Origin of the sequence: Sebaldella sp. S0638 (assembly GCF_024158605.1) — a bacterium.
GTDB lineage: Bacteria > Fusobacteriota > Fusobacteriia > Fusobacteriales > Leptotrichiaceae > Sebaldella.
In genome coordinates this window covers 1-47,947 of record NZ_JAMZGM010000024.1, presented here as the reverse complement: position 1 = coordinate 47,947, position 47,947 = coordinate 1, and the positions used below count along the sequence as shown (strand labels likewise).

General features: G+C 33.7%; 40 protein-coding genes and 1 tRNA gene. 33 read left to right on the top strand and 8 right to left on the bottom strand.

Annotation, left to right across the window (positions count from 1 at the left end; genetic code table 11):
- Positions 1-121: 121 nt before the first annotated feature.
- A complete protein-coding gene (locus tag NK213_RS08630; RefSeq protein ID WP_253348524.1) occupies positions 122-544 on the bottom strand; it encodes a MerR family transcriptional regulator in 423 nt (140 codons plus the stop codon).
- Positions 545-678: 134 nt separating this feature from the next.
- Between NK213_RS08630 and NK213_RS08625 the strand changes: the two genes are divergently transcribed.
- The 7 genes from NK213_RS08625 to NK213_RS08595 all read left to right on the top strand — a co-directional run bounded on the left by NK213_RS08625 (position 679) and on the right by NK213_RS08595 (position 7,988).
- The gene (locus NK213_RS08625; RefSeq protein WP_253348522.1) at positions 679-1,443 is read left to right on the top strand and encodes an SDR family oxidoreductase; all 765 of its coding nucleotides are present in this window, start codon (positions 679-681) and stop codon (positions 1,441-1,443) included.
- A gap of 111 nt (positions 1,444-1,554) precedes the next feature.
- The gene (locus NK213_RS08620) at positions 1,555-2,412 is read left to right on the top strand and encodes an AraC family transcriptional regulator (protein WP_253348520.1); all 858 of its coding nucleotides are present in this window, start codon (positions 1,555-1,557) and stop codon (positions 2,410-2,412) included.
- A gap of 221 nt (positions 2,413-2,633) precedes the next feature.
- The gene (gene udk / locus NK213_RS08615; protein WP_253348518.1) at positions 2,634-3,266 is read left to right on the top strand and encodes a uridine kinase; all 633 of its coding nucleotides are present in this window, start codon (positions 2,634-2,636) and stop codon (positions 3,264-3,266) included.
- A gap of 72 nt (positions 3,267-3,338) precedes the next feature.
- Positions 3,339-4,679 (top strand): FAD-dependent oxidoreductase, encoded by a 1,341-nt coding sequence (locus NK213_RS08610; RefSeq protein WP_253348516.1) that lies wholly within the window; start codon positions 3,339-3,341, stop codon positions 4,677-4,679.
- Between the two features lie 15 nt (positions 4,680-4,694).
- Positions 4,695-5,327, top strand: coding sequence for a DUF502 domain-containing protein (locus tag NK213_RS08605; protein WP_253348514.1), 633 nt, complete (start codon positions 4,695-4,697; stop codon positions 5,325-5,327).
- Positions 5,328-5,505: 178 nt separating this feature from the next.
- Entirely contained in the window at positions 5,506-6,987 is a 1,482-nt protein-coding gene (locus NK213_RS08600; RefSeq protein ID WP_253348512.1) for a carboxypeptidase M32, read from the top strand.
- Between the two features lie 281 nt (positions 6,988-7,268).
- Positions 7,269-7,988 carry a bifunctional 2-polyprenyl-6-hydroxyphenol methylase/3-demethylubiquinol 3-O-methyltransferase UbiG gene (locus NK213_RS08595; RefSeq protein ID WP_253348510.1) on the top strand — a complete coding sequence of 240 codons (720 nt, stop codon included), beginning with the start codon at positions 7,269-7,271 and terminating at the stop codon, positions 7,986-7,988.
- Between the two features lie 134 nt (positions 7,989-8,122).
- Here the strand turns inward: NK213_RS08595 and NK213_RS08590 are convergent, their stop codons facing one another.
- Positions 8,123-9,484 (bottom strand): potassium transporter TrkG, encoded by a 1,362-nt coding sequence (locus NK213_RS08590; RefSeq protein WP_253348508.1) that lies wholly within the window; start codon positions 9,482-9,484, stop codon positions 8,123-8,125.
- 276 nt (positions 9,485-9,760) lie between these two features.
- Here NK213_RS08590 and NK213_RS08585 point away from each other — a divergent pair, with 276 nt between their 5' ends.
- Genes NK213_RS08585 through NK213_RS08560 form a run of 6 tightly spaced genes read left to right on the top strand, consistent with a single transcriptional unit; the run spans position 9,761 to position 14,759 of the window.
- Positions 9,761-11,818, top strand: coding sequence for a PRD domain-containing protein (locus NK213_RS08585; protein WP_253348507.1), 2,058 nt, complete (start codon positions 9,761-9,763; stop codon positions 11,816-11,818).
- A 14-nt stretch (positions 11,819-11,832) separates the two neighbouring features.
- On the top strand, positions 11,833-12,294 hold the full coding sequence (locus tag NK213_RS08580) for a PTS sugar transporter subunit IIA (RefSeq protein WP_253348506.1): 462 nt from the start codon (positions 11,833-11,835) through the stop codon (positions 12,292-12,294).
- A 14-nt stretch (positions 12,295-12,308) separates the two neighbouring features.
- Positions 12,309-12,605 carry a PTS fructose transporter subunit IIB gene (locus tag NK213_RS08575; RefSeq protein ID WP_012862969.1) on the top strand — a complete coding sequence of 99 codons (297 nt, stop codon included), beginning with the start codon at positions 12,309-12,311 and terminating at the stop codon, positions 12,603-12,605.
- Between the two features lie 11 nt (positions 12,606-12,616).
- Positions 12,617-13,645, top strand: a complete 1,029-nt coding sequence (locus NK213_RS08570; protein WP_253348505.1) for a PTS transporter subunit IIC — start codon at positions 12,617-12,619, stop codon at positions 13,643-13,645.
- Positions 13,593-14,099 carry an NAD(P)-dependent oxidoreductase gene (locus NK213_RS08565; protein ID WP_256478683.1) on the top strand — a complete coding sequence of 169 codons (507 nt, stop codon included), beginning with the start codon at positions 13,593-13,595 and terminating at the stop codon, positions 14,097-14,099. Before NK213_RS08570 ends, NK213_RS08565 begins: the two co-directional genes overlap by 53 nt.
- A 15-nt stretch (positions 14,100-14,114) precedes the next feature.
- Positions 14,115-14,759, top strand: coding sequence for an L-fuculose-phosphate aldolase (locus tag NK213_RS08560; protein WP_253348502.1), 645 nt, complete (start codon positions 14,115-14,117; stop codon positions 14,757-14,759).
- An 81-nt stretch (positions 14,760-14,840) separates the two neighbouring features.
- On the opposite strand, the gene NK213_RS08555 is transcribed toward NK213_RS08560, so the two are convergent.
- Positions 14,841-15,683 (bottom strand): hypothetical protein, encoded by an 843-nt coding sequence (locus tag NK213_RS08555; RefSeq protein ID WP_253348501.1) that lies wholly within the window; start codon positions 15,681-15,683, stop codon positions 14,841-14,843.
- A gap of 205 nt (positions 15,684-15,888) precedes the next feature.
- On the opposite strand from NK213_RS08555, the gene NK213_RS08550 reads away from it, so the two are divergent.
- The 17 genes from NK213_RS08550 (at position 15,889) to NK213_RS08470 (ending at position 34,181) form a co-directional block, all read left to right on the top strand.
- Positions 15,889-17,154 (top strand): tetratricopeptide repeat protein, encoded by a 1,266-nt coding sequence (locus NK213_RS08550; protein ID WP_253348499.1) that lies wholly within the window; start codon positions 15,889-15,891, stop codon positions 17,152-17,154.
- A 33-nt stretch (positions 17,155-17,187) separates the two neighbouring features.
- Positions 17,188-18,129, top strand: a complete 942-nt coding sequence (locus NK213_RS08545; RefSeq protein WP_253348498.1) for a lipopolysaccharide assembly protein LapB — start codon at positions 17,188-17,190, stop codon at positions 18,127-18,129.
- A 134-nt stretch (positions 18,130-18,263) separates the two neighbouring features.
- Positions 18,264-19,016 (top strand): YebC/PmpR family DNA-binding transcriptional regulator, encoded by a 753-nt coding sequence (locus NK213_RS08540; protein WP_253348497.1) that lies wholly within the window; start codon positions 18,264-18,266, stop codon positions 19,014-19,016.
- Positions 19,017-19,051: 35 nt separating this feature from the next.
- Positions 19,052-19,690: a hypothetical protein gene (locus NK213_RS08535; protein ID WP_253348495.1), complete on the top strand. Its 639-nt coding sequence runs from the start codon at positions 19,052-19,054 to the stop codon at positions 19,688-19,690.
- A 67-nt stretch (positions 19,691-19,757) separates the two neighbouring features.
- Entirely contained in the window at positions 19,758-21,824 is a 2,067-nt protein-coding gene (gene recG, locus NK213_RS08530; protein ID WP_253348494.1) for an ATP-dependent DNA helicase RecG, read from the top strand.
- A gap of 76 nt (positions 21,825-21,900) precedes the next feature.
- Entirely contained in the window at positions 21,901-22,782 is an 882-nt protein-coding gene (locus NK213_RS08525) for a DMT family transporter (protein ID WP_253348493.1), read from the top strand.
- Positions 22,783-22,809: 27 nt separating this feature from the next.
- On the top strand, positions 22,810-24,201 hold the full coding sequence (locus NK213_RS08520; protein ID WP_253348491.1) for a DKNYY domain-containing protein: 1,392 nt from the start codon (positions 22,810-22,812) through the stop codon (positions 24,199-24,201).
- Positions 24,202-24,363: 162 nt separating this feature from the next.
- Positions 24,364-25,089, top strand: a complete 726-nt coding sequence (locus NK213_RS08515; protein WP_253348490.1) for a serine hydrolase — start codon at positions 24,364-24,366, stop codon at positions 25,087-25,089.
- Between the two features lie 29 nt (positions 25,090-25,118).
- Entirely contained in the window at positions 25,119-26,243 is a 1,125-nt protein-coding gene (locus NK213_RS08510) for a serine hydrolase (protein WP_253348489.1), read from the top strand.
- A gap of 306 nt (positions 26,244-26,549) precedes the next feature.
- Positions 26,550-27,557, top strand: a complete 1,008-nt coding sequence (locus NK213_RS08505; protein WP_253348487.1) for a LacI family DNA-binding transcriptional regulator — start codon at positions 26,550-26,552, stop codon at positions 27,555-27,557.
- Between the two features lie 17 nt (positions 27,558-27,574).
- Positions 27,575-28,516, top strand: a complete 942-nt coding sequence (locus NK213_RS08500) for a substrate-binding domain-containing protein (protein ID WP_253348485.1) — start codon at positions 27,575-27,577, stop codon at positions 28,514-28,516.
- A 22-nt stretch (positions 28,517-28,538) separates the two neighbouring features.
- Positions 28,539-30,053: a sugar ABC transporter ATP-binding protein gene (locus tag NK213_RS08495; RefSeq protein WP_253348484.1), complete on the top strand. Its 1,515-nt coding sequence runs from the start codon at positions 28,539-28,541 to the stop codon at positions 30,051-30,053.
- Complete coding sequence (locus NK213_RS08490) at positions 30,034-30,981, top strand: ABC transporter permease (RefSeq protein WP_253348482.1); 948 nt, start codon at positions 30,034-30,036, stop codon at positions 30,979-30,981. Before NK213_RS08495 ends, NK213_RS08490 begins: the two co-directional genes overlap by 20 nt.
- 18 nt (positions 30,982-30,999) lie before the next feature.
- A complete protein-coding gene (locus tag NK213_RS08485; protein WP_253348480.1) occupies positions 31,000-31,932 on the top strand; it encodes a carbohydrate kinase family protein in 933 nt (310 codons plus the stop codon).
- Between the two features lie 189 nt (positions 31,933-32,121).
- On the top strand, positions 32,122-33,195 hold the full coding sequence (locus tag NK213_RS08480) for a D-alanyl-D-alanine carboxypeptidase family protein (RefSeq protein WP_253348479.1): 1,074 nt from the start codon (positions 32,122-32,124) through the stop codon (positions 33,193-33,195).
- A gap of 159 nt (positions 33,196-33,354) precedes the next feature.
- The gene (locus NK213_RS08475) at positions 33,355-33,849 is read left to right on the top strand and encodes a flavodoxin (protein WP_253348478.1); all 495 of its coding nucleotides are present in this window, start codon (positions 33,355-33,357) and stop codon (positions 33,847-33,849) included.
- On the top strand, positions 33,819-34,181 hold the full coding sequence (locus NK213_RS08470; RefSeq protein WP_253348477.1) for a DUF2023 family protein: 363 nt from the start codon (positions 33,819-33,821) through the stop codon (positions 34,179-34,181). Before NK213_RS08475 ends, NK213_RS08470 begins: the two co-directional genes overlap by 31 nt.
- A gap of 226 nt (positions 34,182-34,407) precedes the next feature.
- Here the strand turns inward: NK213_RS08470 and NK213_RS08465 are convergent, their stop codons facing one another.
- The 5 genes from NK213_RS08465 to NK213_RS08445 form a co-directional block, all read right to left on the bottom strand.
- Positions 34,408-35,601 carry a M20 family metallopeptidase gene (locus NK213_RS08465; RefSeq protein ID WP_253348476.1) on the bottom strand — a complete coding sequence of 398 codons (1,194 nt, stop codon included), beginning with the start codon at positions 35,599-35,601 and terminating at the stop codon, positions 34,408-34,410.
- A 16-nt stretch (positions 35,602-35,617) separates the two neighbouring features.
- Positions 35,618-36,436, bottom strand: coding sequence for a MetQ/NlpA family ABC transporter substrate-binding protein (locus tag NK213_RS08460; RefSeq protein WP_253348474.1), 819 nt, complete (start codon positions 36,434-36,436; stop codon positions 35,618-35,620).
- 18 nt (positions 36,437-36,454) lie between these two features.
- On the bottom strand, positions 36,455-37,105 hold the full coding sequence (locus NK213_RS08455) for a methionine ABC transporter permease (protein WP_253348473.1): 651 nt from the start codon (positions 37,103-37,105) through the stop codon (positions 36,455-36,457).
- Positions 37,102-38,115 (bottom strand): methionine ABC transporter ATP-binding protein, encoded by a 1,014-nt coding sequence (locus tag NK213_RS08450; RefSeq protein WP_253348472.1) that lies wholly within the window; start codon positions 38,113-38,115, stop codon positions 37,102-37,104. Before NK213_RS08450 ends, NK213_RS08455 begins: the two co-directional genes overlap by 4 nt.
- A 97-nt stretch (positions 38,116-38,212) precedes the next feature.
- The gene (locus NK213_RS08445; RefSeq protein ID WP_253348470.1) at positions 38,213-38,365 is read right to left on the bottom strand and encodes a hypothetical protein; all 153 of its coding nucleotides are present in this window, start codon (positions 38,363-38,365) and stop codon (positions 38,213-38,215) included.
- A gap of 277 nt (positions 38,366-38,642) precedes the next feature.
- Here NK213_RS08445 and NK213_RS08440 point away from each other — a divergent pair.
- From NK213_RS08440 to NK213_RS08430, 3 genes are all read left to right on the top strand, one after another.
- A tRNA-Leu gene (locus NK213_RS08440) sits at positions 38,643-38,729 on the top strand.
- A gap of 808 nt (positions 38,730-39,537) precedes the next feature.
- A complete protein-coding gene (locus NK213_RS08435) occupies positions 39,538-47,145 on the top strand; it encodes an autotransporter outer membrane beta-barrel domain-containing protein (protein ID WP_253348469.1) in 7,608 nt (2,535 codons plus the stop codon).
- A 304-nt stretch (positions 47,146-47,449) separates the two neighbouring features.
- Positions 47,450-47,632, top strand: a complete 183-nt coding sequence (locus NK213_RS08430) for a 4Fe-4S binding protein (RefSeq protein ID WP_253348467.1) — start codon at positions 47,450-47,452, stop codon at positions 47,630-47,632.
- Positions 47,633-47,947: the final 315 nt, after the last annotated feature.

The window sequence follows — 47,947 nt, the reverse complement described above, 5'->3', positions numbered from 1 at the left end:
AATAGATAAATCAATATATGAAAAACAAATCTTTTATTATATCAGATTTAATTTACAGACTTTCTTGCACACTCCCAGATTTACTTTTAAAGTCGATTTTTTAGTATTGAAAGTAATAATTCTATATCAGTTTATTCTTATTTTTCTCCTCAGCCGCATGAGCAAGCATTTCACTGACAATCTCCACAGCATCAGGCGATTCATAGATTTCAATTTTTGAATCAATTAAATCCAGATTTTCTTTCAGGATTTCCATCTGTCTGATTATCGTTTCCCGATGTTTGGAAAGCATAGTTTTTCTGCTGCTTATTGTAGAAGTACCTGACATACACATATCAATATATTTTTTTATGTTTTTGATCTGCATACCTGTATCTTTCAGACAGCAGATAAGTTTGAACAAAGTCAGGTCACCCTCAGTGAATACTCTATGCCCGGACTTGCTTCTGGAAACAAACGGAAGAACACCTTCCTTCTCGTAAAACCGGATGGTATGCGCTGAAATTCCGAATTTTTCTGCTACTTCATTAATAGAATAAGTCAAATGAAAAACCTCCTTTAAAATTTATAAAAAAATACTTGACTTAGATATATCTCTAAGTGTTAGTATTAATATAAATCACATTTAGAATATTTTCAAGTGATTTATTACATAATCTGAAAAGGAAGTGAAATTTTATGGATAAACAAAGAAAAATAGCACTGGTCACAGGCGGAAGCAGAGGACTCGGGAGAGATTCTGCCATATCCCTTGCGAAAAAAGGAATAGATGTAGTAATTACTTATAACTCACAAAAGGAAAAAGCGGATGAAACAGTGGCAGAGATAGAAAAAATCGGTGGGAAGGCAGCTGCATTACAGCTTGATGCCGGGAATATATCTTCTTTTGAAAATTTTAAATTACAATTTTTGGAAGTGTTGGAGAAAAAATGGGGGAAAAAACATTTTGATTTTTTAATAAATAATGCAGGTTTTGGAATATATTCACCTGTTGCAGAACTCACGGAGGAACAGTTTGACAGCTTAATGAATGTACATTTTAAAGGAGTATTCTTTTTGACACAGAAACTGCTTTCTGTTCTTGCAGACGACGGAGGAATAGTAAATATTTCCTCAGGGCTGACACGTTTTACAGTTCCGGGGTCAGGGGCATATGCAGCAATGAAAGGTGCTGTAGAGATACTGACTAAATATATGGCAAAAGAACTGGGGGCAAGAGGAATAAGAGTAAATACGGTAGCTCCGGGAGCAATTAATACAGAGTTCAGCGGTGACAGATATGTTAAGCATCCGGAAATAAAAGACCAGATAGGAGCACAGACTGCACTTGGAAGAATAGGAGAAGCTACAGATATCGGCGGGGTTGTTGCCAGCCTTTGTACAGATGATATGGGCTGGGTAAATGCACAGCGTATTGAAGCATCCGGCGGAATGATGCTGTAATATGCAGAAACTTTGTATCGGAAATATTGATTTCGATTCCTTCAAAACCGGGCATAATAAGACATACATTATATTTCTGAATATACTATAATTATTACAAAGGAGAAAGAAATGAACTGGATAAGCACTTTAAACAAAGCTTTGGAATATATAGAAAATAATCTTGAAAATGAAGTGGAAATAAAAAAGATCGCTCAGATATGCGTATGTTCCGAATATAATATACAAAGGGTTTTCTCTGTAATTTCGGGAGTAACTTTCGGCGAATATATAAGAAACCGCAGACTCTCAAAAGCAGCTGTGGATATAAGGGAAACAGACATGAGAATAATAGATATAGCATTCAAATATAACTATGAGTCGGCAGACGCTTTCTCTAAAGCTTTCAAAAATTTTCACGGAATTTCTCCAAAGGACGGCAGAGTGAGAAGCAATGAATTAAAAACTTATCCAAAGTTACATTTCTCCATGATAATTAAAGGAGGAAAAGAAATGAAAAATAAAATTATGAAAAAAGAGCAATTCAGGGTAATTGGAGTAAAACGTACATATAAAAATGTAGAAGAAGGTATGGAAAATATACCGAAATTCTGGAATGAATTTAACAATTCCCGGGAGTGTGAAGAAATCTGCACTAAAATGGACGGGGAACTGAAAGGGATTCTGGGGTTATGTATACCTCATGGAACAGGGACAGGATACGACTATATGATTTGTGTAAGCAGTAATTCCAGAGCAGAAGGGAATTTTCAGGAGTATATGATTCCAGAAGCAGAATGGATGATTTTTGAAGCAAAGGGAAAACTGCCCGAATCTGTCCAGTCTATGACAAAACAAATCTATGAAGAGGTACTTACAGGAGCTGAGTATAAGCATGACAATAAACCGGACTTTGAATTATATCCGTCCGGTGATATAACTGATGAAAATTATATCACTGAAATATGGGTTCCGGTGGTAAAAGTATAAAGCAGGCATGAAGCACCTAATAAGTATCATAAAAAATTATAAAATCCGGTTTTTGTTTTATTGCCGGATTTTTTGTTATATAAAGGAAAAACAAAGCAGGAGGGTGTATAATAATCTTAGAAGTCAGGCTCCGGAAGTGCCGGAAATCTTACTGTAAAAATAGTAAATAAAACATTGAAAACATACCTCATATATTATATACTAAATATAATGGAGGTATTATGAAATCTAAATCAATAGTAGTAGGAATAGCGGGAGGAACCGGTTCAGGGAAGACCAGTGTGGCACATTACATTCTTGAGTACCTGAAAAATTATGAAATAAAACCTGTATTACTGGAACAGGACTCTTATTATGTAAAAAACGATCATCTTTCATTCTCTGAAAGGGTGGAACTGAACTATGACCATCCTGATTTGATTGATTTTCCGCTGTTAATTCAGCATATAAAAGAATTAAGCGCAGGGCATGAAATAGAAAAACCTATTTATGATTTTAAAATTTATAATAGAAGAAGTGAGGTGGAAGTAGTAAGACCTTCGAAATTAATAGTGGTAGAAGGTATATTATTATTTACGCTTGAAGAATTAAGAAGCCTTTTTGATGTGAAAGTTTTTGTAGATACTGATGATGACGAGAGACTTCTGAGGAGGATCGAACGTGATATGAAAGAACGCGGAAGAAGCTTTGACAACATAAAGGATCAATATAGAAAAACCGTAAAACCAATGCATCTGGAATTTGTAGAACCCAGTAAAAGATACGCTGATGTTATTATTCCCCGTGGAGGTAATAATAAGATCGGTATCAAAATGGTAGCAACAAGACTGAAGCATTTACTGTCAAATATGTAATATAATTTTATAGGATATAGATTTTTGTAACAAATGTAAGAAATTCAATCATAAATAAAAGGAGCGATATACATGGCAAAAATAGCAGTAATTGGTGGAGGAGCAGCAGGTATGATGTTCTCTACACAGTATAAAAAAATGAATCCCGGTGACGAAATATTTATTTTTGAAAAAACACCATATGTGGCTTGGGCAGGGTGTCCTACACCATATTATATTGCAGGTGAACTGGGATTTGGAAGTGTTGTTCTGGGAACACCTGATGAATTCAGAGCAAGAGGTTTGAATGTTCTGGTAAATCATGAAGTAAAGAAAGTCGACTTTGAAAATAAGGAACTTACAATTGAAGGAGCCGAAATAAGCGGAGCCTTTCAATATGACAAGTTAATTCTGGCTTTTGGCGGAAAATCTTTTGTGCCTAACATAAAAGGATACAAAGAAGGACTGGAAAATGTATTTACACTTTCACATGCTGTGCATGCAGAGAAAATCAAAGAATTTCTTGATACAAGAAATGATATAAAAAAAGCAATAGTCGTAGGCGGAGGCTTTATCGGAATGGAAATGGCCGAAGCATTTAAAACAAGAGGACTTGAGGTAACAATACTTGAAAAAATGGGAGATATCCTTCCTACAGTAAGCAGTGGGATGAAAGAGCCTATAATTAAAGAAATGGCAGCAAGAGGCGTGGAACTGAAACTGAATTCAGGAGTTACAGAGGTAAAATCCGAAGGTGGAAAAGCTACGGCACTTGTATTGGAAAGCGGCGAAGAAGTGAGCTTTGATATAGTCCTGTTCAGTATAGGGATAACACCAAATATAGATTTCATAGAAAACAGTTGTATTGAAACAAAGAACGGAAAAGTAATAGTAAATGACAAATTTGAAACAAATGTTAAAGATGTATATGCTCTTGGAGATGCCATATATACCAGAAATATACTTACAAATGAATATCTGTACGCTCCTTTCGGAGATGTAGCAAATAAAGAAGGTATGATTCTGGCGAAATATCTGTCAGGGGAAGACGTGTCATGGAGAGGAGCACTTAGAAGCTACGCATCGTCTTTTTATGAAATAAAAATCGCACAGACAGGACTTACACTTGATGAAGCGAAAAGATACGGATATAATGCAGACAGGCTGGAAATGAGAGCCATGACAAAGAATTCGGATTTTGAAGATTCTAAACCGAATAAAGTAGAAATGATATATGATAAAGACAGAAAAGTACTTCTGGGAGGAACAGTAACCGGATATGAGGCAGTGGCGCAGTTTTTGGATCAGATAGCAATAGTAATAAATTTTGAAATACCTGTGGAAAGATTTATAGAAATAGACTTTGCTTATTCTCCTACTAATTCAAGCGTATGGAATCCCCTTTTAGTAGCATACAGAAAATTAATTAAATAGAGGAGAAATCAAAAAGTGAAAAGGTTAAAGAATTTTTTTATTACATCAATAATAGGAGGGCTTTTGGTAATTCTTCCAATAGCTCTGTTATTATGGATATTCAGCATTGTGGTGAACTTTATAATAAAGTATATAAGTCCTGTAACGAAGCTGGTATCTATGTTTATAATAGATGTCAGAATACTTCCGGTAATAATAGCAGTGGTAATAGTAATACTGATTTGCTTCTGCGTGGGACTTATTGTAAAAACCAAAGTGGGGAACTGGATTCATAATAATATAGAAGTAAAACTTCTTGCAAAAATTCCCGGCTATAATATGGTAAAAGGAGCATTGGGTCAGATACTTTCTACTGAACGTAAAACAAGACCTTTCTCAAAAGTAGTTTTATTCAAACTGTATAATAATGATATTTTAATGACAGGTATAGTAAGTGATGACGATCATGAAGATTATGTAACTATTTTCTGTCCCACAGCACCTAATCCTACTTCTGGATTTATATACCATGTGCCGAGAGAACGGGTGTATCCTTTGGAAGAGGGTGTGGAAAACACAATGAGAACAGTGCTGTCCGGCGGTTCGGGGTCAAGTGTGCTGATAGAAGAATATTTGCAAAAGTATGTTAAAAATAAGGAAAGTAATTAAATGAAAAGAAGAATGACTTGTATCCCGTTGGATAAAGGTCATTTTTTTTCAAAAAAACCAGATTTTTAAATACGTTTTACAGTGAAAATATAAATGCTGTACTTATTAAAATAATACTGCTATACTATATGAATAACGGGGTATAAAGAATTAAAAGACTAAATATATGGAGGTTGGCATGAAAGATAAGATTTTCGAAATATTAGAGAAAAAAAAGGCGTTTGACCATGCAATAGCATTGCTGCACTGGGATCTGGAAACAGAAGCACCCAAAAAGGCACTGGAGAAAATAGCCGCAACAATGGGATTTTTGAGTGCAGAAAGTTACAGCCTGATAATAAACGATGAATTTAAAAATATGCTTTATAATATAGATACAGAGCCTTTATCAGATCTTGATAAAAAAGTAATAACAACTCTCAGAAAAGATTTTGAAAAGCTGGAAAAAATACCAAAAGAGGACTATGTAGAATATTCACAGCTTACAGTAGAAGCCACAGCTAAATGGGAAGAAGCTAAAAATGCCGATGACTTCGAGATATTCAAACCATATCTTGAGAAAATAATTAACTTTAATAAAAAGTTTATAAAATACAGAGGATATAAGGATCATCCGTATAATACACTTCTTGACGACTACGAAGAAGGAATGACAGTGGAAAAAACCGATGAGTTTTTCAAGAAAATAAAGCAGGAGCTAATACCTCTGATAAAAAAGATAAATACAATAAATAAAGGCGAAAATAAATTAAAAGGTACTTTTAGTATAGATAAGCAAAAAGAATTTGCAAAATTTCTTGCAGAGTATATTGGATTTGACTTTTCAAAGGGTGTAATCAAAGAAAGCGAACATCCTTTTACACTGAATTTTGATAATAAAGATGTAAGAATAACTACACACTATTATGAAAGTGACCCTTTAAGCGCTGTGTTTTCTACAATACACGAAGGCGGACATGCTATATACGAACAGAATATAAAAGATGAAATTTCCAAAACCATTCTGGGTGAGGGGACTTCAATGGGAGTGCATGAATCACAGTCAAGAATGTATGAAAATATGTTTGGAAGAAATCTGAATTTCTGGATTCCTTTGTATCCTAAATTAAAGGAAAAATTTCCTGAGGAACTGGGAGATATCACACTTGAAAGTTTTTACAGAATAGTAAATGATTCAAAATCTTCTTTGATAAGAATAGAAGCAGACGAGCTTACTTATCCTATCCATGTGCTTATACGTTACGAGCTGGAAAAAGAGATATTTGAAACAGAGGTAGATGTGAATGAACTGCCTAAAAAATGGGCTGATAAATATGAGGAGTATCTGGGAGTGAGACCTGAGACTTTTAAAGAGGGTATATTACAGGATGTCCACTGGTCCGGAGGATCATTCGGGTATTTTTCATCTTATGCTCTTGGAAGTGCTTACGCAAGCCAGTTTTATCACGCTATGTGCAGTGAATTCAATGTGGACAAAGAATTGAAAAGCGGAAGTTTTGAGAAAATAAATGCCTATCTGAGAGAAAATATTCATCAGTATGGTAAATATAAAAATCCTGAAGAGCTGATAATGGACACTACGAAGGAAAAGTTTAATCCTAACTATTATATAAATTATTTAAGAGAAAAGTACGGCAAGCTTTATGTACTTTGCAATTAAAATAATATATAAATTTTGAAAAAGTCAGAGATAACGGACAGAATGTTAGATACTGACAGTGTTACTTTAATGATTTCATTTTGATATGTGAGAATATAGAAAAATCTGAATAGTTTTTAGCAGACTATTACAGAAAACAGTATGTAAAAAAGATTGATTAATATATGAAAATGCTATTGCTGAGATTATAATCTTTTGAACTTTTCAGTAATAGAATGGGAGAAAACAGTTTTTTATTGCAAAGAATGTTCTATACATAAAATAAATCAGGAGGTGGATAAATGCTCTTCTACAAGGATATAAGCATTTATTATGGCAAAATTTTTCCTTTGAATCCGGTTGCGGTGAAATTTCTTGAGGAAGAATTCAACGGGAAAAAGAAAATACTGGATCTGGCATGCGGAGACGGGAAATATTCAGATGCACTGCTTACTCATGATAGAGATATTACAGGAGTGGATCTGGATAAAGGAATGCTCGAAGAAGCAGAGAAAAAATTTGATAAAAGGAAAAATATAAAATTCATATTCGGGAATATGCTGGAATTAAGCAGTGTATTCAAAAGGGAGAGATTTGATGCTGTATTTTGCATAGGAAATTCACTTGTACATCTGACTTCTACCAATAAAATAAAAAAAGCACTTAGAGAACTGAATTCAGTTATGCAGAACAACGGAAAACTAGTAGTGCAGATTATTAATTACAACCGGATACTTAATGAAAATATAAATTTTCTTCCCACAATAAAAAATGAAGATATAGAATTTATAAGAAATTATCACAGACACGGAAACAGCAGAATAATAGACTTTCATACAATACTTAAAATGCCTGACGGAGATATAGAATCCCATCAGGAGCTTTATTCGCTTACAAAGGATGAGCTTATATTTCTTGCTGAAAAAGAAGGATTTACTTTGGAAAGTGTATATTCTTCATTTAAAAAAGAAGAGTGGAATGACCAGTCTTTACAGAGTGTATTTGTTTTTGTGAAAAATTAAAATAAAGAACCATAAAAAAATATAAATATAGAGGAGCTGAATTAAAACAGTATTTCTTCGGATTTTATTTACGCAATACCGGTAAGCTAATCTCTGATAACTGCCGTTTTAATTCAGCTCCTTTTTTTAATAAATCAGCATCCAATCTGAATTTTATCAACAGGGTAGCTGTATGTTCCTTTTTTTCTGCGCTTCATGGTAAGTGCCATTGCAACAGTAAGCGGTCCCACTCTTCCAAGAAACATAGTAAGAGAAATTAATATTTTTGAAATAGGCGTAAGTACCGGAGTTATGTCCAATGACAAACCAGCTGTTCCAAAAGCAGAAATCACCTCAAAAAGCAGAAGGATAAATTTTTGATTTTTTTCTATATAACTCAAAGTAAAAACAATAACAAAAATATAAATTATAGATATAAAAACTATTGCAATTGCTCTGTTAAATACTCCCCAGCTTATCTCCCTCTTATGAAATTCGATGTTTTTTCTGTGTGAAAGTGTAGTATAAACACCAAGTGTAATTACGGCAATTGTTGTTGTTTTTATTCCGCCGCCCGTAGAACCCGGAGAAGCGCCTATAAACATAAGTATCATATAAAATATAAGAGTAGGCTTTCTCATATGTATCAAATCAAGGGTCTGAAAACCGGCTGTTCTAATACTGACACTCTGAAAAAATGAGAGCAGAAGCTTATCGTGAAAAACAAAATTTTTCAGTGTATCAGGATTTGACATTTCAATTAAAAGTGTTAAAACGGTTCCCAAAATAATAAGAATAAGTGATACTATAACAGATAATCTGGCAGTAAGAGTAAGACGGATTCTCTTTTTATCACTTTTAAATTTTGGAAAAAGCAGTGTATAAATACTGTTTAGTGTGGTAAAACCCAGACTTCCCAGAGTTATTAACATTGGAATAATGAGATTTATGGGAATATTAGTTCTGTATTCGCTGAGACTGCCGGGGAACAGCGAAAATCCCGTATTACAAAATGCAGATATTGAATGAAATACTGCGTAGTAAACAGCTTTTAAAAAGCTGAATTTTTTTATGAAAACAAAAAATAAACAGAATGCGCCGATAAATTCTATTAGAAATACTATTTTTATAAGGTTTTTTATATAAGACTGTATATTAAAAAGTGTATTGTAATTAAGATCCTTTTGTATGATTTTTTTTGCAGTATAGTCTATTTTATGGGTCAGGAACAATACTATTACAGATGAAAAAGTCATTACCCCTAATCCGCCAAGCTGGACAAGTATAATTAAGACTGTTTTTCCAAATAGAGTGAATGTGTAATTTATATCAGTGATTACAAGACCAGTTACAGTTACAGCCGAAGTAGCGATGAATAATGAGTCTATCACAGAAGGTCTTTTCCCGGGAAAACTTGCTACAGGGAGACTGAGTAATATAGTTCCTATAATAATTATGAAAAAGAATGAAAGTATTAAAACAGAATACACAGACATTCTTTTTTTCTTTTCTGCCACTAATTTCCTCCAGTGTTGATTTTAATTTTTAATATTATACAATGAAATCCAATACTTTTCAATTCTTAATAAAAATCATACTGAGCAGTTCCCGCGGATTGTTACTTTTTGCTGAAAAACAGGGGAGATTTTTTGAATAGGATAAATATTTACCGTTTTTCAGGACTTTACTTTACTTGTAAATAAAAATTTCCATGGTAAACATATAGTACTGGAAAAAAGGAGGGGAGTAATATTCTGAATGAAAGACATATAAAAATACTGGATATATTAAATGTGCATAAGGACACCGACGTAAAATTTTTAAGTGAAAAGCTGTACACTGTCCCGAAAACAATAAGATACGACATAAAAAACCTGAATCATTATCTGAAAAAATATAAGCTGCCCACTATAGAAGATAATAAATATCTAAGGTTTCAAAAAGGTTTTAAACTTGAAAGTTTTTTGAAGAATATGGAGATAACAGATTATAAATTTTCTGAAAGGGAACGGACGGAATTTATAACAGCGCGAATATTATTCAATACATTTGAGAAACTTACAACGGAAAAATTTGCTTTTGAGCTGGGAGTCAGTGAGCTCACAATAAAAAAGGATCTGAAAATCCTGAGGGAGGAGATAAAAGCCAAAGAACTGGTTTTGCATTTTGATAAAAAGAAAGGTTTTTTACTGACCGGCGATGAGGAAAAAATCCGTCAAAAACAGCTGAAATACTATGTAGACTACAATATAGACTATAGCAGAAATAATACAGAAACAATTCCTGATTTTCTGAAATTTGAAATAAAAAAAATATTGATAGATTACAAAAAGAATATAGATACCGAGAATTTATATAAATATGTGGAAAATTTGAGCAGCTGTCTTGACAAAATAGTATCAAACGAAGCACATGAAGTGTTGGTCTTATACATCATGATACTTGTAAAAAGACTTCAGACAGGAAACCATACACAGGAAAAACAGATTTTAAACGAGTATCTTCTTTTGACTAAAGAATATGAAGTAGTCAGTAATTCGATAAATCAGCTGGAAAATAAGTACAAAATATCAATTCATAAAAATGAAGTATTGAAAATAGTGGATTACCTTCTGGGAAGCCATACATATAATTTTGACTATTCATTTTATGAAAACTGGGTGGAAACAGAACTGCTTGTAAGAAAGATAATAAATGAAGTAGATAAAAATACAGAAATAGAAATAACAAAAGACGAGCTTCTTTATGAGGGACTTCTAAACCATATAAAACCTACAATATACAGAATAAAAAACAATATATTCTTTCCCGGTCTTGTTTTGGAAGAGATAATCAGCACAGAAAAAGAGCTTTTGGAAACAGTGAGAAAAAGTCTGACAGAACTGGAAAATTATATAGGATGCAAAATAAGCAATATAGAAACTGCATTATTTACAGTCCACTTTAAGCTGGCTATAGAAAGGGCAAAGGAAAAACAGGTGAAGATATACAGAATACTTCTTGTGTGCAGTACGGGATACGCTACGTCAAATCTTTTGTCACAGCAGCTTTCGGCTGAATATAACATAGAGATAGCAGAATTAATACCGTATTACAAAGTGTTTGAGTATGATTTTTCCAATATAGACCTGATTATTTCCACAATAGATATAGAGAAAAAAATCATAAAAAAAAATATAAATATAATAAAAGTGGGAGTGGTTTTATCTGATTCAGACAGGAAGAGTATTCGGGATGCAGGAGTAAATAAGAGAGTGTCAAAAATAAAACTGACTGAAATATTGGAAATACTAAGAAGTTCGGAAAATTTTCAAAATATGGAAAATCTTGGGGATTCATTGATAAATAAGTTTGGAGGGAAAATTCTGGATGACAGGGAAAACGGCGGATATACCTCCAAAGAAAGACTCAGCAGCTTTCTGACACTGGAAAATATAATGGTTTCAGACGAAGAAGCAGACTGGATCAAAACTGTTAATACAGCCGGCGGGATTTTGCTGAAAAACGGTTATATAAATGAGGGATACATAGACAATATAATCGGCAACATAAATAAAAACGGAGTTTATATGGTTTTGAAAAATGAATTTATACTTTTGCATGCAGAGAGGCAAAATAATGTATTCAGGACAGGAATTGCATTTTTAAGAAAAAAAATTCCTGTGGAATTTCCGGGAATGTATATGGTAAGAAACATACTTGCTATATCCTGTCATTCAAAAGCCGAATTATCAGGATCATTTGAGGACATATTAAAACTTTCGGAAAATACTGAGTTTTTGAAGGAAATGGAAAATATCCGGGATAGTGAAGCAGTTTTCAGCCTTATAAAAAAGTATACTGAAATTTAGAAGGAGAGATAAAAGTGAGACTACTAGACAAAAATTTTATAGAATTAAACGTGGAACAGAACAGCAGGGACAGTTTACTAAAATATATGGGCGGGAAACTGCTTGCGGAAAATATAGTAAAAGAGACCTATCCACAGGCAATAGTAGACAGGGAAAAGGAGTTTCCCACAGGAATATTATGCAGAAATATAAGCATAGCAATTCCGCATACTACGGGAGAACATGTAAATGAACCTAAGATTGCTGTTGCGGTACTGAAAAATCCCGTGGAATTCTGCATGATGGGAGAACCGGCGCAGAAGGTAGAGGCTTCTGTAATAATAATGATAGCAATTAATAATCCTGATATGCAGATAGATTTTCTCCAGAAGCTGGTAACAGTTATTGAAAATCATGAATTATTATTAAATGTAAAAAATGCTGCTTCTATAGATGAAGTATATGAATTACTGAGTTTTTTAAACGAAATAAAATAAAAGGAGTGAGAATCATGGCTAAAATCAACGTTTTATCAGTATGCGGTTCAGGTACTGTTACTTCTTCAATGCTTTCTGCAAAAATAAAAGAACATTTGGGGAAACACGGGTTTAATGTAAATGCCACAGAGGTAAATCCCGGAGGAATAGAAACAGCTCTTGGATCGGGAAGCTTTGACTTTATTGCTTATACATGCCCGATAAAAGATGTTTACGGAGTTCCTATAGTAAGTGCAATGGGATTTCTTACCGGTTTCGGCGAAGAAGAGTTTATTGAGGAAGTACTGACAATTTTGAATTCTAAAGGATAAGGAGGATTTTTATGTTTTTTCAGACTTTGAAAAGTATTTTTGACACCTTTGGGCCTGCAATATTTGTTCCGGCAGTTTTATTTATAATAGCACTGATAATGAAAGTAAATGTCAAAAAAGCATTTAATTCTGCACTGCTTGCCGGTGTTGGTCTTACAGGATTTAATATGCTTATAGGGGCTTATATTCCTGTAATAGTTCCTACAGTACAGAAAATGGTAGATATCACAGGAATAAATCTGCCGGTTATAGACACAGGATGGCAGGCTTCGGCAATAGTGGGATATTCTACCAAAATAGGAATGATCTTTGTAGGGCTGGGTCTTTTATTTCAGGCTGTGTTATTTCTCCTTAAATGGACAAATATATTCATGCCCGGAGATCTTTGGAATAATTACTCATACATGCTTTGGGGTTCAATGCTCTACTTTGTAACAGGGAATCTCTGGCTGTCACTTGGCTGTATGCTTGTAATGAACCTTTATACACTGCTTCTTGCCGAGGTTGTCCAGAAAAGATGGTCAAAATATTACGGATATCCGAATTGTACAATAACAGCACCGCATCATATTGAATCAGTACCTTATGCTATAGTTATGGACTGGATATTAAATAAACTCGGAGCCAATAAAATAAAGCTTGATCCGGAAAATCTGAAAAAAAGACTCGGACTGCTTGGGGAACCTATGTTTTTAGGGTTGATTCTCGGACTTTTTCTTGGAATTCTCGGAAATCTTAAAGATTTGGGACAGCTGGCTTCATGGGGAGAAATTGCAACAGTGGGAATAAGTACAGCGGCAGTTTTGGCTATTTTTCCAAAAGTAGCAGGAATATTTGCCTCAGCATTTCAGATTCTGACTGAAGCATCAAGAGGAACAGCGAAAGCCGGAGGAAAATCAAGAGAATGGTATCTCGCGATAAATGATGCAGCGGGATATGGAGAGCCTGCCACGCTGATTACAGGAATAATGTTAATTCCTATAATACTTGCAGCGTCATTTCTTCTTCCGGGGAATAAAACACTATCCGTTTCTGGATAAGGAAAAACTGGAAAAAGAAGGACTTGGGGATGTGGAGCTGGTATCACTGGAAGAGTTGTTCAAAAACTCTGATATTATATCACTGCATATCAGACTTACAGATCAGACAAAAAACTTCGTTAATATGGGGTTATTGTCGCTTATGAAAGAAAATGCCTATCTGATAAATACAGCAAGGGCAGGAATACTAGATGAGGAAGCACTGATAAAGGTTCTTGGTGAAAAGAAAATAGCAGGAGCAGCATTAGATGTATTCTGGGAGGAACCGATTCCTGAGAATCACCCTATATTAAAGCTGGATAATGTTACCCTGACTACACATATAGCAGGAGATACTGTAGATGCAATACCAAAGGCGCCAAAACTTCTTGTGAATGAAATGAACGAATTTTTGAATAATGGAAAAATGGATATGATAATAAATCAAAAAGCAGCAGAAAATTTTAAATTATAGGAGGGAAATATAAAAATGATTTTACAAAAAGAGAGAGAACTTATAGTGGAATACGGGAAAAAACTGATAACACACGGACTTACCAAAGGGACAGGGGGGAATATAAGTATCTATAATAAAGAAGAAGGTTTGATGGCAATAAGTCCCAGCGGAATAGATTACTTTGAGACAAAGTCTGAAAATGTAGCAGTGCTTGATTTATACGGAAAGCAGGTAGACGGGGATAAAAAACCTTCAAGTGAATATTTTATGCATAGAATATTCTATAGAGACAGAGATGATGTAGGGGCGGTAGTACATGCACATTCCACATATTCCGGAGTATTGGCAACACTGCACTGGGAAATAGAACCTGTTCATTATCTTATAGGATATGCAGGAAAAAATGTAAAGTGTGCTCCTTATGAACTGTTTGGTACAGAAGAACTCGCACAGGCGGCACTTAAAGCAATGGAGGACAGAAATGCATGCCTTCTTGCAAATCATGGTTTGCTGGCAATAGGAGGAACTGTGGAGTATGCTTTTGATACAGCTGAAGAAACAGAGTTTGTGGCTGAATTATATTATAAGGCAAAATGTGTAGGTGAGCCGATTCCGTTGAAACCAGAGGAGATGGATGAATTTCTTGAAAAATTTAAACCTTACGGGAAAAAACTATAAATTTTAGATAATTGTAAATAAAAGGAGCCGGCGGCAAAGATAATTAAAAACTTTGCTGCCGGCTTTTTATAGTTAATAAAGTTATTTCAAATTATATTTCTTTTTCCAGTCTTCTATAGATGAAATAGTAAGAGTATTTTTCTTGAAATCCCATACAGAAATATAGTCAGCAGAAATAACAGAGTATGATTCAAGGTTAAGCATGGAAGCATAAAGTCTCAAAGTACACAAATCAGTAGGGGTGATAAATTCGCTTTTCCCTTTAACATGTGTATGCACTGCAGAAACAGCATCTTTCATCTCCGGAAGTGCCGTATTCTGAACTACCATACTGTTATGAAAAGCTTCAGTATTTTTCAAAGTATAGTCATCATTAAAAGTAAGGAGAAAATCGTTGCCCATGATAAGAATATTATCAAGCGAAGGACCTGTTAGAATATAAGCTTTTTTCTCATTATTTTTTATAATAGGTATTATATTTGGTGATGTATTTGAATAAAATTGATAAAAAGATGTATTTTTCATCTCTTTATATACACTCTCACGGATCAGACGAAGTTCATTTTCAAGTTTAGTCAGCTTTCTCTCTTTTGAATCAATTTTCGCATCTCTTAATCTTGCATGAATATCAAAAGTAAAAACGGCAATTGTCATCGGGACAGGGTCTTTTGTGTAAAATACTGATGTTATAGTATTGTTGTCAGAGAGATATGTGACATAACCACCGAGATTTTTAACCTGTTTTGGAAATTTTTCAGAAAGCATGTCAGTACCTACCCATGCTCCGCGTTCCAACAGATAAAGTTCATTTGCCTCTGCCATAATTTGTTTTGCCTGATTGTCCAGATATTCTCTGCTGTATTTTTCTCCCGCAAATACAACAAAAGAAACAGTTAATGCTAATAATAAAATAATTTTTTTCATAAAAACTCCTCTCTTTAATTTTTTATATTATATAAGAAAAATTAAGTAAAATCTACTCTAAAAATATTATCTATTTACCAAATACAGAAGAAAATAAAAAAATCTTTATCCTTATAAAACAACATTTTAAAACAAAAATTTAATTAAATACTCAAAAATCCTAAAAAGTTGTGATATAATTAGTAAAAAAGTAGAGGATCAGCATATGAAAAAATTATTATTGGTATTATTTTTTTTAGGTATAACATCACAGTATAAAAGCGGCCCGCTGGTACGTATATCAGATTATGACCATGATATTTATTATTCCAAAGGAATTGACGAGACAATAAAATATCTGGAAAATATGACTAAGGTGGAAAGCAGCAGAAAAGCTCTTTACCATGCTAAGATGGGTTATTATTACTATGAGGAAAAAGATTACAGGAATGCCGAAAAAATGCTGAAAAAAGCACTTTCGGAAGATCCTGAAATGGAAGAAGTATATCTTAAGCTCGGAGCGCTTTACACTTTGCAGGGACAGAGTGCAAAGGCACTGGAATATTATCTTGCCGGAACAAAGCTGAAAGAAAAATATCCTGATATGTTTTTTGGTGCAGGTGTTTCATATTTTGATATGGATAATTTTGAAAAAGCTGCTGAATATCTGGAAAGAGCCGTTAATATGTATAAAATGGAAAATAAGGAAGAACAGCTGAACAGAGCTGTTATACTGCTTTATTATTCATATGATTCTATTGGTGATGATGAAAAAATGGAAAAGTTTCTGAAAAGGGCAATTGAGCGGGATATTAACAAAGCTGTTTTTTCCAGAAAGCTTTCCGAGTTATATTATGCACAGGGAATGAGCAAAACTGCCCTCAGATATATACATATAGGAATGAGGGACGAACCTGAACATCCTGATAATTATTATCTCGCAGGAGTTCTGTATTATGAAACAAAGAAGTATAAAAAATCGGAAGAGTATTTTCGTCAGGCAGTGAAATTGTACAGTGATGAAGGAAATGATTCCGGAATAGCGCGTGCTTATGACGGAATTTATTATATAAAAAATTATTCGGGAACAAAAGATGAACTTGAGGAATTTTTGAAAACATCAATAGGAAATAATGTAAATAAAGCTAATTTTTGTTCACATCTGGCAGCTTTTTATATAAAAGAAAGAAGATTCAGTGATGCTTTAAAGTATAATCTTGAAGGAATAAAGGCAGATTCATACAGTATGGAGAATTATTTCGGCGCCGGAATAAGTTACTATTATAAAGGTGAGCTGGATAATGCCGTGAAATATTTTGAAGAAGCGGCAAAGCTTTATCGTAAAACAGATAATAAGGAATATTTAGGTGAAACGTATGCTTTTTTATATAAAACCGCCATAGAAAATAATGACGGGGAAAAAGCCGCAGAAGTAGAAAATGCTGCAAAAAATGATCTTGGAAGTATGGAATGGGAAAGAAAGAAAAAATAAATAATATACAAAATTGAAATAAAGGAGAGAGATATGAAAAAAATATTTTTTATTATATTATTGGTATGTATGGTTTTATCATGTGAAACAACTAAAAAGGAAGAAGATATACCTGAAGATCTGAAAATTTATCAAACATCAGGAATAAAAGAAACAGTGGCTTATCTTGAGAAAATGGGAAGGGAAGAGCCGCTCAATAAGGCGTATTATTTAGCTAAGACAGGATATTATTATATAGAAGATAAAGATTATGAAAAGGCTGAATCTATATTGAAAAAGGCCTTGGAAATAAATGAGAATGAAGGTTTTGCATATAATGAACTTGGTTATTTGTACAGTATTCAGGATAAAAGTGATATGGCTTTGGAAATTTATATAAAAGGAACAGAAAAAGATCCTGAAATGGCGGGAAATTTCTATGGTGCAGGTGTTATGTATTCAAATATGAAAGAATACGCAAAGGCGGAAAGTTATCTGGAAAAGGCAATTAATCTTTATAAAAAAGCCGATGTAGATGAGAAGGCTGATAAAGCAGCCAGACAGCTTTATTTTACATATCTGGATCAGGGTGAGAGGGAAAAAGCAAGGGATTTTCTCAGTACATCTATTTCAAAAGGTCTAGATAAAGGATATTTTTACAGCCAGCTGGCAAATTTTTATTTTGAAGATAAAGAATTTGACAATGCACTAAAGAATAACCTTAAAGGTATAAAAGCCGATCCTGAGGAAGCAGAAAATTATTTTGGTGCTGGTGTGAATTATTATTATAAGAGGGACTTTAAACAAGCATTGAAATATTTGGAAAAAGTAGTGCCTATGTATAAGAAGGCAAATAATCTCAGCTATCTTGGCGATGCCTACGCATATCTTTACAAAATAAATATAGAAGAAGGAAATAAAGAAAAGGCAGATGAAATAGAGAAGGCAGCTAAACAGGAACTCGGGAAAGAAAACTGGGAAAAGATAAAATTTTAATAAAAATAATTATTATCATATTTTTACCGAAAATTAGCTGTAAAAAAACTTTTCAGTTAATTTTCAGGTATATGGAATCTTTTCAAAGTATTATAAATATGGTATAATAATCAAAAAATGTGGAGGTAATTTTTGTGGCAGGACATAGTAAATGGGCTAATATAAAGCATAGAAAAGGCAGACAGGATGCCCAAAGAGCCAAGGTTTTTACTAGAATAGGAAAAGAATTGACTATAGCAGCTAAGCTCGGCGGCGGGGATATTGGTTTTAACCCGAGACTGAGACTGGCAGTGGATAAGGCGAAAGCAGCAAATATGCCTAAGGATAATATGGAAAGAGCTATTAAAAAGGGAACTGGAGAACTGGAAGGCGTAGACTATCAGGAGATCAGATATGAAGGATACGGACCGGGAGGAGTGGCTTTTTTAGTAGATGTGGTTACAGATAATAAAAACAGATCTGCATCAACAGTAAGAATGAATTTTTCAAGAAATGACGGGAATTTGGGAGAAACAGGGTCAGTGTCTTTTTTATTTGACAGAAAAGGTATTTTTGAATTTAAAAAAGACGGGATAACTGAAGATGTACTGATGGAAACTGCACTGGATGCCGGAGCTGAAGATGTAGTGGAAAAGCCGGAATCATGGTTGGTAATTACTGATTCCAATGATTTTGATGCAGTAAAAGAAGCATTTGATACTAATAAATTAGTCTATGAAGAGGGGGAAGTAACTATGCATCCCGCTACGGAAATAGAAATTACCGATCTTGAGACAGCAAAAAAACTAATGAAACTTTATGATGATCTGGAAGAAAATGAAGATGTACAGGAAATATACAGTAATTTTGATATTGCAGATGCAATCATGACAGAGTTAGATGCTTAAAATATATAGGAAAAAGATAAAAATAAGGAGGAAGAATGAAAAAAGTAATCATTGGATTATTTTTCTTAGCTTTTTTGGTTTCATTTTCGGATTCGGGGTTTGAACCGGATGAGCCAAAATATGGAATTAAATTAATGTATGGTAACGGATATAAGTCAACACTTCAAAATCTGGTTATTGACTGGGATTATAACAGAGATCCTGCAAAGACATCATTAGTAGGATTATCAGGGGAAAAATATTTATGGACAAACATATGGAACGGATCACTTGATATCAGTGCTCAGGCTGGATTAATATATCATCTGGAGAATGGTTATCAGGATGACTTCTTTCAGTATAATGCAGGAGTGAAATTTACATGGAAAAAATTTCCGTGGTCTAAATATGTAAGAACAAAGGTATATGTACTGGAAGGTCTGTCTTATGCGAATAAGATTCCTTATCTGGAAAAGGAAAATCTTGATTTTGAAGGTAAAGAGCATTCTAATTTTCTGAATTATCTGGAATTTGGAATAGCAGTGAATCTGAGAGATATCACAAGAATAGAACCGCTTGATGATTTTTACGGAGGCGTGGGAATCTCACACAGATCCGGTATTTTCGGTCTGATAAACGGAGTGCATGGCGGCTCTAATTATGTGACGTTTTATCTGGAAAAAGAATTCAAATAAAATATAGACTCTCTAATGACGAAAAGGTTCTTAGGGAGTTTTTAAAATAATAAAGAAGGTGAGAATAATGACATATAATTTATTGTTTAAAAATTTAGACGAATTAAAAATAAAAGGACTGGGGAAAGCCAATGTTTCTAAATTGAATAAATTAAATGTCCGTACATTATATGATCTCCTTTATTTTTTCCCCAGAGCTTATGAGGACAGAAGCAACAGCAAGAACATAAACGAAGTTTTAGGTGATGAATTTGTGGTTTTAAAGGGAAAAATACTAAAAGCCGCGAATAATTATATAAAAGGCGGAAGGTATATGTACCGTGCCTGGCTTGGTGATGATACAGGAGTAATAGAACTTACATGGTTTAATAACAGATTTGTCCAGAAAAATATAAAAATCGGCGATGAGATGATTGTTTACGGAAAGGCGAAAAAGGGAATGAGGATGCAGATAGTTAATCCTGAGTATAAAACTGCTGCTGCAGTTTCGTTGGTTCCCGGAAGTCAGATACTTCCTATATATTCATCTACTTCATCATTAAAACAGGGAGATCTCCGGAAGATAATACACGAAGCTATACTGAATTTCGGCTATCTGCTTGAGGAAAATCTGCCTGAGGAGCTTATGAAAAAAGAGAAACTTATTCCAAGGAAAGAAGCTGTAATTAATGTTCATTTTCCTGAAAGTGAGGAGCTGAAGCAAAAAGCCCTGCGGCGGTTTATGCTTGAGGAAATTTTTCTGCTGGAAATGGGAATACTGCAAAGCCGTTTTGAAGTAGACAAGGCTAATAAAGGGCTGTATAAGATAGAGAATAATAAGGAACTGGTGAAGCAGTTTATAAAAGAACTCCCTTATGAGCTTACAAAAGCACAGAAAAAGGTAATAAAAGAAATTTACAACGAGCTGGTAAAAGGAAAGATACTAAACAGACTTATTCAGGGAGATGTAGGTTCGGGAAAGACTATAGTATCACTTATTATGCTTTTGTATATGGTGGAAAATAATTATCAGGGAGCAATAATGGCACCCACTGAAATACTTGCCACACAGCATTATCTCGGGATAGTGGATGAATTTAACAATCTTAATGTACGTGTGGAACTTCTCACAGGAAGTGTCAAAGGAAAGAAGAGGGAAAAGCTTCTGAAAGAAATAGAGGCGGGTCTCGTGGATATAGTTATCGGTACACATGCACTTATAGAAAATGATATAATATTCCACAGTCTGGGACTTATAATAATAGATGAGCAGCACAGATTCGGCGTGGTGCAGAGAAAACTGCTGAGAGACAAGGGGGAGCTTGCTAACCTTATAGTTATGAGTGCTACGCCAATACCGCGTTCTCTTGCTCTTACCATATACGGAGATCTCGATGTTTCTGTTATTGACGAGCTACCTGCCGGAAGAAAGCAGATAAAGACAAAGTGGATCAAGGATCAGGAAGAAAAAAATATAATGTATGATTTTATCAAAGAAAAAATCAGAGAAGGAAGACAGGTGTATGTTGTTTCTCCTTTGATAGAAGAGAGCGAGACACTCAATGTAAAGTCTGCGGAATCTACATTTGAAGAATATTCAGAGATTTTTCAGGGGATGCAGATAGCTCTGATTCACGGAAGAATGAAAAATAAAGATAAACAGGAAGTAATGGAAAAATTCAGAAAAGGAGAACTGAATATTCTTGTATCTACCACTGTAATAGAAGTAGGGGTAAATGTGCCTAATGCCACAATTATGGTTATTAGAGATGCGCAGAGATTCGGGCTTTCCTCTCTTCACCAGCTTCGCGGCCGTGTAGGGAGAGGAGAATACAGGTCATACTGTTTTCTGGAATCTGAGACTATTAATGAGATATCTGAAAAACGTCTGGAAATAATGGAAAATACAATAGACGGATTCAAAATTGCCGAAGAAGATTTGAAATTAAGAAACTCGGGAGAGATATTCGGTACGAAGCAAAGCGGGGTATCTGATCTTCTTCTTACAGATATTATAAAAAATATAAAAGAAATAAAGTATATAAGGGATTTTGTTTTGAAGTATCTTGAAGAAAATAACGGATATGTGGAAAATGAATATTTGAAGAGCGATATATACAGAAAATTTCATGAAGGTGAAAATCTGATAAAATAAAAAATATAAAATTCAATGTTTGATTTATTGAAGTAAGTATCAAATAACAAAATGATATTTTACAGAATGGAGAAATATGAAAAAGTATTCGGCTGATTTAGGGCTGTTATTGGTAGGGTTTATTTGGGGTACAGGATTTATAGCGACTAAAATAGGTTTAGACGGCGGAATTACTCCGTATTATATGATGTTTCTCCGGGCAGCATTTGCATCAATATTTATGAGTATGATCTTTTTCAGGGAGATTCGTAATGTGAGCAAAAGAGAGATTTTGGCAGGAGTTCTTCTGGGAGTATTTTTATATCTCGGTTTTTCATTTCAGACTGTGGGTCTGGTGTACACAACTGCATCTAAAAATGCTTTTCTTACAGCTGTAAATGTGGTTTTGGTGCCGTATTTATACTGGATGTTTTATAAGAAAAGACCTGATATATTTGCTGTTTTGTCAGCAATACTGTGCCTTGGCGGAATTGGTATGCTAAGTCTTACAGGTACAGATTTTTCGCTTAATAAGGGTGATGTGCTTACGATGATTTGTGCTGTGTTTTTTGCATGTCATATAACATTTACCGGAATATTATCAAAAAAAGTAGATGCAATAAGACTGAATCTGGTTCAGATGTATACCATGACTGCATTTTCATTTATTACATGTGTATTTAACGGAAGCATAACATTGAATGTAACTCAGACACAGTTTTTGGCAGTATTGTATCTCGGGATTTTTTCCACAGGAATTTGTTTTCTGCTTCAGACTACATGTCAGCAGTATACAACGCCGGCAAGAGCCTCGATACTTTTATGTACTGAGTCATTGTTCGCACCTGTTTTATCATTTCTTATACTGCATGAGGTATTGACACCAAAAGCAATAGCAGGAGCAGCTCTTATTCTGCTTTCTGTTATAGTATCAGAGACAAAACTGGGGTTCGGAGCGAAGAAGAAACAAAATAATTAGAAAAAGTATTTTAATAAAGGAGAATTAATGAAAAGGTTTTATATTTTTTTAGTATTTGTAATATGTATTTGGAGCGGGTTTGCAGAGAATGTATATTATGTGGAAAAAGACGGGACGGTTTTGAATCTTGGGAAAAGTGAAAAGACATCTGTTATTAATGAAAGAGATATGCTTGAAAACGGCGGAAAATTTTATGTGAACGGAAAAGAAAATAAAACTGAAGGTGAAAAATACAAAGCTGCTGTTATGAGTTCCACAGGTTATATTCTTATGGATAAAATAACTGATGATATATGGACGAGTTATCCTGAGGGCAGTTATGTTGTTCGTATATATGATAAAGATAAACCATATGAGGTCTTGAAAGATTTGAAAATATTCGGCGGATTCGGCGGAGATGTGATTTTGGATAAGTATTTAGGCTATTTGGTTTTAAAAGACGGTAAGATGTATGATATGCCTGATCTGACAATTTTTTCCGGAGAAGACAGAGTAGATACCAATAATATTGATCTAAATAGTATAGAGCAGATCAAAAACAATTATTTTAAAGATAAAAATGGAATATATTCTTATACTTTTTCTGGTGAATATTCAAAAGAGCCGGATTTTCAAAAGGTAAAAGGTGCAGATGAAAAAACTTTTCAGGTATTAGATGAGAATTATGCTAAAGACGTGAAAAATGTGTATTATAAAAACAAAAAGCTTAATGTAAAAGATATTGACGGATTCAAGATTTTGAAGTTATGGAATACAGAGCCTATGGTTTTTACCATTGGTTACAGCAAAGACGGAGTATATTATGACGGAAAGAAAATAAGCAGTAAAGCTTTGAAAGGGAAAGCGGAGATCATGGGGAAAACTGTTTTTAGAGATGAAAAACAGGTTTATATTTTTCGTGAATACGACTCAAAGGCAAAGATAGAAAAAAGAGATATTCCGGTGAATGCCAGATATACAGTCTGGATTTTGGATGATGAAAACTATTATTATGATCCGTATTCAGATGTGAAAACCGCTAAGTTACAGGATTTTATGTGGTTAGACAGCGGGAGTTTATTTAGAAACGGCGGGAAGATATATTTCATATCTCCAATGTTTGGTATTATGGAATCAAAATTTGATACTAATACTTTTAAGCTGGTTTACAATAAAAATGAATATTTAAAAATTGCCAGTGATAAAAACGGTTATTATTTTTACAGCGGAGAAGATACAGGATATCAATTTCAAAAGATTGAAAATGAAAAAATAAAATTATTGAATAATACGGAAAATGTAAAAAGAAATTTATTTTATAATCCTGAAAATAAAAAATATTATATTCTTTTGGATGAGTATAAAGGTGATGTGGCAGAGCTTACAGGTATAAAACATGTAAGTGAAATATTACTGGATTCTTATATTATAGGGAAATAATCATAAGAACTGTTTTGAAAACATTTATTTTCAGAGCAGTTTTTTTAGTAATCAGAAATTTATGTAAAATACAAAATGTATTAAACTAAATATGGTTTTATGTTAGAATATAAAAGAATAACTAAACTATTTTTGATATAAAATTGGAGGTCTGTGTGGATTATGGGGAGAAAATTAATTAAAATATTTGATAAGTACATAAATGTATTAATTATTTTATGCTTATTTATATTTTGTTTCAGTATTGGTACAGCAGATGAAAAACAGGATAAATACAGAGAATTTACAGATAAATTTATGCAGTATGAGATGAGAGAGAATAATATTCCGGGAGTTGCAGTTGTTATAATTCAGAACGGGGAAATTGTTTTTTCAAAAGGATACGGATACGGAAATGTAGAAAATCAGACTAATCTCAGTGCCGAAGACTCTGTTTTCAGAGTAGCATCAATAGCAAAGCTTATCACAGCCGCCGCTGTAATGAAACTCGCAGAGGAAGGGAAAATTGATCTTGATGCACCTGTAAATGATTATTTGAAAAGATTTAAGATCAGTGATAAGGGATATAAAGAGCCTGTAAGAGTCCGCCATTTACTCACACATACAGAAGGCTTTACACAGAAAAGTATAGGCGGGAAAACTTTGGACTACACAAAATTGCAGGATTTAGGAAGATTTGTGGAAAGAACAATGCCCAAAAGATTCATAGAGCCGGGTGTGATAATAACGTATGGAAATCATGCATCAGCCCTTTTGGGTGTACTTATAGAGGATGTAACAGGGGAAACTTACAGCGAATATGTAAAAAAAGAAATTTTCAGTCCGCTTGGCATGAATGACAGCAGTTTCAAACAGCCCGTTCCCGAAAATATCAGAAACAAAAAATAACTGAATACCGTTATAGAGACGGAAGTTTTATGGCTGTTCCGGTTTCATATTCGCATATGGTTTCAGCCGGCGGACTGCACAGTACTGCTGCGGATCTGGCAAAGTTTCTGCTGGTTTTTCAGAATGAAAATTCTGTATTCAGAAAAGAAACACTGGAAAAAATGACAAAGGTGCAATATCGTCCGCATCCTGAATTATCAGGTGTAACCTATGGTTTTTTGGAACAGAGATATAAAAGTAATACATATTTTTATCGTACAGGGGATTCCGAGGGTGCAAAAGCAAAAATATTCTTACTGCCGGAGCAGAATACAGGGATAGTAATTTTAAATAACAGTGATTACAGCGAAGTAAGCAGTAAATTTATAAATGCTTTTTATGACAGATTTTATCCTGATGAGACAAGCTATACATATAAAAATCGTATAACAGAGGATACAAAAAAATATGAGGGAGTGTATGATTATGCACAATTTCCCAGAGATGATTTTACCAAGATATTCAGGATTTTTTTGGGTATACAGGTTATTTCAAATAATGACGGAACTATAACAGTAAAGTCTTTGGGTGAAGAGCCATTTGGAGATCTGGGGGGAGAGCAGATATTTTACCAGATAAAACCATTATTATTTAAAAGTATGGATAAAGAACAGTATATAGCTTTCGGCGAAGATGAAAAAGGAAAAATAACATATCTGTATTCAGGGTCAGGCTACCATGGTTCTTTCGTGAAGATACAGAATTGGTATCATAATCCGGTCTTTCACAAATTTTTATACTTAGGGTTCAGCGGTATATTTTTTATTCATTTACTGTATACGGGAATTCGCAAACTGATGAAAAAAGAGTCCGGCAGATATGACTTCGTTTCGGGAATTATTGATATTTTAAATATATTATTTTTGTCATTATATTTTCCTGCTGTTATGATAATAGGAATGAGTCCGGGAATGCCTGCATATTCACAGGGAGTAAATGCTTTGATGCTGGCAGTCTTTGCAATGCCGTTATTTGCTGTGATTTTGACATTAGCAGAGCTTATACTTATTTTTATACAAAAAAATAAAGCAGAATTAAAAAAACAATACTTTATAATAACTGTTAATATTTTATTTTTCATATGGATTATCTACTGGAGAGCAGTGTTCTGGTAAGATGATTCTCATGTATTCCGGAGATGATAAAAATATCTCCGGTTTTTTTATGCAAAAAAAATAATGTAATAAAATCATTGTACAATAACGGTATTTTTCAATATATGAAAAAATAATACGTAAAAAAAATTTGACTTTAAAAAAAAACGAGGTATATTATAATATAAAAATTGAAACGTTTTAAAAAAGTGGAGATGAAAAATAAGATAAACCATTCTATATAAAGGATTTTATAAATCTGTTACAAGAAATTATTCTTATTTTATTTTTGAAAAAAAATTGAAACGTTTCAAAAAAGGAGAAATTATGGGAAAATCTACTATTAAGGAAGTTGCTAAAATGGCTGGAGTCTCTATAGGAACAGTATCGAGGTACATTAATGGATTTTCTGTAAAAGAAAAGAATAAAAAACATATTGAGGAGGCGATAAAGAAATTAAATTTCGAAACCAATTATCTTGCGCAGGGTCTTAGAAGCAAGAAAACAAACTCAATAGGAGTCCTTGTACCGGATATAGGAGATATTTTCGTGACGCAGGTAATAGAAGGGATAGAAACAGTCCTGAATGAACAGAATTTCAGCACGATAATATGCAGTTCACAAAATCAGTGGAATATAGAGAGCGAAAAATTAGACTTTTTAAGGAAAAAAAAGGTAGACGGAATTATTCTGATGCCTACCTCTAGTATATATAAACATATAAAAGAATTTGAAAAGAACAACATCCCGCTAGTTCTCATAGACAGGATATTTGACAGAGTATCACTGAATGCCGTAGTCTGTGACAATGTTACGGGGAGTTATGAGGGAGTTTCAGAGATTATAAAAAGAGGGCATACAAAAATAGGTATAATAAACGGGCCAAAAACAGTCTATACTGCCAAAAACAGATTTGAAGGATATAAAATGGCGCTAAAGGAAAACAGTATTAAACTTGATAATAATTACGTGAAGTATACAGATTATACAGAACTGGAAGGCTACAGGGCAATTAAGGAACTGATGAGTATGAAAGAAAAGCCCACAGCTGTATTTGCCACTAACTATAAGACAACACTCGGATGTTTGAGATATATCTATGACGAAGGTTTGACAATAGGTGAGGATATATCACTTTTGGGATATGATCAGAGTGATCTTTTCAAAATGATAAAACCGCAGATATCGGTTATATATCAGCCTACACAGCTTATAGGAACAGAAGCGGCAAAAAGTATTCTGGAAGAAACAAATAACGGAAGTTCGGGGAAAAGCAATGTGAAAATACTGGAAACAAAACTGGTAATAACAGAATCTATAAAAAAATTGAAATAAAAACAGGAGGAAACAATATGAAAAAAATCTTATTAGTATTAATGGCAATGTTATTTATCTTTTCATGCGGATCAAAGGAACAGGCAGCAGGGAAAACAGAAGACAAACCTGCGGAATCAGGGGAAAAAACTTATACAATAGGAGTATCGCTTTTGACACAGCAGCACCCTTTCTATCTTAGTCTGAAAGATGCAATCGAAAAAGAAGCAGCGGCACAAAATGTAAAATTAAATGTTTCAATAGCAAATCAGGATTTAAATAAGCAGATTTCAGATATAGAAGATTTTATCACGAAAAAAGTAGATGCAATCATTATCAGCCCGGTGGATTCTAAGGGAGTTCTGGCAGCGGTGAAAAAAGCCGAGGCAGCTAATATACCTGTAATAACAGTGGACGTTCCGGCTATAGGAGTAGACGTAGCAGCACACGTGGCTACAGATAACTACACAGGCGGAAAAATAGCAGGGGAAGAAATGGCAAGACTTCTTAACGGTAAAGGTGAAGTAGCAATTATAGAGTACCCTACAGTAGATTCAGTAGTACAGAGAATAGAAGGATTCAAAGAAGTAATAGCTAATTATCCTGATATAAAAATAGTAGCAGTACAGGCAGGAATCACAAGACCGGAAGCTCTGACAGCAGCACAGAATATGATTCAGGCAAATAAAAATCTTGGAGGAATATTCGGATTTGGTGATGATGCGGCCCTTGCAGCAGTGGCAGCAGTAAAATCAGCTGGTAAAGAAGACCAGATAAAAGTAATAGGATTCGACGGAATGCAGGAAGCAAGAGATGCAGTAACTAAAGAAAAATCTTTTGTGGCAGTAATCACACAGTATCCTGGAGATATGGGGAAAATCGCAGTAGATACTACTTTAAAAATCTTAAAAGGTGAACAGGTAGAAAAGAATATACCGGTAACACCAGGAATCTTCACAAAAGAGGGAGAAAAAAAATAAATTGTGACGGAGGCTGTCCTGAATGGAATACATTTTGGAAATGAAGGGTATTACAAAAAGATTTAGCGGTGTAACAGCATTATCAAATGTAGACTTAAAGCTAGCAAAGGGTGAGGTACATACTTTGCTTGGGGAAAACGGAGCAGGGAAGTCTACACTTATGAAAATTTTGTCAGGGGTTTATACCCCTGATGAAGGACAGATAATATTAAAAGGTGAAAAAACTGATATAAAAAATCCCAAAGAATCACAGAATCTGGGGATAAGTATAATATATCAGGAATTAAGCCTGTGTCCGAATATGAGTATATCGGAAAATATTTTTGCAAACAGGGAACCAATGAATAATCTTTTTGTTAATTATAAAGAAATGACAAAAAAAAGTAAGGAAATACTGGAGTATCTTGATGTAAAAATGGATCCTTCGACTTTGGTACAGGAACTCAGTATTTCAGAGAGACAAATGATAGAAATAGCCAAAGCAGTGGCTTTCAAAGCTGATATAATAATTATGGACGAGCCGACATCTTCGCTTAGTCTGAAAGAATCTGAAAAGCTTTTTGAAATTATAGATAAGCTGAAAAAAGACGGTGTATCAATAATTTATATATCACACAGAATGGATGAACTTCTTAGAATATCCGATAATATAACAGTAATGAGAGACGGTGAATATATCGGAACAGTTCCCAGAGAAAAAGCAGATATTGACGGACTTATCAAGATGATGGTAGGAAGGGAAATGAAAGATATTTACCCTAAAAAAGATTATCCTACAGGAAAAGAAACTATTCTGAAAGTAGAGTCATTATCAAAGAAAGACTATTTTGAAAATGTAAGCTTTGATGTGAAAAAAGGGGAGATAGTGGGGTTCTTCGGGCTTGTGGGAGCCGGAAGAAGTGATGTGGCGAAGGCAATATTCGGAGTTGCTTCTCTGGATAACGGGCAGATTTTTATAAATGATAAAAAAGTAAAGATAAAATCTCCTGAAGATGCCATAAAGAATAAGATAGTATTTATAACAGAAAACAGAAGAGAAGAAGGAGTAGTTCTGGATAACGATGTAAAAGTCAATATTACCATGGCTACAATAGACAAAATAATAGGAAAGCTAAAACTTATTGATAATAAAAAAGAAGAAAACATTGCCAAAGATGAAATAAAAAATCTGAGAATAAAAACATCAGGGAGTGACCAGCATATAAGAAATCTGAGCGGAGGGAACCAGCAGAAAGTAATACTGGCAAAATGGCTGGAAACTAAACCGGATATATTGATTTTAGATGAGCCTACAAGAGGAATAGATGTAGGAGCCAAACACGAAATATATGAAATAATGAGAAGACTGGCAAGTGAAGGTGTAGGAATAATAATGATATCTTCGGAATTATCCGAGGTATTATTTATGAGTGACAGACTTTTTGTAATGAGAGAGAAAAAAATAGTAAAAGAGCTGAATCCGGAACTGACAACTCAGGAGGAAATAATGAGATATTCAACAGGAGGTGTAAACTTAGATGGAAATGATAAACTTTAGAAAAATATTTAAGATGTACGGGGGAATATTAATCGGTCTGATTGCTCTTATTATTGTATTTTCTTTCTTGTCGCCAAGTTTTAGAGAATTTAACAATATACTGAATATAATTCTGCAGGTATCAATAATAGCAATAAGTGCTTTTGGAATGACATTCGCACTGATAATAGCGGGAATTGATCTTTCTATCGGTTCTACAATAGCATTATCAGGAACGACAGCAGCACTGCTTTTGAATATGAAAGTTCCGTTTGCACTGGCACTGGTTTTGTGTCTGCTTATGGGAATTATTCTTGGATTTATAAATGGATTTCTCATTTCAAAGGCTGAAATTCCAGCATTTATAGTAACAGTTGCTACAATGGGAATATTCAGAGGAATTGCTTATATATTAACAGGGGGAGGACCTGTACAGATAGCAAATGAAAAGTTTCTTTATCTGGGAAATGAAAAATTATTCGGAATACCGTTTCCTATTGTTATATTAATTGTAGTATTTATTATTATGAACATAATTTTAGGAAAAACAAAATTCGGGAGACAGGCTTATATTATAGGCGGTAATGAAGAAGCAGCAATGTATTCAGGGATAAATGTAAAAAAGGTAAAGGTCTATATTTATATGCTTATTGGTTTCCTTGCCTCTTTGAGCGGAATTATTCTTGCTTCAAGACTGTATTCGGGACAGCCGAACTCGGCAACAGGATATGAACTGGATGCCATAGCTGCGGCAGTACTGGGAGGTACCAGTCTGAGCGGAGGTTATGGAACTATTACAGGAACATTTATAGGAGCAATAATAATAGGAGTTATTAATAACGGAATGAATCTTTTAAACATAACATATTTTTATCAGTTAATAGTAAAAGGACTGGTAATAATACTTGCAGTTTATTTCGATGTGCAGAGCAAAAAGAAGAAAAAATAAAATGACACAGGAGGAAAGATGCCTAAGATATTAACAGCAGGAGAAGTATTGGTAGAAATCATGGGAACTAAAAAGAATCAGACTTTCAGGGAAACTGGAGAATTCACAGGGCCTTATCCCAGCGGAGCACCGGCTATTTTTATAGATCAGGCAGCTAAAATGGGAGGAAGTACAGGGATAATCTCTGTTATAGGAAATGATGATTTCGGAAGAATAAATACTGACAGACTGAAAAAAGACGGCGTGGATGTTTCACAGGTATATGTATCAGAAGAAAAAACCACAGCTGCAGCATTTGTAGTTTATCAGGAGAGCGGGAGCAGAGACTTTATTTTTACTATAAAAGATTCTGCGCTTCAGGAACTGAATTATGATAAAATTGACAAGAGCTGTCTTGACGGGTGTGAATATTTTCATATCATGGGGTGTTCAGTATTTAATGAAAATATGATAGATTTATTTAATAATATTCTTCCCGAATTAAAAGGAAGAGGGATAAAGGTGACTTTTGATCCGAATTTCAGAAAAGAATTCATGGAAAATCCCAGAATAAAAGAATTAATAGTGAAGATAATGCAGAATGCCGATATAATTCTTCCAGGAGAACAGGAACTTCTTGACCTTACAGGAATGGAAACAGAAAAAGAAGCAGTAAAAAAACTTCTTGAAGACGGGACTATGGCAGTGGTAGTGAAGAGAGGAGACAGAGGTGCGACTCTTTACAGTGAAACAGAACAGATAAATGTAGATCCGGTAAAAGTGGAAGAAGTAGACCCTACAGGAGCCGGCGACTGTTTTGGCGGAACTTTTGTATCATTGGTTTCTCAGGGATACAGTTATAAAGAAGCATTATTTTACGCTAATCTTGCAGGGGCATATTCAGTTACCAAACAGGGACCCATGGAAGGAAATCTTACAAAAGAGGAAATAGATAATATTCATAAGAAATAAATAATTAAAAATGGCTTTCAGTTTTTTTGAAAGTCATTTTTTGATAAAGTAAAAATTTTTTTAATCTGTGTTTTCGGGAAAATTACCGCTTCTTATTCACAAACAGCTGATGAATCAAAGGCTTTAATATGACTTGCAAAAATGTAAAAAAACTAGTAGAATAAAGGGTAAGTCAATTAAGGAGGAAACATGAAAACAAAAATTTTAAGTTTGATGTTATTATTATCAGCATTTATTTTTTCTTATGATTATAAAGAGTTGTTAGTAGGAGACACTAAAGGAAATATTTATGTTCAGGACAATATCTACGAGGTAAGACCTTTAGCATCAATGACAAAGGTAATGACTATTTTATTAACATTAGACAAAGTTAATGCGAAAGAAATATCTTTAGATGATAATGTAACAATTTCATATACGGCTTCAAAGGTTCCATATGGTGTGAAAATGAACGCCGGTGAGACATTCACAGTGGAAGAGCTTTTGAAAGCCACAGCAATAAGATCGTCGAATAATGCAGCTTATGCACTTGCAGAATATGTAAGCCACGGAGATGTGTATAATTTTGTGGACAATATGAATGAAAGAGCAAGAAGCATGGGGCTGAATTCACTGCGTTACTGTACGCCGCACGGACTGCCGCCGGGTGATACAGGGACATGTATGGATCAGGGAAGTGCATATGATATTTACAAACTGGCAATGACTGCGATACAGTATCCTGAATATATGAAAATAGCTGATAAAAGCTCGGATTACATAAAAGGCGGTGCGATACAGCTGAAAGCTACGAATAATCTTCTTGGAAAAGTAGAAGGTGTAGACGGACTGAAAACAGGATATCACAGAGCTGCGGGATCAAATATTGTATTAACAGCTGAAAGAGACGGATTAAGAATGATAGCAGTGGTTATGGGTTCTGAAAAGTCTAAAAACAGAGATACTATAGGTGCTGATGAGATTAATTCATTCTTTTCCACTTATAAGAAAAGCAAAATCGTAGACAGTAATAAAGCAGTAGCTACAATAAAAATCAGCAATAAAGACTATGATCTGTATCCAAGCGAAGATGTAGAAGAAATAATTAATGTAAATAACTTCAATGATTCTAAGGTAGAATATAAATTCAACGTAATAAAAACCGTCCCTAGAAGAATAAAAAACGGGGAAGTTTTGGGAGATTATACAGCAGTTTATGAAGGAAACGAATATAAAGGAAAACTACAATATAAAGAACCTGATAAAATTGGTATATCAAAGTAAAATGATTTAAGGCAGAAATGAGTCACTTTTCATAATATGAGAAGTGATTTTTTTATTACTTTGCAAATAAAAATTATTTTCCAAAATATTGATAAAAATATTTGACAATCAAAATAAAATTTGATGTTATATTATTAAATAATAACAGGAGGTATGGTAATGGCTAAAATAGGAATATTTTACGGATCAACTACAGGTGTTACTGAAGATGTCGCAAATAAAATATCAGCAAAATTAGATAATGCAGATGTGCATAATATAGCAGGTAATCTTGAGAAAATGAATGATTATGATGTACTGGTAATGGGAACTTCGACTTGGGGTTATGGGGATCTGCAGGACGACTGGTTAGGAGTATTAGATGACATGCCTTCATTAAATTTGAGCGGGAAAAAAGTAGCTTATTTCGGAACAGGGGATCAGTCATCATTTAGTGATACTTTTATTGACGGTATAGGAATTATACATGAAAAAATAAAGGATAGCGGAATTACATTAATAGGAGAGACTGACACAGACGGATACGAATTTGACGGATCAAGAGGTGTAGAAGACGGGAAGTTTTTAGGATTGGCAATAGATGACGTAAATCAGTCAGATTTAACTGATGAAAGGGTAGAAAAATGGACAGAGGAGATAAAAAAAGCCTTATAAAATATAACTACGAACTTTTTGCCCATCATATCTATGAACTGAACAAGGGATTGAGGCACTTGGTTTTGCATACTGCTCCTGTAGATACTATGGGATATATGGTGAAAAAATTAGAGAAAAATTCCATTTCATTTTTTGTACAAAAGGTAAGTGACGATAAATGTAACTTATTTTTTGGAGAAAAAGAATGTATAGATATAATAAAGAAGTTTAACAAAACTTCATTGAGAAAATATACAGCCGAAGAAGATTTTATTCTGGGTATACTACTAGGTTATGATCCGCTTAAACAAAGCAAAAGATATTTGAAGTTTAAGGCGGACAGCAATTAATATCGTATTTTAGATTATATTATATATAGCTAAAATAAAGAAAATTCTCTTTATCTTCCAATTAGAGAGACTGCCAGAGAACAGTAATTTCTGATAATATCGGAGGTCTGTTTTTCCGGCAGTCTCTTCTTTTAGCAAAAATACTGATAAATTTATAAATAAGAAAAGGCTGTAAAAATTACAGCCCCTTTTTAGTTATTTTGAAAAATTTATATAAACCCTTTTATTATTGTGAACTAATGCTGTTATTCCAGTCGTTTTTGATATTCAGAAGTAATTCAGAATCCTTGTAAAGTTCCAGAGCCGTGAGGCTTAGCAGCTTTGCAGCCAGAATTAGAGTCTCAAAACCTTTTTCAGAACATGCTGCATTGGTAAATTCAATTGTATGTCCTGTTAGTGAAGAATCACCAATTGCGAGATACGGGTGTATTACCGGTATGACATGGCTTACATTGGCAGCATCAGTGGAACCGCCGGGTTTTGTCTGTCCGGTATCTATTGTATTTCCTGTACATTCTCCATAAATTTTTTGAAATAATTTATCAAATTCAGGAGTAAGTATAAAATGATCCACTCTGTTTTGAAAATATGTAAGTTTTGATGTAGTACCAAAAGATGTATCAATGCCTTTTAGTATGTTTTCTATAATATTTACGGCTTCCTGACTTTCTTTGGAAGTCGCGCCGCGTATATAAAATCTTGCTTTGGCATAATCAGGTATTACATTGGGAGCTTTGCCGCCGTCAGTTATAACGCCGTGTATATTAAGATTCTTGAATTTTCCCAGCTGATATGTGTGTAAAATATTATAAAAATGTATGAGCGCATGCAGGGCATTTATGCCTTTTTCAGGATTCCCCGCGGCATGTGCAGTTTTTCCAAAGAATTCTATATCTACAGGCTCTACAGTCTGTGTTTTTTGTGTAACAGAATTTTTGTTGGCAGGATGAAACATAAGTGCAGCATCTACGTCATTAAACAGACTGTTATTCACATAACTTGCTTTAGCACTGCCGTTATCACCGCCTTCTTCAGCAGGACTGCCGAAAACTATAACTTCTCCACCCAGATCATCTATAATATTTCCTATTGCCGCAGCGGCTCCTGCACTTGCAGTTCCAATAAGATTATGCCCGCATCCGTGGCCTATCTCAGGTAAGGCATCATATTCCGCAAGAAAAGCAATTTTCGGACCGGATTTAGCCGAAGTTTTTTTAGCGATAAAACCTGTTTCATGTCCTGCGATATTATATGTTACTGTAAAACCCTGATTTTCAAGAAGATCAGCAAGAGCCTTGCTGGATACAAACTCATGATTTCCCAGTTCGGGATTATTATGAATAAATTCTGCGGTTTCTATAAGGGATTTATTATTCTCATCTATAAAGTCTATTATTAAATCTTTTTCTGTTTTTGCCATATTATCTTCCTCTTTTCTAAAATCCTATTTCTGATAATGGTATAAATGTAGGAACAGAATTTCCTTTTGTATCATCTTCTATAATTTTTTTCACAGTTTCAGTTTGATATAACTTTACTATTTCCAGAAGATTTTCATCATTTTTATTATCCTGTCTCGCTGCAATGACATTTATATAGTCCTTTGCCAGTTTATCTTCTTTGAAAATAGCCTGACTAAGTGAGAAACCGGCATCTACTGCTACTCCGTTATTAATAACTGATATTTCAGTATCATTCAGAGTCTGGGGAAGCTGATTCGCAGCCATAGGTATTATTTCCAGCTGTTTTGGATTTTCTGTAATATCATTGTTGCTTATGATTTTTCCGCCGCTGTCTTTCAGTTTTATTAAACCGGCTTTTTCCAGAAGTTTTAATGCTCTTCCCTGATTAGAAGGATCATTAGGTATAGTTACTTTCGCTTTTTCCGGAAGTTCGTCAAGGGACTTTAGTTTCTTTGAATAAATTCCCATAGGAGCAAGTATCGTAGTGCCAATAGGAACAATGTCCTGTTTGTTAGTCTCGTTAAATGTATTTAGGAATGAGAGAGTCTGGAAGGCATTAATATCCACATCCTTATCCACAAGAGCCCTGTTTGGCTGAACATAGTCAGAGAAATAAACTATTTCAAGATTTATCCCTTTTTTAGCAGCTTCTTCCTTTATATATTCCCATTGTTTGGAATTAGAACCATTTACACCAACTTTGTACTTTTTACCTGAACCTGATCCGCATCCCGTAATAAAAAATGCCAGAATCAGCAATGCGATCAAATGTAATAAATTTCTTTTTTTCATATATTTTCCTCCTGAATTTTATAAATATTTTGCTTTATTAGATAAATACTTTCCTAAAAACTGTGCCAGTTGCACCAATATTACTATTATTCCCACAGCTGTAACAAGGGTAATATAATCATATCTGTTATACCCGAATGAAATGGCAAGGTCACCCAGCCCTCCGCCGCCTATAGTTCCTGCCACTGCTGTTGCACCTATTATACTTACAAAGGCAATGGACAAATTAAATATTAAAGATGAGGCAGCCTCAGGAAGCAGAAAGTGGGTGATGAGTTCCTGTGTATTTGCCCCCAGCGAATCTGCTACTTCCAGAATTCCATGATCTATCTCCAAAAGAGAACTTTCTACAAGCCTTGCAATATACGGTGCTGCAAAAAATGTCAGTGATACAATTACTGCATTGGGGCCTATAGCACTCCCTACTAGAAGTCTTGTTACAGGAATAAGTAAAAGCAGTAAAACCACAAACGGCAGTGATCTGATAAAATTAATTATTATATCCAGAGTTACATATAATTTTCTATTTTCATATATTCCTCCTTTTCTGGTGAAATATAACGTAAATCCCAGAAAAAAAGCAATCAATGTACCGAGAATAAATGATAATACTGATATGTAAACAGTTATCCATGTAGCGTTAATTATTTGTTCAAATGAAACATTCATATTGTATTTCCTCCTTTTCCGATTTCCTGTACCTCCACGCCGTAGGTTTTCAGTTTTTCCAAAGCAATGTCTGTCTGTTCACCTGCAGATGAAAGCTTTACTACAAGCTGTCCGAAAAAATGTTCCTGTATTTCTGTGACTACTCCCTGCAAAATACTGAAATTAACACCGGTTTCAGCAGTAATGTTTGATAAGACCGGCTCATCAACATGCCCCTTTGAGAATGTCAGCTTATAAAGCCTCCCGTCTATAAGATGCCTGTAAGCAGAATCAGGTATGTCCTGATGAAGTATACTTTCTACGAATTTTTGCGTTGTAGCTTCTTTTGGGAAGGCAAAAATATTAAAAACATCATTTTCTTCAATAATATAACCATTTTCCAGAACAGCAACCCTGTCGCATATATTTTTTACCACTTCCATCTGGTGTGTTATCAGTACTATAGTTACTCCAAGTTCCCTGTTTACTTTCTGCAAAAGTTCGAGAATCTGCTTGGTTGTTTCAGGGTCAAGAGCGCTTGTAGCTTCATCACACAAAAGAATTTTCGGATTGTTGACCAATGCTCTTGCTATTCCGATTCTCTGCTTTTGTCCCCCTGAAAGCTGCTCAGGATAATTATCCCTGTAATTTTCCAGTCCTACGAACTTTAGTATTTCCATAACTCTGCTTTCAGTTTCATTTTTTCCTGCTTTATTTATTTTCAGCGCAATTGCTACATTATCAAAAACAGTTTTACTGTTCAAAAGATAAAAGTGCTGAAAAATCATCCCAATTTTTTTCTTTTCATCTCGGACAGTTTTTTCATCAAGGGAATACAAGTCGGTATTATCAATAAAAACTTTTCCTGAATCCGGTTTTTCCAATGCATTGATAATACGCACAAGGGTGCTTTTTCCTGCGCCGCTGTAGCCGATAATACCATAGATACTCCCTTTTGGTATTTCAAGGCTGACGTTAGCAAGTACATTTTTATGATCAAATGATTTATTAATATTTTCAATTTTTATCATTTGCAAACTCCTTTCTGTAATTCAACAAAAAAAATACTTCAGAAAATTCCAAAGTATTTTTCGTTATTTATTATTAAATAATTTTAAACTGTAATAATTAGTCTAATTCTATTAATAAGTAATTCAAAATATCTTTTTTTATTCTCTGTTTTATTTCAGTATGTAAAAAAGTGTACATCATCATAGACATGCACATTAACATCATATACATTGTGTTTACTGAAATAAAATTAAAGAATATTGCAGACATTTGATTTCCTCCTCATTAAATTATATGATTAAATATATAACTTTTTAAAAGATAAGTCAAATATTTAAATTTCATATTTGCTATATGTTTTATTTATGGATTGTTTTTGGCAGGGATTGGAGAGGGATTATGGAATGTCTGAGTGTGCAGATGTAGAATTATTAGTGCTGATAAACGGATTATACAGGAATATAGGATGAGAAATCAGCTTGGAGATGCATTTTTAACCAATTTTAATTTGAAAAATTTTCTAAAATACTATAAACTATAAAGGTATGCGAAAGTGGTGAAATGGTAGACACGCAAGGTTGAGGGCCTTGTGGCCGATAAGGCTGTACGGGTTCAAGTCCCGTCTTTCGCACCATGCCAATCCACACACTATTTTATATAAATTTTTAAAATAATAGGATCTCTACTTATTAGGTCGATTTTCTCAATAAGTAGTTTGAATAAATTATATAGATCCTCACGATCAGAGTCCTCCATGTTCGCTAAAACAGTTTGGAGGGTTTTTAAATTGTCTTCTTTTTTTCCTGTCATTTTTAGTTTGTATATTAAGTAATTAAATAAAAATAAATACGGAGCAGAGATGCTTCACTTCTTTTATTACAATAAATTAACATAATGTATTATAACTACGATATTTTTGAAAAAAATTACACTTATAATTCATTTGGAAATACTAAAAAAATAAGGCAGATACATATAAAATAATATTGACAAAAATAAATATATGGTTGTATAATAAAAATAGTGGAATGAAATAAGATGTGTAGTCATTACAGTTTATTCACAAATAAAGTTAGAACAAATGTTCTAAATGAAAAGCGGAAAAAGTGAGTAATAACATCTTAAAGTAATGGAATTCTTATGATAAATCATCATTTAATATAAAAAAAATACAAGAAAAATTAAGATATTTAAGCCTAGTAGAGCATGGAAAAATTTGGAAATATAATTAAAATAAACAGAATTGATTAGGAGAGCTAAGAATATCAGTCTGAAATGTATTATAATGTTGATTATCAGCGGTTGATATCAATGTAATTAGTTTATCTGTAAAATTGAAAATAATGTTCTGAAGTTATAATGTTTGAGTTAAAGATTATCTTGAACAATTGTCTGAACTTTTATTGTTATTTCTTTTACAGATAAATTAAGAAGGAGAATAAATGAAAAAAATTATAGCATTAATGGCTCTATTAGGCAGCATTGTGTTAAGTGAAAAACAAACATTAATAAAAGAAACAGAGGATAGAAATAGTATTTATGACTTGTATGATGCTGATAACTTAGAATGGCAGGTGTTTTTTACTGCTTTCTACAATAATAAAAGCGGAAAATCAAAATCGAACTCTGAAATCAAAGATATGGCTCTTTCAGAAGTAAAAACTTTTGAGCTGTTGCCAAGAATAAGAAAAAGATTCATTGCCTTTAATGATAAAAATCTAGATTTAGCAATACCTTTGATTCCAGAAATATCAGATATTAGTATTACCAAGAAACCAATAAATATAAATGTTCCTAATCTGACTGATCTCCCTGATATAGCAATTCAAGGAATTACTTCAATACAAATAAGTGATATTAATGTAGATAGAGATATAAATATTGTATTATTAAATCAAGAAATTGTTCCTAAAACATTTGAAAGAATAGTCATACCAGCACTGAATTTAGAACAAAATGGCAATGGATATAATGCTGGTTCCAGTGCTCAAAATTTATATACGAATATTGATAATTTTGCTCAGGGGACGTTTTTGTCAAGTACAGATACACACACAGCCTTGCTGCAGTTAATAGGTACAAAAGGTTCGACTTACACAAATCCAACTGGCGGAAGCGGAAGTTTAACTAATGTCATAACATCAGATATAGGAACGAATCGGTCAGGGTCACGTATAATAGCAATGGAAAGTCACAGAGGAGAAGCAGGTTCGCTTGCCGGGAATACAAATCAGGTAATATCATTGACTACAACCGGGAATCTTACAGTAAATACTAATAATGCTAAAGCACTGGAGATTGAGCATGGTTACAGCGGACGCGGAGATATATCTTATGTTAATCAAGGAAATATAATTTCTGATCCGACAAGTTATAATGTAATTGGTGTAGACTTTATCAGATCAAGAAATTTACTTCATGCAGAAAATTGGGGTTCTATAACTTTGATGGGTGATACAAGTATTGGATTTGAAGTGCTTAATGCCACAGCTACAATTGGAATAGTAAACAAATCTAATGCGAAAATAAATTTATACGGTAATGGAAGTTACGGATTTTATTTAAATAATGGAGATTTCTCGAATACAGTTGTCCAAACAGCAACAAATATAGATCCTAGTATAATTTTTACTAATAAATTCATCCAAAACGGGGAAATAAACTTATATGGATCTGATGATTACGGCATAGTAGTGAACGGCTTAGCAAAATTTCCGGATAATACAGTGTTAAATGGCGGGAAAATAACTATAAGCGGAAATAATTCTACGGGGATATACCAAAGTATTGCTAATAAGCCTTTTATAAATGACGGGAGTATAATAATAAGCGGTACAAACAACAATGGGATACGGGTAGATAACGGAACTAGCATAAATTCAAATACTGGTATAATTGATTTAAATGGAAATGTTTTCAATTCCGCAGGTATGGTAGCTGCTAATATAGATGGTCCTTCAGCAATTACTAATAATGGAGTAATAAGAATCAACTCAACAAACAGTAAAAATATAGGAATGTATGGAGTTGACGGCGGACTTACAAGTAACACAGTTAAGAATACCGGGCAAGTGATTTTAAATTTAACTGATATTTCAGCACAAAATATAGGTATTGTAAATATTAATTCTAAATTCCAGAATGACGGGAGTATAGAATTAAATTCAACAGCCTTAAACAGCACGGATTCATTTAGCAATATGGCTGTTTACAGTAAAGCAGGGATAGTAAATTTAGGGGTAAACAGCAGTCTCAAATTAAATACAAATGGAAATGATATAGGAATATACGTGAAAAATAACAGCATATTAAATACCGGAGGAAATATAAGTATAGAAAGTGTGAGTACAGATGATAAGTATGATTATGGAATTTATTTAGACTCTGCTGCTTCAAATACACTAAATTTATTAAATACAATTTTTACGCTAAGAGGTCAAAGTGTTGGTATTTATTCCGGCTGGGACAGTATAAATTTTTCATCCGGCAATATTATAAATCTATCTGGAGAAAAAGGAATAGGTATTTTATATGAAGTTACAGATAACTCACCTGTTAGCAGTATAGCACCTGTAGTAAATAATGCAGGGATAATAAATTCTGATCAAGGAACGGGTATATATATACTAGACAATGGAAATACAGGTCTAAAAAAACTTGAGAATAATAATAAAATAAACATAATGGACGGTGGATTTGGAATAGTTCTAAATTCCAGTATTTATAATATCACGGATAATTTAGAAATTGTAAATAATGGAATTATTGATAATACAGATAACTCGCTGAACAGAAGTTTTGGAGTATATTCAAAAAATGAGAATTTGAAAGTTTCGGGAACTGGAAGTATAAAAGTATCCTCAGTTTCTAAAAATATCGGACTATATGTAAATCAGGGAGAAGCGGAATTTAACAGTAATATAGAGTTAGGAGAAGGCGGGATAGGAGTATACTTAAATGGAAGTGCTGATAATACCGTAAAAACTACTCTGAGAATAGGAACAACAGGAAATGAGATAACACAATTAAGCGGGGCGAAAAGTTTAGGTCTGGCATCAATAGGCGAAAAGGCAGATATTATTATAGGAGTAAATGGAATTAGTCTTTTAGGATTTAACGGTTTGAACAGCGGAGTCAGTATTTTACAGTCTGGTGGTTCAAACAGCGGTTCATTAGGTGTCTATATAAAAAATTCTAATATAGATAACTCAACAGGCGGAATTATCAGGGTTGGAGATTATGGGGCAGCGGTTTATCTGAATAGTGCAGATACTTTAAGAACTATTAAATTAGGGAAACTAGAGTCAGGAATAAACAGCATAGGGCTTTATACTGAGAATTCCAGTTATATTGATAGTATAGACAGTATAACTACCGGAGGAAATAGTGTAGGGATCTATGTAAAATCAGGGTTATTTGATAATGCTTCGGCAGATGAGAGCAGGTTTTATTTAGGAGCGGGGAGTAACGGGTATTTTTTAGAAAATGGAAGTTTAAAAAGTTCTCTAGGGTCAAAAAACATGGTGTTCGGAGATGATCTGTCAGGTGTTTTAATGACAGGAGATTCAAATATAGATAGTTCGATAAAAAATATAAAAATCGGAGATAAGACTCTTTCAAATATCCAGCCGATAGTTTTAAGCATTCAAAATTTAATTGGAACGAAAAGTTTGTCTGCCGGTTTATATGGCGGAGACGGAGCAGTAGGGATTTATTATGTGGATACTTTGAGTTCTGGCAAGATGATTTATAATGGATCAGGTTTGGCAGCTCCTGATATAGAGATTGGAAAATTCGGAGGAATATACCCGGCAGTAGGGATATATGCAAAATCTTTGAATAATGATAATATTTTAGATTTAAATAATACTTATCTAAAGGTAAACGGTGACGAAACAATTGCAGTGAGAGTAGATGGTGCAGCGCTAAATATAAATAACGGGACAATTGAAATGACAGGAAAAGGTGTGGTATTTGCAATACAAAATAACGGAATTATTAATGTTTCGCCAACAACAGAAATAATAACACCAGATAATGGAATGATAATATTAAGGGTAGAAGATTCCGCATATATAAATAACTCAGGAACGAAAATAGCAGTTCCAAATAGCAGTATAGGAATATTTGCCAGAAATTCTGCGGTTATAAATGATGGAGAAATAGAGTCTAAAATTTTTTCAGGAACAAAAGCAGTTCAATCTACAGGAATTTACACTGAAAAATTCGGAGTTGGAATTAATAGAAATAAAATAAATTTAGGTGATGAAGGAATAGGAATTTTTGGATATTATTCAAATATTATAAATGATGTAACAGGTATAATAAACAGCGGTGATTTTGGAGTAGGTGAGTATGTTACTTTAGGTTCCGCAGCAGAGAATAATGGTAAAATTTTAGTAGGAAATCAGGGTGTAGGAATTTATGCTGATAATATATCCGGTGCAGCAGGAGTTTTGGGAATAGGAAAAGAAAATAAGATAAAGAATGCCGGGATAATAGAATCTACAGCTGATAATGCTGTGGGAGTATATTCTATAGGGCATGATCCAAATAACAGGTCGATGATTGATAATACAGGAAATATCAATTTATCAGGATACGGTACATTTGGTATATTTGGTAAAAGAACAGATATTTCAAACTCTGGGAATATCAGTGCGGGCAGTGGGATTACAGGAATAAATTATTCTCTCGGAATATTCGGGACAGATAGTTTAGTTACTTTGAATGGCGGTAATATAAGTACCGGAGATAATTCTATCGGAATAGGAGCAGTGGCAGACACTGAAGATTCTGAAGTAAGAATTATTTCCGGAAATATACAAACAGGGGCAAATTCTGTTTATAATTATATAAAAAGAGAGATTTCTTCTGTAGCAGGAATTTCTTTAACAGATACTTCCGGCGGTATTTATGATCTAAATAAGATGAATCAATTTGGAATTTATACATCAGAGGGAGATGTCTTTTCCAATAAGACAATTTATATAAGGGAAGGAACCGGGTCAATAGGAATATACGGAAAAAATTTAACATTAGATAATATGACTATTTCAGGAATTACTTTAAATATCGAAAATGAACAGACTGGTTCTGTATTAAAGACTGATTTTAATTCTTTGAAACAGATAACTTTTGATAATAAAGTAAATGTTCTGGGAAATAAAGCAACTGGTATTATCCAAGAAGACGGAAGAGTTTTAAACCTTGGAGAAACAATGGTATCAGGTGAAAAATCTATTGGGATATTAGCTGTAGATGCAGATGGTACTGTGACAGGACAAATGGAAAATTTTGGAAATGTGAGCGTGGCCGGAAAATCTTCAGTAGGAATTTATGGAACTACTGACGGGACAGGGCAGTTAGAAATAAATAACAGCGGAATGATAAGTGTTTCTAACAGCAGTGTCGGAGTATACGGAGAGAAAAATTCGGTTATTAATAATACAGGAAACCTGTTTGTCGGAAAAGATTCGGTGGGTATTTACGGGAATCAAATTTTGGTAAATCAAATAAATGGAGTTACTGATATAGAAGAAAACGGAATAGGATTTTATGGAAAAGGCGGACAGATACAATTAAATAACAGTGTGGTGAATGCAGCAGGAGATAATTCGGCAGCGTTTTACGGGACAGATGGAGCAACTATTACAGCAGCGGGAATCATAAATGTAGGTAATAACACTTCAACAGTCGGAAGTTTTGGATATGTAGGAAGAAATGGAAGTACACTAGTAAATAATGCAGATATAAATGTAAGCATGAGTTCTGTGGGTATGTATGCTTATAATTCTACTATTATAAACGGTAATAAAATTTCTAATTCAGGAACAGCAAGTAACTCAGATAACTCAATAATAGGTATGTATGGTGACAATAATTCCGTTATTATTAACACAGGTATTATATCAACAGGAGATGTTAGTTTGGGAATTTATGCCGGTGAGAGCAGAGTCGATAATCAGGGAACTATAAGAGCAGGAAATACTTATACTGATCCTAATAATTCAGAAGTTAATAATTTTGCAGCTGGAATATACGGCTATAATAATTTAAATATGATAAATTCAGGAACTATAGAAACCGGAGTAAAGGGAATAGGAATTTATTCATATAAACCAATGGACAAAATAGAGAATAACGGTGTAATAAGTTCTGGCGGTGAACAAACTGTAGGAGTTTTTATAGAAACAGGACTGGGGAATGAATTTATTAATAGAGGAAACATAGTCCTGACTGGAAATAACTCTGTAGGGATAGCCGGTGTAAATAATGCTAAAATCACAAATGATTCTGCAGGAATAATTAATTTAACAGGAGAGAATAGTGTAGGCATATATGCTGATGAGAATACAGCAATAGAAAATAAAGGCTTAATTACTGTAACTGGTAAAAACGGAATAGGGATATTAATGAAAAATGGTTCTACGTTAGTAAATTCAGGAATAATAAATGCTGATTTAAGTAACGGAGGACAATTAATAGTGACAGATTCATCAGTTTTGGCACCAGTAGATTATTTGAATTCAGGGTCTAAATATGATTTGCCCAGTATAATCAATGCCGGAGTAATAAAAGTAAATGAAAAGTTTTTAGTTCCGGAAAATGCAGTTGTTCAGATAAAAGTCGACCCCGGCACAGTAAGAGCAGCAAATCCTCTGCCGTCTGATTATGCTCCGGAAGATATAAACGGGAAATTTTTGGTATCAGACGCTGTAAAATTTATAGCACCAGAATTTGTTTTGAGAAATGTAGAAGTAACACCTGATTTTTCTCAAGGAACAAATGTAAATGTATATAAATTAGAAGAGGTATTTAAGCCAACCACACAAAATGGGGGTCTAAACAGCGGGGGTTCGGATATAGTGAGTAAAGGGATATTTTGGAGTGCTATTCCAAATGTTAATTCTGACGGTAATTTAGATATTTGGATGGAAAGAATTCTATATTCTGATATAGCGAAGGGAAGCTGGTGGGAAAGCTTTGCTAAAAGCTTAGATGAAAATTACGAGGATGCACAAGGCGAATCTTTACTATTTTATGATAAATTAGATATGATAGAAAATATCAGCGAGTTAAATAAAATTATCGGAAATATCGCAGGAAATGTTTATGCTAATATAAATCAGAGAGAGTACGACATTGCTAAAACATTTGATGAATCATTAGACTTACTTCAAAGTTCGAAAAATAACACAGATGAAAGTGTAAAAATTAATATAATTGCAGGTAAGGGAGCTACAGGAGAAAATAAAGCCGGAGTTGTAGGTTATGATTATACTACGGCAGGAGTTTTAGCCTTGAAAGAAACAGAGAAGAGCTATAAACATAAAATCGGGTATTCTTTAGGATATTTACATACCGGATTCGAGTTTGATGATAGCAATGAAAGTGAAGAATGGGTAGATACAATACAAATAGGGGGACATAACAGATATGAAGCAGACAATTGGATTTTGCGAAATGATTTAACCGGAAGAATAAGTTTTCACAATATAGATAGAAATATAGACTGGGGAAAATCTCAAAGATCAGAGATGAACGGGACATTTGAAACTTACAGTTTTAGTCTTGATAATATAGCAGGCAGAGAAATAGCATTAGGAAAAGATAAGTGGATAACTCCGTATGAAGCTTTTAGACTCATGTATATAACAAGACCGGGATTTGAAGAAGAAGGAAAAGAAGGTCTGGAAATAGAAGGGAATGATGCATGGAGTATAAAGCCGAGAGTCGGTGTAGAATTAAAAGCAGAAAGTCCTTTAGGGAAAAAAGAACAGTGGAAACTAAGCGGAAAGTTAGATTTAGCATATGAGTATGAATTAGGGGATACAAATGTGACAGAAAGGGCAAAATTAAGTGCAGTAAAGATGCAATATTATGACTTGCCTAAACCGGAAGAAGAGGGCGGCGTTTTTAGAACTAGGGCATCGGTGGGAGTAGAAGTGAAGGACAGATACGGAATATTCCTTACAGGAGAGTATGGAGCAGGTGATAACAGCCAGGATGAATACAGAACAAGTATAATATTAAAAGCAGTATTTTAAGAAAGTGAGAACATTTCCGGATTTTTATTTGGAAATGTTCTTTTAAAATATGGGAAGTTAGTAAATGTAGGAAGTGTAATATGGTTTTCTAAATATATTTTTATCATTATTGTTGTTCCAACTGTAACTTTATACACTAATTAGAAATTATAATTAATAGATTTTACTATCTTTTAATTTTGTATATAAAAAAATATGATATACTAGTCACATTACTCTACAAATATCAAAATTAGTAAATAGATTTGACCTATTTATCTGAATAAATAGGTCATTTTATTTATTTTAGGAAGGAGGTTTTGTAATGGCATATGTAATTGACAAAGAAGCGTGCATAGCATGCGGAGCGTGTGAACCTGTCTGTCCTGTAGATGCCATAATGGAAGATGACGGGAAATACCTGATAGATCCTAATCTTTGCATTGAATGCGGTGCTTGTGAAGGTGTCTGTCCAATGGAAGTAATATATTCTGGTATTAATGAATAAAGAAATAAACTTCACATAGATTTTTAGTTTAACAAATACAGTATTAAAGCAGAACCTGACAGTTAAAAACTGAGAGGTTCTGTTTTCTTATAAACTTATTTTTTTATAAAAATACAAAAACTAAAATTTATCAGTTTTGTGGAGAAAGGTATACCTGAATAAAAAACAGGGATCAAAATCCCTGCTCACATAATTTTATTAGATTTTATACAGAACTCCAAATATCCCGTTTTAATAATCCCGAGCCTGTGATAAAAAGTCTGTAAATAAAAAAATCTTTTTATGATAAACTAAAAACAGGAGGACTTTATTATG

Coding starts and splice junctions, on each gene's coding strand:
- NK213_RS08450 (WP_253348472.1), bottom strand. CDS start 38,115: ATGATAAAAATTGAAAATATTAATAAATCATTTGATCATAAAAATGTA.
- udk (WP_253348518.1), top strand. CDS start 2,634: ATGAAATCTAAATCAATAGTAGTAGGAATAGCGGGAGGAACCGGTTCA.
- recG (WP_253348494.1), top strand. CDS start 19,758: ATGACATATAATTTATTGTTTAAAAATTTAGACGAATTAAAAATAAAA.
- NK213_RS08545 (WP_253348498.1), top strand. CDS start 17,188: ATGAAAAAAATATTTTTTATTATATTATTGGTATGTATGGTTTTATCA.
- NK213_RS08525 (WP_253348493.1), top strand. CDS start 21,901: ATGAAAAAGTATTCGGCTGATTTAGGGCTGTTATTGGTAGGGTTTATT.
- NK213_RS08500 (WP_253348485.1), top strand. CDS start 27,575: ATGAAAAAAATCTTATTAGTATTAATGGCAATGTTATTTATCTTTTCA.
- NK213_RS08595 (WP_253348510.1), top strand. CDS start 7,269: ATGCTCTTCTACAAGGATATAAGCATTTATTATGGCAAAATTTTTCCT.
- NK213_RS08430 (WP_253348467.1), top strand. CDS start 47,450: ATGGCATATGTAATTGACAAAGAAGCGTGCATAGCATGCGGAGCGTGT.
- NK213_RS08550 (WP_253348499.1), top strand. CDS start 15,889: ATGAAAAAATTATTATTGGTATTATTTTTTTTAGGTATAACATCACAG.
- NK213_RS08475 (WP_253348478.1), top strand. CDS start 33,355: ATGGCTAAAATAGGAATATTTTACGGATCAACTACAGGTGTTACTGAA.
- NK213_RS08470 (WP_253348477.1), top strand. CDS start 33,819: ATGGACAGAGGAGATAAAAAAAGCCTTATAAAATATAACTACGAACTT.
- NK213_RS08455 (WP_253348473.1), bottom strand. CDS start 37,105: ATGAATGTTTCATTTGAACAAATAATTAACGCTACATGGATAACTGTT.
- NK213_RS08570 (WP_253348505.1), top strand. CDS start 12,617: ATGTTTTTTCAGACTTTGAAAAGTATTTTTGACACCTTTGGGCCTGCA.
- NK213_RS08460 (WP_253348474.1), bottom strand. CDS start 36,436: ATGAAAAAAAGAAATTTATTACATTTGATCGCATTGCTGATTCTGGCA.
- NK213_RS08560 (WP_253348502.1), top strand. CDS start 14,115: ATGATTTTACAAAAAGAGAGAGAACTTATAGTGGAATACGGGAAAAAA.
- NK213_RS08535 (WP_253348495.1), top strand. CDS start 19,052: ATGAAAAAAGTAATCATTGGATTATTTTTCTTAGCTTTTTTGGTTTCA.
- NK213_RS08610 (WP_253348516.1), top strand. CDS start 3,339: ATGGCAAAAATAGCAGTAATTGGTGGAGGAGCAGCAGGTATGATGTTC.
- NK213_RS08505 (WP_253348487.1), top strand. CDS start 26,550: ATGGGAAAATCTACTATTAAGGAAGTTGCTAAAATGGCTGGAGTCTCT.
- NK213_RS08445 (WP_253348470.1), bottom strand. CDS start 38,365: ATGTCTGCAATATTCTTTAATTTTATTTCAGTAAACACAATGTATATG.
- NK213_RS08515 (WP_253348490.1), top strand. CDS start 24,364: ATGGGGAGAAAATTAATTAAAATATTTGATAAGTACATAAATGTATTA.
- NK213_RS08625 (WP_253348522.1), top strand. CDS start 679: ATGGATAAACAAAGAAAAATAGCACTGGTCACAGGCGGAAGCAGAGGA.
- NK213_RS08485 (WP_253348480.1), top strand. CDS start 31,000: ATGCCTAAGATATTAACAGCAGGAGAAGTATTGGTAGAAATCATGGGA.
- NK213_RS08465 (WP_253348476.1), bottom strand. CDS start 35,601: ATGGCAAAAACAGAAAAAGATTTAATAATAGACTTTATAGATGAGAAT.
- NK213_RS08480 (WP_253348479.1), top strand. CDS start 32,122: ATGAAAACAAAAATTTTAAGTTTGATGTTATTATTATCAGCATTTATT.
- NK213_RS08435 (WP_253348469.1), top strand. CDS start 39,538: ATGAAAAAAATTATAGCATTAATGGCTCTATTAGGCAGCATTGTGTTA.
- NK213_RS08490 (WP_253348482.1), top strand. CDS start 30,034: ATGGAAATGATAAACTTTAGAAAAATATTTAAGATGTACGGGGGAATA.
- NK213_RS08555 (WP_253348501.1), bottom strand. CDS start 15,683: ATGAAAAAAATTATTTTATTATTAGCATTAACTGTTTCTTTTGTTGTA.
- NK213_RS08575 (WP_012862969.1), top strand. CDS start 12,309: ATGGCTAAAATCAACGTTTTATCAGTATGCGGTTCAGGTACTGTTACT.
- NK213_RS08600 (WP_253348512.1), top strand. CDS start 5,506: ATGAAAGATAAGATTTTCGAAATATTAGAGAAAAAAAAGGCGTTTGAC.
- NK213_RS08520 (WP_253348491.1), top strand. CDS start 22,810: ATGAAAAGGTTTTATATTTTTTTAGTATTTGTAATATGTATTTGGAGC.
- NK213_RS08620 (WP_253348520.1), top strand. CDS start 1,555: ATGAACTGGATAAGCACTTTAAACAAAGCTTTGGAATATATAGAAAAT.
- NK213_RS08495 (WP_253348484.1), top strand. CDS start 28,539: ATGGAATACATTTTGGAAATGAAGGGTATTACAAAAAGATTTAGCGGT.
- NK213_RS08510 (WP_253348489.1), top strand. CDS start 25,119: ATGGCTGTTCCGGTTTCATATTCGCATATGGTTTCAGCCGGCGGACTG.